The 57,316-nt window shown below is 55.9% G+C and carries 52 protein-coding genes, 2 tRNA genes and 1 riboswitch (1 of these 55 cut by a window edge); of the genes, 27 read left to right on the top strand and 27 right to left on the bottom strand.

Annotation, left to right across the window (positions count from 1 at the left end; all coding sequences use genetic code 11):
- A protein-coding gene (locus tag HCR00_RS04150) for an o-succinylbenzoate synthase (RefSeq protein WP_166986184.1) crosses the window boundary here: on the top strand, window positions 1-698 show its 3' portion. 370 nt of this gene lie to the left of the window's left edge; the window shows 698 of its 1,068 coding nt (coding positions 371-1,068); its start codon lies off the left edge, out of view; it ends in the stop codon at window positions 696-698.
- A gap of 9 nt (window positions 699-707) precedes the next feature.
- Window positions 708-1,115, top strand: a complete 408-nt coding sequence (locus tag HCR00_RS04145) for a DUF4190 domain-containing protein (RefSeq protein WP_166986187.1) — start codon at window positions 708-710, stop codon at window positions 1,113-1,115.
- Between the two features lie 3 nt (window positions 1,116-1,118).
- Here the strand turns inward: HCR00_RS04145 and HCR00_RS04140 are convergent, their stop codons facing one another.
- Complete coding sequence (locus tag HCR00_RS04140; RefSeq protein WP_166986190.1) at window positions 1,119-2,078, bottom strand: metallophosphoesterase family protein; 960 nt, start codon at window positions 2,076-2,078, stop codon at window positions 1,119-1,121.
- Between the two features lie 49 nt (window positions 2,079-2,127).
- Between HCR00_RS04140 and HCR00_RS04135 the strand changes: the two genes are divergently transcribed.
- Both HCR00_RS04135 and HCR00_RS04130 read left to right on the top strand, forming a co-directional pair.
- Window positions 2,128-2,343: a heavy-metal-associated domain-containing protein gene (locus tag HCR00_RS04135; RefSeq protein WP_166986193.1), complete on the top strand. Its 216-nt coding sequence runs from the start codon at window positions 2,128-2,130 to the stop codon at window positions 2,341-2,343.
- On the top strand, window positions 2,324-4,447 hold the full coding sequence (locus HCR00_RS04130) for a heavy metal translocating P-type ATPase (protein ID WP_166986196.1): 2,124 nt from the start codon (window positions 2,324-2,326) through the stop codon (window positions 4,445-4,447). Before HCR00_RS04135 ends, HCR00_RS04130 begins: the two co-directional genes overlap by 20 nt.
- Before the next feature lie 72 nt (window positions 4,448-4,519).
- Here the strand turns inward: HCR00_RS04130 and HCR00_RS04125 are convergent.
- The 8 genes from HCR00_RS04125 to nrdH form a co-directional block, all read right to left on the bottom strand.
- Window positions 4,520-4,593: transfer RNA gene (locus HCR00_RS04125), tRNA-Arg, on the bottom strand.
- Between the two features lie 62 nt (window positions 4,594-4,655).
- A complete protein-coding gene (locus HCR00_RS04120) occupies window positions 4,656-5,351 on the bottom strand; it encodes a TrmH family RNA methyltransferase (protein ID WP_166986198.1) in 696 nt (231 codons plus the stop codon).
- A 39-nt stretch (window positions 5,352-5,390) separates the two neighbouring features.
- Window positions 5,391-7,553, bottom strand: a complete 2,163-nt coding sequence (locus tag HCR00_RS04115; RefSeq protein WP_424945197.1) for an ATP-dependent Clp protease ATP-binding subunit — start codon at window positions 7,551-7,553, stop codon at window positions 5,391-5,393.
- A 235-nt stretch (window positions 7,554-7,788) separates the two neighbouring features.
- Window positions 7,789-8,874 carry a zinc-binding dehydrogenase gene (locus HCR00_RS04110; RefSeq protein ID WP_166986205.1) on the bottom strand — a complete coding sequence of 362 codons (1,086 nt, stop codon included), beginning with the start codon at window positions 8,872-8,874 and terminating at the stop codon, window positions 7,789-7,791.
- A 305-nt stretch (window positions 8,875-9,179) separates the two neighbouring features.
- Window positions 9,180-10,160 carry a class 1b ribonucleoside-diphosphate reductase subunit beta gene (nrdF, locus tag HCR00_RS04105; protein WP_166986209.1) on the bottom strand — a complete coding sequence of 327 codons (981 nt, stop codon included), beginning with the start codon at window positions 10,158-10,160 and terminating at the stop codon, window positions 9,180-9,182.
- Window positions 10,161-10,242: 82 nt separating this feature from the next.
- Window positions 10,243-12,348, bottom strand: a complete 2,106-nt coding sequence (gene nrdE / locus HCR00_RS04100) for a class 1b ribonucleoside-diphosphate reductase subunit alpha (protein WP_166986618.1) — start codon at window positions 12,346-12,348, stop codon at window positions 10,243-10,245.
- A 35-nt stretch (window positions 12,349-12,383) separates the two neighbouring features.
- The gene (gene nrdI, locus HCR00_RS04095) at window positions 12,384-12,785 is read right to left on the bottom strand and encodes a class Ib ribonucleoside-diphosphate reductase assembly flavoprotein NrdI (protein WP_167143064.1); all 402 of its coding nucleotides are present in this window, start codon (window positions 12,783-12,785) and stop codon (window positions 12,384-12,386) included.
- Window positions 12,786-12,920: 135 nt separating this feature from the next.
- Window positions 12,921-13,154 (bottom strand): glutaredoxin-like protein NrdH, encoded by a 234-nt coding sequence (gene nrdH / locus HCR00_RS04090; RefSeq protein ID WP_166986215.1) that lies wholly within the window; start codon window positions 13,152-13,154, stop codon window positions 12,921-12,923.
- Between the two features lie 387 nt (window positions 13,155-13,541).
- Here nrdH and HCR00_RS04085 point away from each other — a divergent pair, with 387 nt between their 5' ends.
- On the top strand, window positions 13,542-13,880 hold the full coding sequence (locus HCR00_RS04085) for a helix-turn-helix domain-containing protein (RefSeq protein ID WP_167143061.1): 339 nt from the start codon (window positions 13,542-13,544) through the stop codon (window positions 13,878-13,880).
- On the opposite strand, the gene HCR00_RS04080 is transcribed toward HCR00_RS04085, so the two are convergent.
- Both HCR00_RS04080 and HCR00_RS04075 read right to left on the bottom strand, forming a co-directional pair.
- The gene (locus HCR00_RS04080) at window positions 13,877-14,209 is read right to left on the bottom strand and encodes a hypothetical protein (protein ID WP_167143058.1); all 333 of its coding nucleotides are present in this window, start codon (window positions 14,207-14,209) and stop codon (window positions 13,877-13,879) included. The genes HCR00_RS04085 and HCR00_RS04080 overlap by 4 nt on opposite strands.
- 57 nt (window positions 14,210-14,266) lie before the next feature.
- Window positions 14,267-14,722, bottom strand: coding sequence for a 23S rRNA (pseudouridine(1915)-N(3))-methyltransferase RlmH (locus HCR00_RS04075; protein ID WP_167143055.1), 456 nt, complete (start codon window positions 14,720-14,722; stop codon window positions 14,267-14,269).
- A 35-nt stretch (window positions 14,723-14,757) separates the two neighbouring features.
- On the opposite strand from HCR00_RS04075, the gene HCR00_RS04070 reads away from it, so the two are divergent.
- A complete protein-coding gene (locus HCR00_RS04070) occupies window positions 14,758-15,825 on the top strand; it encodes a threonine aldolase family protein (protein WP_167143052.1) in 1,068 nt (355 codons plus the stop codon).
- Between the two features lie 32 nt (window positions 15,826-15,857).
- On the opposite strand, the gene HCR00_RS04065 is transcribed toward HCR00_RS04070, so the two are convergent.
- Window positions 15,858-16,283, bottom strand: coding sequence for a hypothetical protein (locus HCR00_RS04065; RefSeq protein ID WP_166986230.1), 426 nt, complete (start codon window positions 16,281-16,283; stop codon window positions 15,858-15,860).
- Window positions 16,284-16,414: 131 nt separating this feature from the next.
- Between HCR00_RS04065 and HCR00_RS07010 the strand changes: the two genes are divergently transcribed.
- The 4 genes from HCR00_RS07010 (at window position 16,415) to HCR00_RS04045 (ending at window position 18,398) form a co-directional block, all read left to right on the top strand.
- The gene (locus HCR00_RS07010) at window positions 16,415-16,720 is read left to right on the top strand and encodes a hypothetical protein (protein ID WP_243854544.1); all 306 of its coding nucleotides are present in this window, start codon (window positions 16,415-16,417) and stop codon (window positions 16,718-16,720) included.
- Between the two features lie 29 nt (window positions 16,721-16,749).
- Window positions 16,750-17,223 (top strand): phage holin family protein, encoded by a 474-nt coding sequence (locus tag HCR00_RS04055; RefSeq protein ID WP_166986233.1) that lies wholly within the window; start codon window positions 16,750-16,752, stop codon window positions 17,221-17,223.
- Window positions 17,220-17,477 (top strand): hypothetical protein, encoded by a 258-nt coding sequence (locus tag HCR00_RS04050; RefSeq protein WP_166986237.1) that lies wholly within the window; start codon window positions 17,220-17,222, stop codon window positions 17,475-17,477. Before HCR00_RS04055 ends, HCR00_RS04050 begins: the two co-directional genes overlap by 4 nt.
- A gap of 138 nt (window positions 17,478-17,615) precedes the next feature.
- On the top strand, window positions 17,616-18,398 hold the full coding sequence (locus HCR00_RS04045) for a uroporphyrinogen-III synthase (RefSeq protein WP_166986240.1): 783 nt from the start codon (window positions 17,616-17,618) through the stop codon (window positions 18,396-18,398).
- Here the strand turns inward: HCR00_RS04045 and HCR00_RS04040 are convergent.
- The 5 genes from HCR00_RS04040 to HCR00_RS04020 are packed head-to-tail and all read right to left on the bottom strand — an operon-like array spanning window position 18,395 to window position 23,766.
- Entirely contained in the window at window positions 18,395-19,630 is a 1,236-nt protein-coding gene (locus HCR00_RS04040) for a hypothetical protein (RefSeq protein WP_167143049.1), read from the bottom strand. The two genes, HCR00_RS04045 and HCR00_RS04040, sit on opposite strands and share 4 nt — an antisense overlap.
- Window positions 19,631-19,633: 3 nt before the next feature.
- Entirely contained in the window at window positions 19,634-20,749 is a 1,116-nt protein-coding gene (locus HCR00_RS04035; RefSeq protein ID WP_167143046.1) for a CPBP family intramembrane glutamic endopeptidase, read from the bottom strand.
- A gap of 4 nt (window positions 20,750-20,753) precedes the next feature.
- A complete protein-coding gene (locus HCR00_RS04030) occupies window positions 20,754-22,139 on the bottom strand; it encodes a glycine--tRNA ligase (protein ID WP_166986249.1) in 1,386 nt (461 codons plus the stop codon).
- 49 nt (window positions 22,140-22,188) lie between these two features.
- Window positions 22,189-23,127: a 2-hydroxyacid dehydrogenase gene (locus HCR00_RS04025; protein ID WP_167143043.1), complete on the bottom strand. Its 939-nt coding sequence runs from the start codon at window positions 23,125-23,127 to the stop codon at window positions 22,189-22,191.
- 30 nt (window positions 23,128-23,157) lie between these two features.
- Window positions 23,158-23,766, bottom strand: a complete 609-nt coding sequence (locus tag HCR00_RS04020; RefSeq protein WP_167143040.1) for a TetR/AcrR family transcriptional regulator — start codon at window positions 23,764-23,766, stop codon at window positions 23,158-23,160.
- 108 nt (window positions 23,767-23,874) lie between these two features.
- Between HCR00_RS04020 and HCR00_RS04015 the strand changes: the two genes are divergently transcribed.
- Both HCR00_RS04015 and HCR00_RS04010 read left to right on the top strand, forming a co-directional pair.
- Window positions 23,875-25,533: an amidohydrolase gene (locus HCR00_RS04015; protein WP_167143037.1), complete on the top strand. Its 1,659-nt coding sequence runs from the start codon at window positions 23,875-23,877 to the stop codon at window positions 25,531-25,533.
- A 25-nt stretch (window positions 25,534-25,558) separates the two neighbouring features.
- The gene (locus HCR00_RS04010; RefSeq protein ID WP_167143035.1) at window positions 25,559-26,467 is read left to right on the top strand and encodes an alpha/beta fold hydrolase; all 909 of its coding nucleotides are present in this window, start codon (window positions 25,559-25,561) and stop codon (window positions 26,465-26,467) included.
- Here the strand turns inward: HCR00_RS04010 and HCR00_RS04005 are convergent.
- A complete protein-coding gene (locus HCR00_RS04005) occupies window positions 26,453-27,526 on the bottom strand; it encodes an FAD-dependent oxidoreductase (protein ID WP_167143032.1) in 1,074 nt (357 codons plus the stop codon). The genes HCR00_RS04010 and HCR00_RS04005 overlap by 15 nt on opposite strands.
- A 60-nt stretch (window positions 27,527-27,586) precedes the next feature.
- Here HCR00_RS04005 and lplB point away from each other — a divergent pair, with 60 nt between their 5' ends.
- Entirely contained in the window at window positions 27,587-28,645 is a 1,059-nt protein-coding gene (lplB, locus tag HCR00_RS04000) for a lipoate-protein ligase small subunit (RefSeq protein ID WP_167143029.1), read from the top strand.
- 23 nt (window positions 28,646-28,668) lie between these two features.
- Window positions 28,669-29,274 (top strand): dCTP deaminase, encoded by a 606-nt coding sequence (dcd, locus tag HCR00_RS03995; RefSeq protein ID WP_166986270.1) that lies wholly within the window; start codon window positions 28,669-28,671, stop codon window positions 29,272-29,274.
- 11 nt (window positions 29,275-29,285) lie between these two features.
- Here the strand turns inward: dcd and HCR00_RS06990 are convergent, their stop codons facing one another.
- Genes HCR00_RS06990 through HCR00_RS03975 form a run of 3 tightly spaced genes read right to left on the bottom strand, consistent with a single transcriptional unit; the run spans window position 29,286 to window position 33,172 of the window.
- Window positions 29,286-31,112 carry a membrane dipeptidase gene (locus HCR00_RS06990; protein ID WP_208317297.1) on the bottom strand — a complete coding sequence of 609 codons (1,827 nt, stop codon included), beginning with the start codon at window positions 31,110-31,112 and terminating at the stop codon, window positions 29,286-29,288.
- Window positions 31,113-31,114: 2 nt separating this feature from the next.
- On the bottom strand, window positions 31,115-32,227 hold the full coding sequence (gene menC, locus HCR00_RS03980) for an o-succinylbenzoate synthase (RefSeq protein ID WP_167143026.1): 1,113 nt from the start codon (window positions 32,225-32,227) through the stop codon (window positions 31,115-31,117).
- A gap of 15 nt (window positions 32,228-32,242) precedes the next feature.
- On the bottom strand, window positions 32,243-33,172 hold the full coding sequence (locus HCR00_RS03975; protein WP_167143023.1) for a GNAT family N-acetyltransferase: 930 nt from the start codon (window positions 33,170-33,172) through the stop codon (window positions 32,243-32,245).
- Between the two features lie 64 nt (window positions 33,173-33,236).
- Here HCR00_RS03975 and HCR00_RS03970 point away from each other — a divergent pair, with 64 nt between their 5' ends.
- From HCR00_RS03970 to HCR00_RS03930, 9 genes are all read left to right on the top strand, one after another.
- Entirely contained in the window at window positions 33,237-34,376 is a 1,140-nt protein-coding gene (locus tag HCR00_RS03970; protein ID WP_167143020.1) for a M20/M25/M40 family metallo-hydrolase, read from the top strand.
- A 70-nt stretch (window positions 34,377-34,446) separates the two neighbouring features.
- The gene (locus tag HCR00_RS03965; RefSeq protein WP_167143018.1) at window positions 34,447-36,291 is read left to right on the top strand and encodes an ABC transporter substrate-binding protein; all 1,845 of its coding nucleotides are present in this window, start codon (window positions 34,447-34,449) and stop codon (window positions 36,289-36,291) included.
- Window positions 36,292-36,360: 69 nt separating this feature from the next.
- On the top strand, window positions 36,361-37,404 hold the full coding sequence (locus tag HCR00_RS03960) for an ABC transporter permease (RefSeq protein ID WP_167143015.1): 1,044 nt from the start codon (window positions 36,361-36,363) through the stop codon (window positions 37,402-37,404).
- Window positions 37,401-38,282, top strand: a complete 882-nt coding sequence (locus HCR00_RS03955) for an ABC transporter permease (RefSeq protein ID WP_167143012.1) — start codon at window positions 37,401-37,403, stop codon at window positions 38,280-38,282. The genes HCR00_RS03960 and HCR00_RS03955 overlap by 4 nt, the downstream gene beginning before the upstream one ends.
- Window positions 38,282-39,949 (top strand): nickel ABC transporter ATP-binding protein NikE, encoded by a 1,668-nt coding sequence (nikE, locus tag HCR00_RS03950; RefSeq protein WP_166986291.1) that lies wholly within the window; start codon window positions 38,282-38,284, stop codon window positions 39,947-39,949. Before HCR00_RS03955 ends, nikE begins: the two co-directional genes overlap by 1 nt.
- Window positions 39,949-40,947: a S66 peptidase family protein gene (locus tag HCR00_RS03945; protein ID WP_166986294.1), complete on the top strand. Its 999-nt coding sequence runs from the start codon at window positions 39,949-39,951 to the stop codon at window positions 40,945-40,947. The genes nikE and HCR00_RS03945 overlap by 1 nt, the downstream gene beginning before the upstream one ends.
- Before the next feature lie 12 nt (window positions 40,948-40,959).
- A complete protein-coding gene (locus HCR00_RS03940; RefSeq protein ID WP_166986297.1) occupies window positions 40,960-41,772 on the top strand; it encodes a serine hydrolase in 813 nt (270 codons plus the stop codon).
- Window positions 41,732-43,126 (top strand): amidase, encoded by a 1,395-nt coding sequence (locus HCR00_RS03935; RefSeq protein WP_243854560.1) that lies wholly within the window; start codon window positions 41,732-41,734, stop codon window positions 43,124-43,126. The genes HCR00_RS03940 and HCR00_RS03935 overlap by 41 nt, the downstream gene beginning before the upstream one ends.
- Window positions 43,127-43,270: 144 nt before the next feature.
- Window positions 43,271-43,900, top strand: a complete 630-nt coding sequence (locus HCR00_RS03930) for a lipase (RefSeq protein WP_166986303.1) — start codon at window positions 43,271-43,273, stop codon at window positions 43,898-43,900.
- Between the two features lie 93 nt (window positions 43,901-43,993).
- On the opposite strand, the gene HCR00_RS03925 is transcribed toward HCR00_RS03930, so the two are convergent.
- From HCR00_RS03925 to dnaK, 5 genes are read right to left on the bottom strand one after another with little or no spacing between them, the layout of a single operon-like run.
- Window positions 43,994-45,157 carry a glycosyltransferase gene (locus HCR00_RS03925; protein WP_166986307.1) on the bottom strand — a complete coding sequence of 388 codons (1,164 nt, stop codon included), beginning with the start codon at window positions 45,155-45,157 and terminating at the stop codon, window positions 43,994-43,996.
- Between the two features lie 12 nt (window positions 45,158-45,169).
- Entirely contained in the window at window positions 45,170-45,598 is a 429-nt protein-coding gene (locus tag HCR00_RS03920; protein ID WP_243854543.1) for a heat shock protein transcriptional repressor HspR, read from the bottom strand.
- A gap of 15 nt (window positions 45,599-45,613) precedes the next feature.
- Window positions 45,614-46,561 (bottom strand): DnaJ C-terminal domain-containing protein, encoded by a 948-nt coding sequence (locus HCR00_RS03915; RefSeq protein ID WP_166986310.1) that lies wholly within the window; start codon window positions 46,559-46,561, stop codon window positions 45,614-45,616.
- Entirely contained in the window at window positions 46,554-47,207 is a 654-nt protein-coding gene (locus HCR00_RS03910) for a nucleotide exchange factor GrpE (protein ID WP_166986313.1), read from the bottom strand. The genes HCR00_RS03915 and HCR00_RS03910 overlap by 8 nt, the downstream gene beginning before the upstream one ends.
- Before the next feature lie 3 nt (window positions 47,208-47,210).
- On the bottom strand, window positions 47,211-49,055 hold the full coding sequence (dnaK, locus tag HCR00_RS03905) for a molecular chaperone DnaK (protein ID WP_166986316.1): 1,845 nt from the start codon (window positions 49,053-49,055) through the stop codon (window positions 47,211-47,213).
- A gap of 235 nt (window positions 49,056-49,290) precedes the next feature.
- Between dnaK and HCR00_RS03900 the strand changes: the two genes are divergently transcribed.
- Window positions 49,291-50,580 (top strand): ATP-dependent DNA helicase, encoded by a 1,290-nt coding sequence (locus HCR00_RS03900; protein WP_243854542.1) that lies wholly within the window; start codon window positions 49,291-49,293, stop codon window positions 50,578-50,580.
- Here the strand turns inward: HCR00_RS03900 and HCR00_RS03895 are convergent.
- Window positions 50,577-51,683, bottom strand: a complete 1,107-nt coding sequence (locus HCR00_RS03895; RefSeq protein WP_166986319.1) for a biliverdin-producing heme oxygenase — start codon at window positions 51,681-51,683, stop codon at window positions 50,577-50,579. The genes HCR00_RS03900 and HCR00_RS03895 overlap by 4 nt on opposite strands.
- A 233-nt stretch (window positions 51,684-51,916) precedes the next feature.
- Here HCR00_RS03895 and HCR00_RS03890 point away from each other — a divergent pair.
- The 3 genes from HCR00_RS03890 to HCR00_RS03880 form a co-directional block, all read left to right on the top strand.
- Window positions 51,917-51,990, top strand: a tRNA-Gly gene (locus tag HCR00_RS03890).
- Between the two features lie 180 nt (window positions 51,991-52,170).
- Window positions 52,171-52,271, top strand: a riboswitch (SAM riboswitch).
- 147 nt (window positions 52,272-52,418) lie between these two features.
- Entirely contained in the window at window positions 52,419-53,837 is a 1,419-nt protein-coding gene (locus HCR00_RS03885) for an LLM class flavin-dependent oxidoreductase (protein ID WP_243854541.1), read from the top strand.
- Between the two features lie 241 nt (window positions 53,838-54,078).
- Window positions 54,079-57,316: YPDG domain-containing protein (locus HCR00_RS03880; protein ID WP_243854540.1), on the top strand; the 3,238-nt coding region annotated here is incomplete at its 3' end.

The raw sequence follows: 57,316 nt of genomic DNA, 5'->3' as shown, positions 1-57,316 counted from the left end.
AGGTTAAAGTTGCAGAAACTGGGCAGTCGCTCGCGGCTGATACTGCGCGGATTGCGGCGGTTCGCCGCGCACTGGGTGAGAGTGTTCTGCTGCGTTTAGACGCTAATGCGGGCTGGTCTGTAAGCGATGCGCTCAACGCAGCACTGCGGCTGCAAGAATTCAATATCGACTATTTTGAACAACCCGTTGCGACACTAGCGGAACTGAAGCAACTGCGGCAGGAGTTTTCCAAGCACGAAATTCGCGCCCGCATTGCGGCAGATGAACTACTGCGTAAAGCACCCGATCCCTTCGATAAAAACTTGCAAGCCCGCCTGCGCGAAGCTGCTGATTTGGTAATCGTGAAGCAGGCACCGCTTGGCGGGGTGCGCCGCACGCTTGCAATCATCGAATCACTAAAGCTTCCCACGGTGGTTTCCAGCGGGCTCGAGACTGGGGTTGGGATAGCCGCAGGGCTCAAGCTCGCCGCCGCACTCCCCGACGCTCTGCTCGACGGCCCTTGTGGCTTAGCAACGGGCAGCTTGCTGCAGCGCGACATCCTCACCCAACCGCACAGCATTACAGCGGGAGAAATCGCCGTGCGTGCCCCCGCGGTAAGCGCAGCAGCTCTGCACGAAACTCGCGCAAGTGTTTCACGTGAAACATGGTGGCACTCGCGTCTGGCACAGAGTTATCAGGCGCTTCTAGCTGATGGTTAGGATATACACATGAACGAAAATCAGACTCCCCAGGATCAAACTCCCCAGGATCAGAACACCCCTGCTGCGCCGCAGTATTATCGGCAGCCGCAGCTTGCAGAGGCCCAGCCAGCACCGGATGCAGCGGTAACCAATCCGTCTCAGGGTTATGTGCAGGCTGGCTACGCTGCGCAGACGCCAGAAAACCCGATTAGCGCCCTAACTATCGTGGGCTTCATTATGGCTTTTGTGATGCCTCTTGTTGGCCTTATTCTCAGCATCATTGCACTAAAGGGTGCGAAGGCGCGCAATGAAGAAGGCAGCAGGCTTGCACTAGCCGGCATTATTATTGGCGCAGTCTTCACCGCTCTTACCCTGTTGTACATTATTTTTGTGATGGGCACAGTGGTCTGGTTCGGCAGCATCAACAACTTCTGATTGCTACGGCAATAGCTCGCGAATAATCTCACGATCAAACAACTCAGCGCCCGCGCCAGCAAACTTAATGGCTAGGGCGCTGTAGTCTCTATCCTCAGCGAAGCGAATCAGAGACACAAAACCATAGTCTCGCCCGCGCACTCGGCCCCGCCCAACCGTGGGATCCCCCTGATAGGCCACGGCGGGAGTGACCCACACCGGCACATCCGCGATGCTAGCAGCCTGTGTTATATGGTAGTGGCCGCAGAGAATAGCGTCTATCCGCGCTCCCGCGCTCTTAGCGCCGCGCAGGATATCGGCAAATTCTTGCTGACCGCGCAGCCCGATATTGCGCATTTCAATATACGGGTTAGCTACCGGCGGGTGGTGCAGGGTGATTACCGTGCGCTGCTGCAGCGCGCTACTGTCGGATCGGCCAAGCTCCGCGCTCAACCACTCCAACTGCGCATCAGTGAGATGCCCCTGCGCCACCCGGTAGCCGTGCGAGTTTAATGAAATTACCCGCAATTGCGCCGTCTCGAAAACAGAATCAGCCGGTTCGGGTCCGTAGCTGATGCGCGCCTCTCCAAGCGGCACTGTGCCACGGTGATCCCCCGGCGCACTAGCGGGTGTCACTCCGGCACTGCTCGGCGCAACACCAACAGTGCCTCCCGGCACGTAAACACTCTGCGTGAAGTCTGACTGCAGGTCGTGGTTGCCCGGGATGGTAATAATCGTGCGCCGATAGGTGTCAGCCATCTCCTGCAACAGCTCGTCTGCCGCAGGCCTAATTTCGTGAAAACGCTCAGCAATATCACCCGTGACCAGGAAAATTGCCGGCTCATGCGCCATTGCGGTGGCGAAGGCCTCGCGCGTGCGCCGCCAAGTATCGATCTGCTCAAACAGTAGCGTGCCCGGGGCGACCAGGTGCAGGTCGCTAAGGTGCGCAATCGTAAGCTCTGGCGGAGAGTATGGCGTGCTCATACCCTTAGCCTACTTGGGAATTTTCAGATTTCGAGAGTAGCGTTAAAGCATGAGCACGAAGAGCCTGAATTTCACCGTCACCGGCATGAGTTGCGCACACTGTGAAGCCGCTATTCGCTCTGAATTAGAGGAGCTCGACGGGGTTCACGCAGTCGCAGTTAGCGCCGCTAATGGCACTCTTACTGTGCAGGCTGATGCGGCTGTCACGGAGCAGGCGATCATCGCAGCCGTTGACGAGGCGGGGTATGCAGCGCACTCAGCATGAGTTACAAATCGGCGGCATGACCTGCGCCGCCTGCGCCGCACGCATTGAAAAGAAACTAAACCGCATCGCAGGTGTTGAAGCCACAGTTAACTATGCAACCGAACGCGCAAACATTAGCGCAGCTGCCGGTGTCACCGAGGCCGAGCTCATCGCGACTGTCGAAAAGACCGGATACACCGCAACAGAGGTTCGCCAAGATACAGAGCAGGCTGATCTTGCCGCCCTCAAAATCAGAGTAATTATCGCCGCCGCACTAACTATTCCGGTGGTTCTCATAGCGATGGTGCCGCCGCTGCAGTTTGACTACTGGGGCTGGGTTTCGCTCGCGCTCACACTTCCCGTTGTATTCTGGGCGGGCCTCCCGTTTCACATTGCGGCGTTCAAAAATGCGCGCCACGGCAGCGCCACAATGGACACGCTCATCTCCATCGGCACTTTGGCAGCAACCTTATGGTCAACGGCCGCGCTGCTCTTTGGGCACGCCGGTATGCCCGGCATGCGTCACACCTTCACGCTCTTCGGCGGACGATCCGACCCGCTCTCCGACATCTATTTTGAGGTTGCGGCCGGAGTAATCACATTTGTGCTGCTTGGGCGCTACTTTGAAAAACGGGCAAAGAGTCAGGCGGGCTCTGCGCTATATGCACTGTTGGATCTCGGCGCGAAACAGGTCACAGTGCTGCGCGACGGCGCCGAACAGCTACTGCCCATTAGTGAGCTGGTGGTCGGTGACGAGTTTGTCGTGCGACCCGGAGAGAAGATTGCAACAGACGGGGTTGTACTTGCTGGCGCGTCAGCTGTTGATGAGTCAATGCTCACCGGCGAGTCGGTTCCTGCAGAGGTCTCTGACAGCAGCACGGTGACAGGTGGCACGCTAAACACCTCCGGTAGGCTCGTTGTGCGCGCTACTCAGGTTGGATCAGCCACCAAGCTGGCACAGATGACAAGGCTTGTGACCGAAGCGCAGGCGGGTAAGGCTCAGGTGCAAAAACTTGCGGATCGAGTCGCCAGTGTTTTTGTGCCGGTTGTGCTCGGGCTTGCCGTGCTGACGCTCGCATCTTGGGTGCTGTTCTCAGGCGACTGGACTCGCGCTCTTGCGGCAGCCATTTCCGTTTTGATTATCGCCTGCCCGTGTGCGCTCGGGCTTGCCACTCCGACCGCTCTGCTTGCGGGCACCGGCCGTGGCGCTGAGCTTGGAATCTTAATTCGTGGCGCGCAGGTGCTGGAAACCAGCGCCAATATAGACACCATTGTGCTAGACAAAACCGGCACAGTCACAACAGGGAATATGGCGGTTACAGCGGTGACTCCGGTGGGAGAGTTTCCTGCGGATCGCGCACTAAGCTTCGCAGCGGCGCTGGAGTCTGCGTCTGAGCACCCTGTCGCACGGGCGATTGTTGTCTACGCTAAAGAGAGAGATGCGTATGATCCCGACCTTGAGGTGACAGATTTTAGGAACGAACCTGGAGTGGGGGTTTCCGGAGAAATTTCTGGAGTGCGCGTTAAAGTTGGGCGACCGGGCGTTACCGTCTACCTAGACGGCACACCGGTTGCCAGCATCGAGGTGAGCGATCAAATAAAACCCGAAAGCGCCCAGGCCGTTAGTGAGCTGCACAAACTTGGTTTTAAAACTGTGCTGCTGTCAGGCGACAAGCGTGAAACAAGCGAGGCTGTTGCTGCAGCAACAGGTATTCAAAATGTGGTCGCTGAGGTGCTGCCCGCAGAAAAAGTCGCCACGGTGAAGCGTTTGCAAAACGCCGGGCAGCGGGTTGCAATGATCGGTGACGGAGTTAACGATGCGCCGGCACTCGCAACCGCAAATCTCGGAATCGCAATGGGAACGGGCACCGACGCCGCGATAAACGCCGCAGATATCACACTGATGCGCGCAGATCTGCCAACAGCTGTTACTGCGTTGCGCCTGTCCCAGCGCACACTGAAAACAATTAAAACGAACCTGTTTTGGGCCTTTGCTTACAACACAGCAGCAATCCCGCTAGCTGCGTTCGGGCTTCTGAACCCGATGTTGGCTGGCGCCGCAATGGCGCTCTCATCAGTGTTTGTTGTGAGCAACAGTCTGCGACTGCGCCGCTTTAACGGCTAGCAACAGACACCGTCTGACACATTTCTGCTTTTGAGAAATAAAAAATCCCAGGAGAACCTGGGATTTTATCTGCGCGCCCTAAGGGATTCGAACCCCTGGCCTTCTGATCCGTAGTCAGACGCTCTATCCAGCTGAGCTAAGGGCGCACGTTGAAATCATCAACTCGTACAACTATACACTAATTAGACGGGTGCGCAAATTTATTGCCTTAAACACGCCCCGGCAACTGCGGTGAGTGCTGATTTACCCAGCTAAACATTGACACCGCTGCTGCTGCGGATGCGTTAATTGACCGTGTCGAGCCGTACTGCGTAATTTCTACAACAGTCTCTGACACACCGATAGCTTCTGCGGTCAGCCCCGGCCCCTCCTGACCGAAAAGCATCACACAGCGTTTGGGCCACGCAAATGTCTCCATAGGCACGCAGCCCGGCACATTATCGATAGCGATGATCGGAAGATTTTCAGCAGCAGCCCAGTCGGCTAAAGCGGCGATAGATTCGTGGTGCTGCACGTGCTGGTAGCGGTCTGTGACCATCGCACCGCGCTTATTCCAGCGACGGCGCCCAACAATATGCACAGTATCGGCCCCGAAAGCGTTCGCGCTGCGCACGATAGAGCCAATGTTCATATCGTGCTGCCAGTTTTCAATCGCGACATGAAAGCTGTGACGAAACTGGTCTAAGTCTGCCTTAATCGCTTCAAGCTTCCAATAGCGGTAGCGATCGATAACATTCCGGCTATCCCCATGCTCTAAAAGCTCGGGGTCATAGAACTCTTCCGTCGGCCAGTTCTCACGCCCGCCAGGCCACGGGCCCACACCAAAAGTTGAGGCTTCAGGGTGTGGGCCGGCGGCAGCGAGGATTGCGCTATCAGTGCCCAGCGCTGCAGTCTGCTCAGTCATACCTTCAATTGTGGCAGAGCATTCTGCTTAAGTGACGCACTACAGCTCAACCTGTTCGACAGCAAGTTCGGTGCCGTCAGGGCCGAGCACGACACGCACGGTGTCACCGTCACGCACCTCGCCGGCGAGCAGAGCACGTGCGAGCTTGTCTTCAATTTCACGCTGAATTAAGCGACGCAGTGGGCGCGCACCGTATGCGGGATCGTAGCCGCGAGCTGCGAGCCATGCTCGCGCTTCAGGGGTCACTCCCAGCGTGAGACGACGCTCGCTGAGTCGCTCCTGCAGCTTCTCAACCGCAATATTTACTATCTCCCCCAGTTCGCTCTGTGACAGCGCGGTGAAGATTACCTGCTCGTCGAGACGATTCAGAAATTCTGGTTTAAAGCTGGCGCGCACGGTGGCCATAACAGCCGCCTCACGCTCGTCCTTTTTTAGATCGGGATCGATCAAAAACTGTGACCCGAGGTTGCTGGTGAGCACCAAAATCACGTTTTTAAAATCGACTGTGCGACCCTGACCGTCTGTTAAGCGCCCGTCATCTAGCACCTGTAACAGCACATCGAAAACTTCCGGGTGTGCTTTCTCAACTTCGTCAAGCAGCACAACAGAGTATGGACGGCGACGCACCGCTTCTGTCAGCTGCCCACCTGATTCATAACCGACATAACCGGGAGGGGCACCGACAAGACGCGACACCGAGTGTTTCTCGCCGTATTCGCTCATGTCGATACGCACCATAGCGCGTTCATCGTCAAACAAAAACTCAGCCAGAGCTTTCGCCAACTCCGTCTTCCCAACGCCGGTTGGGCCGAGGAAGAGGAAGGATCCGGTCGGCTTGTGCGGATCGCTAATACCCGCGCGACTGCGCCGCACAGCGTCAGCAACGGCCTGCACCGCCTGGGTTTGACCGATCAACCGCTTGCCCAGCTCGCTTTCGAGATTAAGGAGTTTTTCAGTCTCTCCCTGCAGCAGTTTGCCCACCGGAACACCTGTCCATTGGGCAACAACCTCAGCGATATCTTCTGCGGTCACCTGCTCATTAACCATTCTGGGCGCGCCGGAAGCGCCTGCGGCTTCTGCAGCCTCAGCCGCAGCGAGTTCCTTTTCGATCACGGGAATCTCACCGTAGAGCAGTTTAGATGCTTTTTCTAGGCTGCCCTCGCGCTGTGCGCGCTCCGCTTCAAAGCGGGCACGGTCGAGACGCTCACGCAGATTGCCCACGCGGTTTAGACTGTCTCGTTCGAGCTGCCACTGCGCTTCTAACTCAGACAGCTCCGACTGCTTCTCGGTGATTGTTTGCCGCAAAGCTGCCAGACGCTCTTTGGAGGCAGCGTCTTTTTCTTTCTTTAGCGCCAGCTCTTCGATTTTTAAACGGTCGACGGCACGCCGCAACTGATCAATCTCGAGCGGGGCTGAGTCAATCTCCATGCGCAGTCGGCTTGCCGCTTCGTCAATTAGGTCAATTGCTTTATCTGGCAGCTGCCTGGCGGTGATGTAACGGTTTGACATTGTTGCAGCAGCAACCAGTGCGCTGTCGGCGATGGTCACCTTGTGGTGCGCCTCATACCTTTCTTTCAGACCGCGCAGAATCGCGATTGTGTCTTCAACGCTCGGCTCACCAACATATACCTGTTGGAAACGACGTTCGAGCGCCGCGTCTTTTTCAATGTATTGACGATACTCGTCGAGTGTTGTCGCGCCGATCAGGCGCAGCTCGCCACGCGCAAGCATTGGTTTTAGCATTTGGCTTGCAGCCACTGAGGCTTCGCCGCCGCCGGCACCCATCAGGGTGTGCAGCTCGTCGATGAAGGTTATGATCTGCCCGTCTGCCTGTTTGATCTCTTCGAGCACTGCTTTCATGCGCTCCTCGAACTCACCGCGGTATTTTGCGCCCGCAATAAGCGCAGAAATGTCGAGGCTGATCAGCTCTTTATCTTTAAGCGAGTCGGCTACGTCACCGGCAACGATACGCTGCGCGAGCCCTTCAACAACCGCTGTTTTGCCAACGCCCGGCGCCCCAATGAGCACCGGGTTGTTTTTTGTGCGGCGGGTCAAAACCTGACTGAGACGGCGAATTTCACCGTCACGCCCAATTACCGGATCGAGCTTTCCGCTCCGTGCAATCTCTGTGAGATTCTGCCCAAACTGCTCGAGAGCGCTCTGATTTTCTTGGACTGGCTGTCCAGGATTCATATTTTGCATTTTGCACTCCAAAACTTGAGTTATGTTGACTCAAGTTTAACTCTGTGCAAAAACTTGAGTCAAGCGCACTCAGATTTTCTCAGCATTTTTGAAGCTCTGGTCGCGCAAAACAGTAAATACCACCCAGCATCGCGAGTAGTGATCCCTCTCCGGCGAAAACTACCCCATCGCGATATAAAAAAGGCGGCCAACCCGAGGGATCGGATCGGCCGCCAACTCTGGTTATCAAGCAGAGTTACTCGTTGGTAATAACAACCTTCATTGAGTTGTGCTCGTCGGCATTCTTGAACGCCTCCCACGCATCTTCAAACTGATCCCAGGTGAAGTGGTGGGTTGCAAGGTCGGCGATTGGCAGATCGCTGTTACGCACCGCCTTCATCAGCATGGCGGTCGTGTTAGCTGAGACGAGACCGGTGGTGATGGTGAGGTTTCTGATCCACATCTTCTGCAGCTCAAACTCAACAGGCTTGCCGTGCACGCCAACAACAGCGATGTTGCCACCCTCTCGCACAGCTCCGGCGCACAGATCCCAGGTTGCTGGCAGACCAACCGCCTCAATAGCGGTGTCAACGCCACGACCATCGGTAACCTCTGCAATTACTGCGTCAAGATCGCCAGTGGCCGGATTCACGACGTGGGTTGCGCCCATCTTCTTTGCCATCTCCAGGCGCTTGTCGTTCATGTCGGCAACGATGATGCTGGCGGGTGAGTAAAACTGCGCTGTCAGCAAAGCTCCCATGCCAACAGGGCCCGCACCGACAATCAAAACGTCCTTACCCGGAGCTACCTGCCCGCGCTGTACGCCAAGTTCGTGACCGGTTGGCAACGCATCTGAGAGGAAAACTGCAACGTCTTCGTCGAAGCCCTCTGGCAGGTGGAACAGCGAATTGTCGGCGAACGGGGTGCGCACATACTCAGCCTGGGTGCCGTCGATCATGTAACCCATGATCCAACCACCGCCGTTGCGGCAGTGCGCATACATCTGCTTCGCGCAGTTATCGCAGGTGCCGCAGCGTGAAACACATGAGATGAGCACGCGATCGCCAACTTTAATGTTCTTGACAGCGTCACCAACGGCTTCAACGACACCAACGCCCTCATGCCCGAGAATGCGACCGTTCCACTCTTCGCCGCGAGCTTTTACCGTCTCTTCAACTTCTGGGTTCTTACCCTTGTAGATACCAAGATCGGTGCCGCAAATAGTTGTCCGAACAACACGCACAATAGCGTCGGTCGGATCAATGATCTGCGGCTTCGGGCGCTCTTCAAAGCGAATGTCGTGGTCACCGTAGTAGGTAATAGCGCGCATCGTGTCGCTCATTTTGAAACTCCTTTGTTCTGCGTATCCATATCTTGGCTACGCCCTCAAGATACGCCCCTAAAAACGCAGTTTCAAGCCGATTTTTGGAAAAACAAACGATTTCGCACCTTAATAGTAATGATTCTCATTCATATAAGCTTTTTGACCCGCAAACACGGGAATTTACTCACAACTGATACCGCAGAAAATTTTTTAATAAATTTTTAAAGCCACGCCGCAACATACAAAATGCCCGCCCAAACTTTGTAGCCAGGCGGGCATTTCAGGAAGCAGTTTAAAGTCAGACTGCGACGTTAAAACATTAGTTAGAAATCCCAGTCTTCATCTTCGGTCGCTTCCGCCTTACCGATCACATAGCTTGAGCCAGACCCCGAGAAGAAGTCGTGATTCTCGTCAGCGTTTGGCGACAGGGCAGAAAGAATCGCCGGGTTCACGTCGGTGACGCTCTGCGGGAACATTGCCTCATAGCCCAGATTCATCAGAGCTTTGTTGGCGTTGTAGTGCAGGAACTTCTTAACGTCTTCGGTGAGACCCACCTGATCATAGAGATCCTGGGTGTATTTAACCTCATTGTCATAGAGATCAAACAAGAGCGCGAAAGTGTAGTCTTTCAGCTCCTGCTTGCGCTCCTCGCTCTCGTTCTCAAGCCCTTTTTGAAACTTGTATCCAATGTAGTAACCGTGCACAGCTTCATCGCGAATAATCAGACGGATCAGGTCTGCGGTGTTGGTGAGCTTTGCGCGGCTCGACCAATACATCGGCAGGTAGAAGCCGGAATAGAACAGGAACGACTCAAGCAGGGTTGAAGCAACCTTGCGCTTGAGCGGATCATCACCGTGATAGTAGTCGATAATGATCTGCGCTTTCTTCTGCAGATACTCATTCTCCACCGACCAGCGGAAGGCCTCATCAATCTCTGGGGTTGAGCAGAGGGTTGAGAAAATTGACGAATAGCTCTTTGCGTGCACCGACTCCATGAAAGCAATGTTTGTCAACACAGCTTCCTCGTGAGGCGTTAGCGCATCAGGGATGAGCGACACCGCGCCCACTGTTCCCTGGATCGTGTCAAGCAGAGTAAGCCCGGTAAATACGCGCATAGTCAGCTGCTGCTCTGCCGGCGTGAGTGTGTTCCACGACTGCACATCGTTAGAGAGTGGCACCTTTTCAGGAAGCCAAAAGTTGTTGACAAGACGGTTCCAAACTTCAACGTCTTTGTCGTCTTCAATGCGGTTCCAGTTAATCGCCTGCACGTGGTTGACGAGCGGGAGCTTATCTGCGGGGCTCATTGTTCTCTTTCCAGACCTTATTTTTCTTGTGGATCAATTCGACTCTACCGAACCTCAGGAGCGGCAACAGCCGCCCTGACGGTTACAGCATGCAGCTGACGCAGCCTTCGATTTCGGTGCCCTCCAGCGCCATCTGCCGCAGGCGGATGTAGTAAATCGTCTTAATCCCCTTGCGCCAAGCATAGATCTGCGCTTTGTTCACATCGCGTGTGGTTGCGGTGTCCGGGAAGAAGAGTGTGAGAGACAGCCCCTGGTCAACGTGCTGAGTTGCGGCCGCGTAAGTGTCAATGATCTTTTCTGGGCCGATTTCGTAGGCATCCTGGTAGTACTCCAGGTTGTCGTTGGTCATGAACGGCGCTGGGTAGTAAACACGCCCCAGCTTGCCCTCTTTGCGGATCTCAATCTTTGAAGCAATCGGGTGGATTGATGAGGTTGAGTTGTTGATGTAGGAGATAGAGCCGGTTGGTGGCACAGCCTGCAGGTTCTGGTTGTAGATACCGTGCTGCTGCACCTTCGCCTTCAGCTCGCGCCAATCCTCCTGCGTCGGGATCTGCACTCCCGCCTTCTCAAAGAGTTCTCGCACCTTCGCAGTGGCCGGCTCCCACACGCGGTCTGTGTACTTATCGAAGAACTCACCCGAAGCGTACTTTGAGTTCTCGAATCCCTCAAAAGTCACACCGCGCTCTATCGCGATCTTGTTAGACGCAGACAGCGCGTGAAAGAGGATCGTGTAAAAGTAAATGTTTGTGAAATCTATGCCCTCTTCAGAGCCGTAGAAAATACGCTCACGAGAAAGGTAACCGTGCAGGTTCATCTGGCCGAGACCGATTGCGTGTGAGCGATCGTTACCGTCTTCAATAGAGCGCACAGAAGTGATGTGACTCATATCACTCACTGCGGTTAGGGCGCGGATCGCTGACTCCACGCTCCCCGCGAAGTCAGGGCCGTCCATCATCGCCGCAATATTCATTGAGCCGAGGTTGCATGAGATATCTTTGCCGATCTCTTTGTAGCTGAGGTCGGCGTTGTAGGTGGTTGGGGTGTTCACCTGCAGAATCTCAGAGCACAAGTTTGACATATTGATGCGGCCGGCAATCGGGTTCTCCCGGTTTACTGTGTCTTCAAACACGATGTATGGATAGCCCGACTCGAACTGCAGTTCTGCGATGGTCTGGAAGAACTGGCGAGCGTTAATTTTGCTCTTGCGGATACGAGAATCATCAACCATCTCGTAATACTTTTCGGTGACCGAGATATCTGCGAACGGCACACCGTAAACTCTTTCAACATCGTAGGGCGAGAAGAGATACATATCTTCACCCTTTTTCGCCAGCTCGAAGGTGATGTCGGGCACAACAACACCGAGTGACAGAGTTTTAATGCGGATCTTTTCGTCGGCGTTCTCTCGCTTAGTATCAAGGAAGCGCAGGATGTCCGGGTGATGCGCTGAGAGATAAACGGCGCCCGCACCCTGCCTAGCGCCCAGCTGATTTGCGTAGCTGAAGCTGTCCTCAAGCAGCTTCATGACCGGAATAATGCCCGATGATTGATTCTGAATTTTCTTAATCGGGGCGCCGGCCTCACGCAGGTTGGAGAGCAGCAGCGCTACACCGCCGCCGCGTTTTGAAAGCTGTAGCGAGGAGTTAATACCGCGAGAGATTGACTCCATATTGTCTTCAATACGCAACAGGAAGCAGGATACGAACTCGCCGCGCTGCGCTTTACCTGCGTTTAGAAAGGTTGGAGTTGCTGGCTGAAAGCGGCCAGAAATAATCTCTTCAACATAACGCTTTGCCAGTGCTTGATCACCGGCCGCAAGAGCGATCGCGACCATCACCACACGATCTTCAAAGCGCTCAAGGTAGCGCTCACCGTCAAAAGTCTTGAGTGCGTATGAGGTGAAGAATTTAAAAGCACCGAGGAAGGTTGGGAAGCGGAACTTTAGACCGTAGGCGTAGTCTGTGAGCTCCTCGACAAAGCCGCGCGGATACTGCTCCAGGATCTCTGCCTCATAGTATTCATTTTCTATGAGGAAGCGCAGACGCTCGTCAAAGTCGTGGAAGAACACGGTGTTCTGGTTAACATGCTGCAGGAAGTATTGGCGCGCAGCCTCACGATCCTTATCGAACTGAATATTGCCATCTGAGTCATACAGATTCAGCATCGCGTTCAGTGAGTGGTAGTCCATCTCGCTGACCTTTGATGAGTCGTGGCCGGGTTCGATTATTGTGCTTTCCAAAATTCTTCCAATCCTGCTTTGACGCGGTCGACGTCCTCGGGGGTGCCAAAAAGTTCAAATCTGTACAGGTGCGGGACTTTGCACTTTCTAGCGATGATGTCTCCGGCGAGGCCGTACGCCTCCCCAAAGTTTGTGTTGCCGGCGGCTATAACACCGCGCAGCAGCGCCCGGTTATCCGGGTTGTTTAAGAACTTAATCACCTGTTTTGGCACGGCTCTTGTCTCTGGGCCACCACCGTATGTTGGCACGAACAGCACATACGGCTCAGTTACTTCTAGGGGATCTTCTTTCGGGAGAAGCGGAATGCGGTGTGCCGGCAGATTCAGTTTCTCTATGAATCTTTTAGTGTTCCCAGAGACACTCGAGAAGTAAACGATGTTTGCCACCGGATACTCCTTTCTAATCGCAGTGCCGAGCTTGCAGGTGATTTCAATCTTGAATTCGTAACAACTGGCCCCGAGTTTCTACAGCAGAAACCTGAGGCCAGTTGCGAAGTATGTAGTTGTAAAAAGCTTTAATGCTTAAGCGAGACGACCGGCGAGAGCGTCGATCTTGTCTGGGCGGAAACCTGACCAGTGATCTTCATCTGTTACAACAACCGGCGCCTGCATGTAGCCGAGCTCTTTCACGGTTTCGAGCGCAGTTTCGTCCTGTGAGAGGTCGACCACTTCATACTCGATACCTTTGCTGTCAAGAGCGCGGTAGGTAGCTGTGCACTGTACACATGAGGGCTTTGTGTAAACGGTAGTTGCCATTTTGAATTCCTTTATCTCCGTTGCTCACCTGAAACACGTCAGGCACTACATATAGTGAACCACATCATTTAAGACCACAAGATGCAGTAATTACACCCGTGTGATTATGAACAAGGTTTTCCCCTAATTTCATTCCAACTTGTTGAAAATTTTTCAGCGCAATTACGGCTCACCTCGCAAGTTATCCACAAGGAGTTGAAATATTTAATTTTTTGAATCTCATAATTCGGGTGGGCGTGTCGTCAACCACTAGATGTAGTGGTCAAATTTTTAGCAGCCCCGATACCTGGTGTTTTTTCGCGCAAATAGTGGATTTATGCCCAGGCGAATAAACAGCGTATTTTTCACCTGTGGAAATTGGCAAGGAGGTTAGTGACCATGTTAAGAATGAGCGCACTTCCAACTTCTGTTCCGTTCGGCAAGCGTGTGCGCGAGCTCCGCACTGCCGCCGGCATTACGCAGCGCGATCTTGCAGATCTCACCGGGATCGACCCCAGCACAGTTGGAAAAATTGAACGCGGCACAGCCAACCCAAACCTGTCCACAATCGGGCGCATTGCCTTTGCGCTTGGAGTTACTGTTGCAGACCTGTGCAGCTACATTACATTGGATGATATTGAGCAGGGAACTGCGCGCGGTGAAACTGAAAATATGCGCTTTGCTGAAGCGCGGCTGCAGCAACTGCGGCAACGCATAACCCAAGAGAGCAAAACAAAACAGCACTAACACAGCGGCGCAGACCACAGCATCTCACCTCCGTCGGGCTCAAACCAGCGCAGCACAAGCACACCATCGCCCTGCATCTCTTCTGTCTGCTGATAGAGCACACGCAGCGTTTCACCAGGATCAAGTGAGACCGGCAGAGACTGACTAAACAGCCCCTCGCCCGCACACATCAACCGCACACCCCGCAGCCTGCGGTTGCTTACGTTCGTCACAGCACGTAACCGCCCGACAGCATCGCGGCCAACACCCCAGGGCACAGTAACAGCGCGTGTAGTGTGTGGCTTACACGGCGCCCGTTTGAGGCTTACAAGCATTCTTTCTAGTCGCATACCTCAACACTAAAACGCGGGTATATGACTTTATAACGCCCTTATGTCTCCCAAGGATTAGACATGGTGATACGGCCTACCGGCGGCAATTTCACCCGCACGATACAGTTGCTCCACAAGTATTAAGCGCACCAGCTGGTGCGGAAAAACCAGCGGAGACAGGCTCCACACTAGATCCGCCCGCGCGCGCACCTCGTCTGTTACACCATAAGCCCCGCCTATTACAACGGTGACCGAGTCGCTCCCCAATGCCTTGTAGAGTCGCTGTGACAGCTGCGGCGAGCTCAGCATTTGACCGCGTTCGTCCAGCACCACAACGAACTCATCGCGCCCAAGTTTCTCAAGGATGCTTTTTGATTCTGCCTCTCGCGCCCGCTCTGCAGCAAGCGCCGAGTGCGGCAAAAACTGCCAAGACATGTTCCAGGGTTTTCGCAGTCGCTTGTCATAGCGCGCAATGCCCTCAGAAACCCACGATTCGTGCTTTTTCCCTACCGCAAGAACCTTAACTGCCATACCTCCAACCTACCTAAGCCGGTACTGTTATAGCCATGAGCAGCGAGATACACGAGCGTGCACCAATTTTCTTCACCTCTGACAACGCCAGCGGCGCCCACCCAAGGATTATGGACGCAGTGCAGCGTATCAATGGTGGTCGTGTCGGAGCATACGGCGCTGATCCGACAACTGCTGAATTTGCTGCGGTCATTAAACAGCATTTTGGGCCGAGCGCAACGGCCTACCCCGTATTCAACGGCACTGGGGCAAACGTTACCGCTCTCGCAGCGGCGGCACCTCGCTGGGGTGCAGTAATCTGCGCAAACAGCGCCCATATCAATGTTGACGAGACCGGCTCTCCCGAGCGCACCCAAGGCTTAAAACTTATCCCCATCGACACCCCGGATGGCAAGCTCACACCGGAACTCATCCTGCCGCAACTTTCGGTTATCGGGGTCGAGCACCACGCGCAGCCAACGGTGATTTCCATTTCACAAACCACCGAATACGGCACCTGCTACACGGTAGCGGAGATCACGGCTTTAGCTAAGCTCGCACACTCGCACAACATGCGCCTGCACATGGATGGCGCACGGCTCGCAAACGCCGCTGCCACACTGCAAACCGAGCTGCGCACACTCACAAGCGATGCGGGCGTTGATATTTTAAGCCTCGGCGGCACTAAAAACGGCGCTCTCGCAGCAGAAGCAGTTATTGTGCTGAACCCGGAATTAGATCACGGCATGCACTATCTGCGCAAACAACAAACGCAGCTCGCCTCAAAGATGCGCTTTATCTCGGCACAATTGCTGGCACTCTACGGCACCGATCTGTGGCTGGAAAATGCAGGAACCGCGAACAGTATGGCAACCCGACTGGCCGCAGGGCTAGCGCAGCTGACCGAGTTAGATCCCACATTTCGGATCACACAAAAGGTTGAGTCAAATGCTGTTTTCGCGACCATGCCCGCCGCTGCACGAGAACAGGTTGCAGCAGACTTCATTTTTTATGATTGGCCCGGGTTGCCTAACGAGGTGCGCCTGATGTGCGGCTGGGATTCCACCGTCGAAGAAGTGGATCAACTGCTCGCCGCGTTAGAGGCAGCGCTTACAAAGAGCTAGCCACAGTCGGGAAGCAGCGAGTGAGACGAAAATTAGTCAACCTGACGTTTTTCGGGTGGCAGGTTAGTGCCGTCTTTAATCAGCTCTTGCATCACCAGCGCAGCTTGGCTGCTCGACACCAGTATGCGCTGCGTTTGCGGTGGCAGCTGCGTCTGGGGCGACATCTGCACATCTGGCGCAGAGCTGTCAAGATCAAGCACGAAGGCTTCAGCGCCCTTGCGGATAAAGACGATGTCTTGCCCGCCACGGTGTTTCCAAATACCGCGCGCGAGGCGATTCGGCAGATGTATTCCCCGCTTGGGCACGCCACGCACCCAGAGCCAAGGATCGGAGGTAGAGATAGCGGTTAGGATCTGTGCACGCGGAATTGTAATCGTGCCGGGCAGCATTGAAGTGAACTGTTCGGATCGAGAAAACTTGAGAATCAAACGATCTGAATAAATTTCAACGCGTGCCATATCTATTAGTTTGCACTCTATTTGATTCCGAAAACTGCATATTTCCCACATAATTCTTTGAAGATGCTCAGAAATGCCCGCTAGTCTTGTTGTTACCCCGATTTTTATAGATTTTTACGTTTGGAGAACTCATGAAAGGCAAGCTCGCTCTCTTTGTAGGTTTCGGTGCAGGATACGTGCTCGGTTCTCGCGCCGGCCGCAAGCGTTACGAACAAATTAAGAGCACTGCCTCCAAGGTTTGGGATACCAAACTTGTGCAGAACGGTGTTTCTCAAGCAAAATCATTTGCGGCAGACCGGAGTGACGATGTGCGTCAGTTCATCGGTACCAAGGTGGGTGAGGCAATCGCCGGCACCCGCAAAAAGGTGAAGAAGGCACAGAAGGGTAAGCGCCGCTTCAAAGAGATGAGCGCCGCTGAACCAACCCCAGCCGTTTAATTGTCTAGAACTTCAGAAATTTTAAGCAAATGTTTTCAAAGAAACGTTCAACCCCCAGCACTCTAGCGCTGCTGACTCGAGTGCCAGCACAGGCGGTGCGGTTAGCGAAGGCTGAGATCGGTAACGCTAAAGAAGAAGTTAGCGGCCGCATTAAAAACCTTGTAATCGGCATTGTGCTGGTTGTGGTCGCTCTTGTAATTCTTTTTTGGACCACAGCTGTGCTGCTCGCGGCAGCGGTTGCAGGCATCGCCGAAGGGGCGGGCTGGCCTGTCTGGCTCTCTGCTCTCGTAATTGGCGGCGCAGGTGTTATAACCATACTGCTGCTCGCTGTCATTGCTGTTGTGCTGTTCAAGCGCGGCAATCCGGTGCCGCACAAAACCCTTGCACGCATCAAGAGCGATCTTGATGCTGCGGGTGAGGTGAAGAAAAACTCAGCCGACAAGATGAAGCCGCAGCCCGGCAAAACTGGCACCGAGACCGGCAAACAGGGAGTATGGCGATGAGTGACAGCACAAACAATATGGCAGAGGCTAAGGAAGCACGCACAGAACTTCAGCAAACACTGGGGCTGCTATCGCAGAGACTCGACTTTGGCACCCGTATAGATAACGCAATCAGCCGCCAGAAGGCGCGACTGATTGCACTGCGCAAACGGCAGCCGGCAGTTTTTATCGCCGGCGTTACCGCAGTCGCCCTGCTCGCAGGTGCGGCGGTAACCGGAGCTGCGCTAGCCGTCACAAAACGCCTCAGCGAGTAAACAACCTCCCTGTATTTGCTAATTTTTCGCGAAGCGACAACAATAGATGATTAGCAAATTGTGTTGCGCAAAGCGGCCAGCACGTGCTCTACTGTGAGCTGTGTTGGCCGCTTTGCTATGTATCAAGATTGTGAGCATATGGCTAATCAGGGAGCGCAGCTAACCGGTCAGAGGGTGCTTGTTCCGCGCGGGGGCGCATGGGGTAAAGTAGTGGCCAAAGCCTTGCGCGCCCAGGGCGCAACTCCTGTTGTGGCGCCCCTCATCGATTTTGCGCACACAAGCGAGGTAGATCGGCTGCGCGAAGCACTGGTAAAACTCGAAGCCGGCTACTACGACTGGATGACCGCAACGAACGCAACGGTTGTCGATGTGCTTGACTACAACCACATTAAAATCGCAAAACGCACCCAGGTGGCAGTTGCGGGTGAGGCAACCTATGCTGCATTCATCGATGCCGGCTACGAAGTTGCTCGCACGACGCACGAGTCAGACACCACAACCGTAGGGCTCTTGAAGGTTTGGCCGGAAATCAACTCTGGTGACGTTTTACGTGTGCTCACCCTGCGTTCAGATGTGGCAAAGCCTGTGCTCACAATGGGTCTGCTCGAACGCGGGCACGACGTTACTCAAGTTGTTGCATACCGCACAGTTGGTGTGCCGGCTTCAGTGCACATTCGCGAAGATGTCGCAGCGGGTGAAATAACAGCAATTTTGGTGTCGTCACCGCAGGTTGCGCGCGAGGTTGCGACACAGTTTGGTTCGCGCACCGACTCTACTGTGATCGCATGTATCGGCGAGCACACGGTTGACGAGGCACGGCGACTAGGGCTAGCTAGCGGCGACAAAGCGCCAGCTGATATTGAAGAGCGGATCGTTGAAACGGTGTTGGGAGCACTAGACCCTGCCGATATGCTCGATTAAGCAATTCCCATTAGTTTGCGACGCAGCCGCTTTACCAGCGGCTCTAAATTTGCCACCGCTGCTGCAATTGCGCCGCCCCAAACGGTCGGCCCAACCAATAGTGCTGTCTCTGCCGCGCCAGCTTCTTCACGCACAGCGGCCACCGCCTGCATCTGGGCAACAGTGCCAAACGGCGCACTTTCAACGCGCGCTCCAGTAACCGCTTCACCGCTAATGCTGACGCTCTGGGCCGTCTCGTCGCCGTGTGACGCAAATTCTTCTGGGTAGAGTAAACGCAGACGCCGCGGTGACGCATTTTCTGTCACGATCAGTTCTGCACCGTGCGGTGCATCCCACTGCACCTCTTCATACGTAATCGACAGATAGACCCGCGGCAGACTCGCAATCTTTTCAAGTACCCCGTAGATTCCGGCACGCTTAGCTGCTTCTGCAATTGCAGTAACAGCTAAAAATTCTTGTGCTTCTGCCGGATTTCCTGGCGCGAGCACCAATGCTGCATTACTTAGCGCGGTGGCGAGCGTCGCATGCTGTAACTCAGCAGCGGGTTTTACGATCACACCGTAGCTTCGCAAAGCTGTCAGCATTTTTTCACGTGCATCGTCCCACCCGGCAGCCGGGAGAATTAGCGACTGTTCCAACTTTTCTGCCGCCAAAAGACTGACACCGCCGGTGAGAGAACCTGCGCGCGTGATCGCCTCATTCAGCCCCGGAAACACCGCCTGTGTTTCTAACACAGCAAAATCCTGCGGGTAGCGCGTCGTTAATTCAGCCGCCGCTAACCTGCTAGCCTGGGTTCCGATCCGCCGCTTAAGCAGGCCTTGGAGATTTTTATATTTTCCAATCGTCAGCACAGGCAGCAGTCTGTCTAGGTAGGCACGGAAGGATCCGCCCCCACCCAACAACGAGCGATTTTGAGAGGCGAGCGGATTGCCCGTTATACCGCCTATCCGTGGCCCTACAAGCTGCTTTGCGGTTGCTGTATTGCGGCCAAAATACAGCGGCCCCACAGGCACTCGTGTAACCGCTATTTCAAGATCGCGCGAAAGCTCACCCGGGCGCGCAAGCAGCGTGGCGAGAGCGTCATCACTGTCATGCACTGGCGCATACGGCCAGAGCGACTGCGCTCCCAGCTGCAGTGTTACAGCTACGCCAACCTCAGCAAGTTCGAGCGCAGCAGCGAAGGCGGCAGGGTTGTCTCCGATTACTATCGCGTGTTGCTGCGATTCACGCATCGGTTAAGCACCCGTGTTAGGGGCGGCTATCGGAACAAGACCGGCCTGCCGGCGCTGCTCTTCAGTTAACTCCGCAATAGGCACATCGACCTCAATGACATCAACGCGAGTGTTTGCCCAGCCTCGATCCGCAGCTTTTTTCTTCCAGAGCAACTCCACAGCCAACCAGAAGAGCGCCAGCACAACGATTTCGGTGAGCACCAGAGCAGGGCCAGATCCGCTAGTTTGACTCTCCTGCGAGGTGCTGTCTAAGTAGCCCGACGCCATGAAACCAAAGGCCACATAGTTGTTTACAATGTGCAGAGCCATTGCCGCCTCAAGCCCGCCAGTGCGAATCGTCAGGTAGGCCGCCAGACAGCCAAGCAGTGTGACAGAGAGCATCCCCCAAATGTCGTAAATATGCATCGCACCAAACAGCGCAGAGGTCAGCAGTATCGCTACCACTGGGTTGCGCATCCAATTGCCGAATGTCTGCAGCAGGAAACCACGGAAGACATACTCTTCAGCGGTTGCTTGGAATGGCACCAAAACCACTACCAGCAGCACCGAAATCCACATCGCGCGAGTGTCAAAGTCGGCCGGGCGCTCATTCAGCACCGGCTCGCCACTGACCGCGCTAACAATGAACATGCTGCCAAACTGCACGATCACCAAAACAACGGCGGCGATAGCGAATGCCGCCAACAGCAGATCCCAGCGGATCTTCAAAGCTACCGACCACAAGCGTCCGGTTGGTTTAATGCCCATAGTTTTAAGCGCCAACCAACCTGCTGGAATCATTAATGCCACAGATGTGAGGCCGATAAAGATAGAGAGCGGATGCTGGGTGTTAATTGCCGACAGACTCATCAGAAGATCTTCTAGGTTAATAGAGCTCTCTGCGGAGGTCACAAAAGCAATACCGAAGGCTGCGACAAAGGCCAATATGACGAAAACAATGGAAATCGCAATATAGTAACCAACCCCGATAAGGCTCACTACAAGCGGCTTATACCAGCGGGGTTTATTAATCCCACGCCACAGTTCGTGATATCGCAGCGGCTCGGTGCGAGCGCGCACGCGAGCTGTCTGCTGCGCCCACGGATACAGCTGTTCTTGCGACTGGTTGTTCTGGGTCATAAATTTAAGCTCCACGTAGTTTTTCGGCAAAGAAACTATAGAGATCAGCGATTGGCACGCGCACCTGCTCCATAGTGTCGCGTTCGCGCACTGTGACGGCATTATCTTCGAGTGAATCGAAATCAACCGTGACGCAGAATGGCGTGCCGATCTCGTCTTGCCGTCGGTAGCGGCGGCCGATCGCAGCCGAATCGTCATAGTCCACGTTCCAGCTGTCGCGCAGCTCATCTGCAATCTGCTGCGCAAGCGGGGTTAGAGTCTCTTTCTTCGAGAGCGGCAGCACGGCGATTTTCACCGGCGCCAGGCGCGGATCCAGTCGCAGCACTGTGCGAGTGTCGGTGCCGCCCTTTGCGTTCGGCACCTCTTCTTCGGCGTAGGCATCAACCAGAAACGCCATCAGTGAGCGGGTTAGGCCTGCCGCTGGCTCAATAACGTAGGGCACATACCGTTCGTTCTCTGCCTGGTCAAAGTAGGAAAGATCCTTACCCGATTCTTTCGAGTGCGTTGAGAGGTCGTAGTCGGTGCGGTTTGCAATGCCCTCAAGCTCACCCCACTCGCCGCCGGTGAAACCAAACTTGTATTCAATGTCTACTGTGCGCTTTGAATAGTGTGAGAGCTTCTCTTGCGGGTGCTCATAAAAACGCAGATTCTCAGGGTTGATGCCAAGATCGGTGTACCAGCGCAGCCGTTCGTGCATCCAGTATTCCTGCCACTCTTCATCAGTGCCAGGCTTCACAAAAAACTCCATTTCCATCTGCTCAAACTCGCGTGTGCGGAAGATGAAGTTTCCTGGGGTGATTTCGTTGCGGAAGCTTTTACCGATCTGACCGATCCCGAATGGTGGTTTCATACGTGCCGACTGCAGCACGTTCGCAAAGTTCACGAAGATACCCTGCGCTGTCTCGGGACGCAGGTAATGCAGCCCGGCCTCATCGTCGACGGGGCCGAGGAATGTTTTTAAGAGACCGCTGAAGGCGCGCGGTTCTGTCCACTCACCGCGAGCACCGCAGTTTGTGCAGACGATCTCTGCCATGCCACCCTCAGGTGCGCGGCCCTTCTTCTCTTCGAAGGCCTCGATCAGGTGGTCTTCACGATAGCGTTTGTGACAGCTGGTGCACTCGACCAGCGGGTCAGAAAACACCTCAACGTGCCCTGAGGCCTCCCAGACCTGCTTCGGTAGAATCACACTTGAGTCGATCCCAACGACATCGGCGCGTTTTTGCACCATTGTGCGCCACCACTGCTTTTTGATGTTCTCCTTCAAAGCAGTGCCGAGCGGGCCATAATCCCAGGCAGAGCGCGAACCGCCGTAGATATCACCCGCCTGATAGACGAAACCGCGATGCTTCGCGAGGGCCACTACTTTGTCAAGACGGGATGCTTCTGCCATTCTCTCTATTTCTCCAAGGTGCTGATGGGGATCTTTGGACTTAACCAGTTTAGGGCTTAACCAGGTTTTCTGGGGTGGATCCGCGCATAAGGTGCCTAATCTGCCGCACCAAAAGCGCGAACATGCGCGGGTGCATAGCGTCACTGTCGCCGCCGGTGTGCGGAGTCTGAATCGCTCCATCCTGTTGCCACAGCGAATGCTCCTCCGGCAGCGGTTCTGGGTCTACAACATCGTTCGCTGTGCGAAGCCGCCCGCTTGCGACCTCGGCGACCAGTGCTGCGGTGTCAACGACCCTGCCGCGCGCAACGTTTACAAGCAGTGCGTCATCGGGCAGCTGCGCCAGCTCCACCGCCCCGATCAACCCTGCAGTGTCAGGGGTGAGTGGCACTGCGAGCACCAGAATGTCCGTTTCTGCCAGCATCGCGTGTAGGTCGGCGATCTCTCGCACTGAGACTGTTAGACCACCGGTTAGTTCCAGGTCGCGCGCACTGTTTGCCAGCATCGTGATTTGCACCTCAAAAGGCACAAGTCTTTCGGCAATCGCTCTGCCGACACCACCCGCACCAATGATAGTAACCCGGCGATCCGCAAGTGCCCGTGTTGTGCCGCCGCGCCAAATTCCTTCTGCCTGCTGCTGAAAGAATCGTTTAAAATCCCGCTGTGCTGCGATGATCAAGCCAAGCGCCAGCTCAGCCGTCGCGGTCTCGTGCACTGAGGCGGCGTTAGCGAAGCGAACACCGCTCGGCAGGTAGTCGCTCACTCCGTCATAACCGATCGACTGCCACTGCACGAGCTGCGTCTCAACACCCTCTAGCCGGGCGAGTGTTTTGGCACTGTCCAGATACGGGGGCACCACTAAATCAATTTTTTCTGCCGGGGGCGCTGAGCGCATATCCCACACAAGAAAGTCGATATTTTGGCCGGAAAACTCTTCCTGTAGCGCCGCTAAATGCCTCGAATCGGGAAGAGAGACCGTAAGTTTTGCCATAGATCTCAGTTTAGTTTTCGCGTCTGACTGTTACCTCAAACCGTAGTGAGCCCTAATTCCAGCGACAAAGATGGCTGCCCCCGTTTCGATAACCTCAGTGTTGCGCGCGTAAACGGAGGGGCGTGCTTTACCAGCACGCCGCATTTCTTCAGGCAGTGATACTGCGTCATAGATACTGGCCGGCGAGCTCGCGTCAATCGCCGCCCCAATCACAAACGCATCAATTACTTCGACCAGCGCCACCGCGTCACCGGCTGCTACGCCAGCTTTGCGAAGCAGTTCAAAAAGCGCACCATAGGTTTCGGCCGCTTCTTCCTCGCAGAGGGGCAGCTGCGCAAGATACTGCGCCGCATGTGGGTGGGAGCTATACATTTTTGCGCTCGCCCTAATCCACACCAAAACTCCTGTTTCCCAATCTGCCGCGGGGTCGATGTGTGGTTTGAAGGCCGCCAACAGCTGCCGGCGCACCAGACTGAGCACCGCTTCTTTGCTCGGCACGTGGTGGTAGATAGAAGAAACACTGACGCGCAGCCTTTTGGCTAACTGCAGCATATTTACCTCACCGCCCGCATCAATCTGCGCAAGCGCTGCTTTCGCAATTTTTTCGGGGGTGAGTTTAGCTGTTGTGGGTCTTGGCATTTCTACACCTTATATTTGACAACAGTCGGAGGTTACTGCATACAATACAGAAACCGAATAATGTTCGGTTTCGCTCTCATCCGCACTACTGCCCAGAAAGCTTCCCCTATGACGATTACGGTCTACCATAACGGCACAGTTTTCACCGGCTCGACCGCCGCGCCACCCGCAGAGGCTTTTGCGGTCGCAGATGGCAGGTTTTTAGCTTGCGGATCGGCCAGTGCGGTAGCCGATGCCGCGCGTTCTCTGGCAAGCGCTGCAAACGCGGCCACTGAGGTGCAGGCGGTTGATTTATCTGGCTCGTTCGTAATGCCCGCATTTGTTGAAGCGCACACACACCTGCTGATGCTCGGGCAGGCTTTAGAAAAAGTGCAGTTGCGCGACTGCAACAGCATTGCTGAGGTGCAGGAAAGGCTGCGGCAGGCCAGAGCAGAAAACCCCGACGCAAAACATCTGTTCGGGGTCGGTTGGAGATTTGAAATATTCGATGACGCACAACCAACAGCGGCGCTGATTGACTCAGTTGTTGCTGATATCCCCGTAATTCTCGACGCGAACGACCTGCACTCTGCGTGGGTGAACACCGCCGCATTGGCCGCACTCGGCATCGATGAGCACACGCCTGACCCGCACGGCGGTGAAATTGTGCGCGATGCGAACGGCCAGGCAACCGGTTACCTCATTGAGAGTGCCGCCATTCTTATCGCCTGGCCGTTTGCAGAAAACGCAGTCGATGACGCAGGCCGCGATTCTTTTCTCGACACCGCCGCAGCAGCATACCTTGCCGCCGGGGTGACCACCGTCACCGAAATGGCCGGTAATCCGACGATTCTAGCGACGCTGCTCCGCCGCCTAGAGCGGGATGGCAGGCTGCCGCTAGTAACCAATATGCACTGGCTGATCCGCCCTGATAGTGAGGTTGCAAACGTTGTCGCGCAGGTAGAGGAGGCTGCGGCACTCCGTGATGAACTCGCTGCAAGCTATGGCACCGACTGGTTGCGTCTGATCGGAATAAAAATTGTGTCTGATGGGGTGATCGACGGCTGCACAGCCGCTATGCACGAGCCCTACATAACCGGCGCCCACCCCGCCCCCATCTGGTCTAGCGAGGCAGCCGTAGCCGCGGCCGTCAGAGCGCACGAGCTTGACTTGCAGGTGGCTTTTCACGCGATCGGAGATGCCGCCGTAACTCTCGGCTGCGAAGTTTTTGAAGCTGCTAAAGAGAGGCAACCCGGCCACGATCTGCGCCCGCGCATAGAGCATTTAGAGTACGTCTCAGAAGAGACCTTTGCGCGCCTGGCAGAAAACAACATCACAGCATCTATGCAACCGGTGCACGCCGATCCAGCGGTGCTGAAAAACTGGCAGGCGGTGCTGGGCGATGCGCGGGCCGAGGGCGGTTTTGCCTGGCAAAAGATGCGGGAGGCGAGGGTGCCTGTTGTGCTCGGTTCCGACGCTCCAACAGCACCGCACGAAACTCTGCCAAATCTGTTTATCGCGGTGACCGGCCGCTCTGCGCTGCAGCCAGAGTTAGAGCCGTATCATCCGGAGCGGGCGTTCACTCCCGCAGCAGCGCTAACAGCGATGACGCACACCGCCGCGTGGGCAACCCACCGCGACGAAGAGCTCGGCCAAATTGCCCCAGGCTTGCGCGCCCACTTCACAGTGCTCGACCACAATCCGCTCACCGCAGACGCCGAAACAGTGCTGTGCGGCGCAGTCTTGCAAACCTTTGTTGACGGCGCGGAGGTCTACAGCCGGCGGTAAGGTGTGCGTGCCACAATAAAGTGTTATGAGCATCGCACACGAACGTTTTACCTATGCCGATAAATATGGTGTAACCATCCACGCAAGGCGCTGGCTGCCATCACCCGATGAACAGGCAACAGGGCCAATCGCGGCTGATCCCAGCACAATTGATATCAGCAACCCAATCGGTGTGGTACAGATCCTGCACGGTCTGGCTGAACACAGCGACCGCTACACAGAATTTGCCGAAGATCTCGCTCACGCAGGCTTCATAGTTTATGCGGACGATCACCGTGGCCACGGCCGCACCGGCTTGGAACAGTGGGGTGATGACCCGGCAAAGATCGCCAAACTCGGCAAGGGTGGGCTGCGCGGCACCGAAGACGCAATCACTCAGTTAACCGCGATGATCCGCAGTGAGCATCCAGGCCTTCCCGTAGCGGTGTTCGGCCACTCCTGGGGCTCGTTAATGACGCAACGCATCATAAATCGTGAACCGGAATTATGGGACGCGGTTATTCTCTCAGGCAGTGCGTATCGCACTCCAAGGCACATGAATTCTGGCGATCTGAACGAGGGTTTCGGCGATAAAAACGGTCATGAATGGCTCAGCCGCGACCCTGAAGTGTGGCGCAAAATGGCTGCGGATCCGCGCACCACAAACGTTAATGTCTTCCGCATGTTTGGGGTTACTAACGCGGTCAAACTCTTTGGCACTCCGAAACAAGCTGCCGCAAATATCCCGATCCTGATCGTGTCAGGATCGGCTGATCCGCTGAATCTCAATGACGGTCTGACGCTGCTTGCAACCGCCTACCGGAAAGCCGGTGCGCAGCATGTTTCACTGCGGCTCTATCCAGAAGCGCGGCATGAGCTAATCAATGAGACCAACCGGAGTGAGGTAATTTCTGACCTTGTTACTTGGCTGTCAGATAGGCTATCTGCCGAGTAACCCGCGCTCAAATAAGAGCCTGCCAAGCAGCGGCGCGAATTTCGCGGCGTGCCCGGAACACGCTGAAAACAGCGTAATGTTGCGATCAGTCTCGATAAAGAACTCCTCATCGGGAGTTTGGGTGTAGTTGCACAGGGTCTCCCCAAAAGCCTCTGGCGCAACCCCGGGAATGTATTTAGCGACATAATCGAGCGCTTCTTGACGCGGTCGCCCACCGTGAAAAGCAAACTTTAAAGCTGCGCCATTAACATCAGCACCACCGGGCAGCGCATAGGCCGGAATGTTTCCGCGCCGGTGAATAATTGTTGGAAAGTCACTGTATCCCTCCCGGTAGGCGAAGTGCAGCGCCAACACCTCGCGCACTGTGAACTGCGGCGTGGGCAGAGTGAAATCGATGCGCGCTAAGAGTTCGCGCGGCAGCCAGCTGCCAGCAGCAACAACCGCGTGATCCGCTTTAAACACTGCACCAGAAGCTGTGTAGGCAACAGCCTGCGTCGCCGTTTGCGTGATGCGCTCTATCTCGGTGTCGAGATAGAGCTCAAGCAACCCGGTCGCCTGCGCTGCTGCGATAAGGGCGTGCACTGTCGCGGCAGCATCGAGCACCCCGCCCTGCGGCTGCCACAGCACATGCTCACCCTCCAGCAGATACTGCGGCCAACGCTCACTCGCCTCGGCAACCTCAATCAGCTCATGCGGCACCCCGGCGCGAGACAAAACCACTGCTAGCGCGCCCAGCTCAGCCGCGCTGCCGTGTTCGATATGACCGGTGAAGTTCAAGAGTTTTTGCCCGCTGATATCTTCTAGTTTGCGCCACCACGGAAGCGACTCCAGCGTCAGGCGTGCATATTTTTCGTCAGCGTAGCTGGCGCGAAAGATGCGAGCTGAGCCGTGTGAGCTGCTGCCGGCAGCTGCGGGTGCTGCGCGGTCTATGAGGGTTACTCGGTGCCCGGCGGCGGTGAGATGCCAGGCGAGGGAGGCTCCGTTAAGACCCGCACCAACAACTAGGTAGTGAGGCAATTTGGCGAACGACTTTGCTGTTTCTGGGGTGTTGCTTGGCACCCTAAAATTTTAGTTTGGCTTTTGTGCTGGCGTTAAGGGGCAGCGCCGTAAACTTGAAGCATGACTGCGTTTCACGGCGAATACAAACTGCCCGGCGGCAAGCTCACGGTTGTTGATTTCGATGTCGCGGGCGGCATAATCGAAAACTTTAGTCTCGCAGGTGATTTCTTTGTCGAGCCCGATGAAGTGGTGCTTGAAATCAACCGGACGCTCAACGGAATGCGCGCTGACAGCTCTATTACCGACTATCGCACTGCAATAGATGCGGCACTGCCCGCTGAAGCACAGCTGCTCGGTGTCACCCCGCAAGCGATCGGTGTGGCTGTGCGCAGAGCCCTCACAAACGCCGCAACCTGGCGTGACTACGACTGGGAAATTGTGCATGATGCACCCGTCAGCCCGGTTCTGAACAGCGCGCTTGATGAAGTGATGACGCAAGCGGTTGGCACGGGCCTGCGCAAACCCACGCTGCGCATCTGGGAATCTACCGGCCCTGCAGTGTATATCGGCAGTTTCCAATCACTAAAAAATGAGGTTGATACCGCTGAGGCCGAGGCGAGCGGCACCGCTATAGTGCGCCGCATCTCGGGCGGGGGCGCAATGTATATGGTGCCCGAAAACTGCATCACCTACGCTATCTTCGTGCCCGAATCGCTTGTGCGCGGCTTAAGTTTTGAGGAGTCTTACGCGTTTCTCGACGAGTGGGTTATCGAGGGTCTGCAGCAGTTGGGGATTGACGCTCGTTATGTGCCGTTGAACGATATCGCAGGGCCGAACGGAAAGATTGGCGGAGCCGCTCAAAAGCGGCTCGGATCGGGCGGCATCCTGCACCATGTAACGATGGCTTACGATATTGATCCGCAAAAAATGACAAAGGTCTTGCGGATCGGGCGCGAGAAGCTTAGCGATAAAGGAATTAAGTCCGCGCAAAAACGCGTCGATCCGCTGCGCTCACAGACAGGTTTGAGTCGCGAGGCGATCGTTGAGCATCTGATCGATGTCTTTAAACGCCGGCACGGCGGCGAGATGGGCAGTGTGACAGCGGCCGAGATGAAGCGTGCCGAGCAGCTGGTCGCCGAGAAGTTCAGCACTAAAGAATGGCTCTCGAGAGTGCCATAACTTCTTCCAGTTACAATTAAAGCGTGCTTCTTTCAGACAGAGATATTCGCGCCCAGCTGGCCTCCGGCCGGATTGCGCTTGATCCGACCGATCCAAAACTTTTGCAGCCGTCGAGCGTTGATGTGCGCCTCGACCGCTACTTCCGTCTTTTTGACAACCACAAGAGCGCTGAGATTGATCCCGCAAAAGAACAGCCCGATCTCACCCGGCTTGTTGAGGCCGATCCCAGTGAGGGGTTCGTTTTGCATCCGGGCGAGTTTGTGCTCGGGTCAACCTTCGAGCTTGTGACGCTGCCTGACGATATCGCTGCCCGGCTCGAGGGGAAGAGTTCGCTCGGCCGTTTGGGGCTGCTCACCCACTCAACCGCGGGCTTTATTGATCCCGGTTTTAGCGGGCACATCACGCTTGAACTAAAGAACGTTGCAACCCTCCCGATTCGCCTGTGGCCGGGCATGAAGATCGGTCAACTCTGTTTCTTCCAGCTCTCTAGCCCGGCGGATCAGCCCTACGGGCACGGCGCTACCGGCAGCCGCTATCACGGGCAGCGCGGCCCAACCGCGTCGCGTTCCTTCCTCAACTGGGAGGTTATCGATGTGACCAGCACCGATCACGGTGCGCGCGGGCAGTAATCTCCCGCGGGTTACCCCGCCGCGTAGCGGTGCATGATTTCGCTGAAACTCCCAGCGAGGGCGCGTGCAGCAGCGGTGTTTGCCGCATCGTTTTTTCCGGCCTCAAGGCAAAGCTCTGCGAGATTAAAGCCCTCTGACGCAAGCTCCTCGGCATTCCAGCCCCACATGTCAGCTGCGCTCACCTCAGGGTGAAACTGCAGACCGTAAACATTTTCGTTAATCCGGAATGCTTGAATTTCAATCGCGTCACTTGAGGCCAGCAGCACCGCGCTCTCGGGAAGGCGGGTAATCATATCCTCATGATTCTCAATCATGGGAGAGGCTGTGCCAAGCACAGAAATTAACTGATCGTTGCGACCGGCCGCGGTGGTTTTAATCACCGTTGAGCCGCGCTCTTTGGGCCCGGTTTTAGCTTTGACTTCACCGCCTGCAACATCAGCTAATATTTGAGCGCCCAGGCAGATTCCGAGCGTTGGTATGTCTTTGTCGATAGCCTCCTGCGCAAGCTGTCGCTCCTGCTTCAGCCACGGCGCATTCTCGAATTCGTCGGGCATTAAACCGCCACCGAACAGCACCATTCCCGCATAGTCATCAAGATTTTTCGGCAGCTCAACCTCTTTACCAAAGCGAATATCTAGCTTGAAGCCGGCTTCAGTAAACCATGTTTCAAAACGTCTGGGCAGTGATGTTGCCCAGTTAACAACGAACAGCACTTGCGGCATCTCGCTGTCAGACACAGTTTTTACCGGCGTTACTAGCTCGTGTGCAGGAGCTCCAGCGCTGCCCGCAATAAAGGCTTCATAGTCGGCGTCGACAGTTTCTAGCACGCGCAAAATGTTTTCACTTGCGAGGCCGCGCAGCTCCTCTTCTGTCCAACCGCGATCCGCCAGCTCTTGCAACAGCAGCGGGTAGCCGCTGACATCTTCGAGACCGGCGGGCATGTCATCTGTGCCATCGTAGTCTGCGCCCAACCCGACAGCGTGCACACCCGCTACTTTGCGAATATGCTCAATATGGTCGGCGACGTCCTGCACCGTCACCTGCGGCCCCTCGCCTAGACCGCCGCTCTCCCACCAATCGCGCCGCGCTTGCGACACAAAAGTTGGCACGAAAGCCACCATGATAACTCCGCCGCCAGCGCCGATACGCTGCAGCACATCATCCGGCACATTGCGCGGGTGGTCGCAGAGAGCGCTCGCGCAAGAGTGCGAGACAATTACGGGCCTGCACGACTCGTCTAAGGCTGCACGCATCGTATCGGGCGACACATGCGCTAGATCGACAAGCATACCGATCCGATTCATTTCACGCACCACTGCCCTGCCGAAATCTGTCAGACCCCCGTGCTGCGCCGTATCGGTTGCTGAGTCTGCCCAGTCGGTGGTGCGCGACCATGTCAGCGTCATATAGCGCGCACCGAGTCGTGCAAACTGACGCAGCGCCGCGGTTGATCCGCCAATCTGCTCTCCGCCTTCAATCCCGATTAGCGAAGCGATCCTACCCGCGCTAAGCGCCTGCCGCATCTGTGCAGCGGTGGGAGTGAACTCAAGCTGCTCTGGGTGGGCCGCAATAAATCGACGCACCCAGTCAATCTGCTCCAGCGTCGCCACCACCTGATCTGCGCCCCTCAGCGTAGGGTCAACCCACACCGACCAGAACTGCCCACCAACCTGACCCTTCAGAAGCCGTGGCAGATCGGTGTGTAAGCCGGCTATAACTGGAGCGAGCTCGCCGTTTGCAGAGCCAGCAAGCCCGGTGACACCGTAATCTAACTTTTGTCTTGCCGCCCAGGCAAGATCGTTGTGTCCGTCTATAACTCTGATGTTTGTAATATCCATCGTTACACTTCCAAAACTCTAAGCGCCAAGTCTCGCACCATCTGTTCACGCACCGCATGGCCGATCCCCGCCCCGCTCGGCACGGTCACCATCCCACCGTTGGCGGTCACAACCGGATCGATAATGTCTTCGCGATAGTATTTCTCAGACGCTGACACATCTGACGGCAGAGTAAATCCCGGCAGCGCTGAGAGCGCGACGTTCGCTGCACGACCGATGCCAAACTCGTGCATTCCACCACACCACACCGGGATCCCCACTTCGACAGCAAAATCGTGCGCGGCGCGAGCCACTGTCAGCCCTCCCATGCGCGACACTTTAATATTTAAAACCCCGATAGCGTTGAGTGCGTGCGCCAGTCTTAAGTCGTCGAGAGACACCACCGATTCGTCCAGACAAACCGGTGTTGCTACACGTTTTTGCAGTTCGGCGTGTGACAGAAAATCGCGCTGCGCAAAGGGCTGCTCAAACATCGTGAGCTCTAATTTGTCAAGCTGTTTAAACAGCGCAAATGCTGCCTCGCCCGGCTCATAAACTGCGTTAGCATCAACGTGAACATCCACTGCCGGGAAGGCACCCCGCACAGCTCGAGTTGGCTCGAGATCCCACCCCGGCGCAATTTTTAGTTTCACACGCTCATAGCCTGCTGCAACGTGCTTTTCAACCTCTGTCAGGAGCGCGTCAATGCTGGTTTCGATGCCGAGCGACACACCAGCCTGCACCCGCTCACGCTCACCACCGAGCGCGGCTGCCAAAGAGACTCCCGCCGCTTTTGCGAAAAGATCCCAGCCGGCAATTGAGAATCCGGATTTTACGAACTCGTTACCGCGGATCTTTGCCCAGTTTTTTTCAAATTCGTACGGAGTCTCAAACTCCACCCCAACAAGCTGTTTAGCGAAGTATTTTTCAGCAATAAGCCAAGCGGTGTCGTTTGTTTCCGCACAAAAGAAAGGATCTGCGGGGCTTGCGATCTCACCCCAGCCGGTGTTGCCCGCGCCGTCTTGTAAGGCAACGAGAATGTGTGTGAGTGAGGTTTTACGGTGTGAGCTGGTCTCAAACTCATGCCGCAGCGGCAACCGCACTTCAAACAGTGAAACTCCGGTAATTTTCGGCATTCTTAAGCGCCTTCCCTAGTCTTCGTTGCGCCACTTAACTGCAAGATAAGCGGCGGTGTCTTCACGGCGATTGCACGCAATCAGCTGGTATCCATCGGCAAACAGTGCGGTCAGTGTGGCACGCAGTTGCTGCGCAATGTGCTCAGGGTCGGGTGCCGCCGGATCATTACTGTTATCGATGCTGCCGAGGTTCGCCGGCACCGGCACCCAGCAGGCACTAGCAACCGCGTTCTGGCTGGCCAGTTCATGCGCATCAATTTCAGCCGCAAAAGCCCAATTCAAGGCCGTTAGTTCTGGTGGATACTCACTGCGCAGGCTCTTAAGCGCCGCAGTTCGCGCATCTGTTTGCCCTGTTTCATGCGCGCTAAGATCCCAAGAAACGAGAATGCGATCACTGTTTGTTGTGCGGTAGTAGTCGTCTAAATATGCGATACCAGTGGCGCCAAGCCCGTTGAAGTTAAAGCGCGCATTGCGGGTTAGCTTCGGGTCAAAGGTCCACCGCATTTCGGTGCAGCCCCAGGCGCGCGCAACCTCTGCTTGCGCGAGTTTCAGAGCTTTCCCGATTCCCGCACCGTGATGACTTTCGGCCACAACAGCGGCCTGCGAATAGTGATATACCGTTCCGGGAATATTATTTTTTCCGCCGGTCACAGCAGGAAAACCGTATGCGAAACCGATTAAGTCTCGGCCAGCAAAAACGCCGACGGTCGATCCGCCATTTTGTGACAGAGCGCTGAGCAGATACGGATTTAGAAACAGGGTTGCGTCGCTGTATTTAAAAACCTCGGTGTAAAGTTGCGAGGCACGTTTTAAGTCTGCGTGTTTGACGAGCTGGCGACACTTAAAACCTGCGGGGGCAAAGCCGGAAAGATCCAGCTCTCCGGCTGCTGCTGCGGCAGTTAAAGCCGCATCCGCGCTAAGCCCGAGTGGCTTCCCAACGCTCATTAAAAACCCTACTAATCTAGACTTCAGTGTCGATAACAGCTCAATGATAGCGCGGAGATCTCATATGCAGGGTGCAACAGTCGCTGATTTAGATTTTGATCCGATCGAGTTGCTCACCAAGCTGGTCACTATCGAAACACCAACGGGCGACACCACTCAAAGCGCTAAAATTGCGCAGTTGCTTAAGCGCGAATTCACCCGCATCGGCGGCACAGTTAAGCTGATTGATACTGCGATGGGCACAAGTTTGGTTGCCGATTTTGCCGGTCTCGGCAAACCTTTTGTGCTGTTGGGGCACACTGACACGGTGTGGCCGCTGGGCACTCTCGCTGAAAAGGTGCCGCTGCGCATCTCGCCAGAAAAAATTTCCGGTCCGGGAGTTTACGATATGAAGGCCGGGATCGTCGTCATGCTAACCGCGCTCGCACGGTTGCGTGACACCACGCATCAGGCTGTGCGCGTTGTGCTGGTTTGTGATGAAGAGGTTGGATCGCCCACAACCAAAGAGCTGCTGCTCGAAACCTGTGCGGGCGCAAAGGCTGTGTTGGGGTTTGAATCACCGCATCCGGATGGTGCGCTGAAAGTTGGTCGGCGCGGCAGTGTGCGTATGCGGTTGAGCACGCAGGGGCGCGCAGCGCACGCGGCGCTCGATCCTGAAAACGGTGTTAATGCAATCGATGAGCTTGTTGATCAGCTTCTGCGGGTGCGAGAAATAACCGCGGATCCTGCGGTGCAGCCAGTGCTATGTAACGTCGGGCAGATATCAGGCGGCGAGCGGGCAAATGTGGTGGCAGACGAGGCTTCAACCGAAATCGGGTTACGGTTTTTTGACTCCGCCTCTGAAGAGCAGGTGCTTGACGCTCTCACGCATTTAGAGCCGACCCATGATGAAGCCGAAGTTGCGGTGGAGATCCTGTCACGGCGCCCAACTTGGGAGCCTGGCAAAAAAGAGCACGCGCTGCTTGACCGCATCAGCAGTGCGGCTGACAGAGTTGGCCAAGAGATTGAGTGTGCCCCCGCTGCCGGTGCCGGTGACACAAACTTCACAGGAGCGGCCGGTTTTCCAAGCGCTGACGGGTTTGGGCCGCGCGGCGCAGGTGCCCATGCAGTGCATGAACATATCCTGGTTGAGTCACTGTGGGAACGTATCGACTTGATTACAGCTCTGTTGCGCGCTGCGCCTCAGGTTGATAACAAACAATAAAGCCTAATAGCATTGGGAAATCAGCCGCCTACACAACGATGTGCGGTTGTTGACCTTGAAGGGAAGAAACATGGTAAACACCACGAAATCTCGCTTCTTCCGCGCTCTCGCCGCGTGTGCGACTGCGGCTGTCGCTTTCGGGACAGTCGGAGCGACAGCCTCTTACGCAACAGGCGGCGCATTCGTAGCGGCAGATGAAGCAAGCGACGCAACCACCCTGCGCATTGCAACCGCGGGATTTGTAGACTCTTTTAACCCGTTCACCTCTGTTTACCTGCTGCCCACCAACACCAACCGTTATCAGTACGAAAACCTTGTGGCCTACTCACAAGACGGTGGGGAGCCGGTTCCCGGCCTTGCTGAAAGCTGGGAAACTGATGATACGGGCAAAGTTTGGACTTTCAAGATCCGCAAGGGCATGACCTGGACAGACGGTGAGCCAATCACTGCGAAAGACATCTACTGGACTTACAACCAGATCATGACTGTGCCCGAAATGGCTGTCGCTAACGGCGACAGGGTCGAAAACTTCGAGAGCATCGAGGCTCCCGATGATCACACATTCGTAATCACTCTGAAGGCGGCGCAAGCCCCGAACCCTGGGGTTGAGGTGCCGATTGTGCCAGAGCATATCTGGTCAAAGCTCGACGATCCGTCTACCTTTGCAAACGACTCAGACGTGGTTGGCTCAGGGCCCTTCCAGCTCACCAAATACGCAGCCAATGAGAGCCTTGAGCTGGTTGCCAACAAGCACTACTGGCGTCAAACACCAAATATCGACAAGATCCACTACATTTACTACACCGACTCTGACGCGCAGGTGCAGGCTTTGCGCGCCGGAAATGTTGACCTTGTCAGTGGTCTGACACCAAGCCAGTTCAATGCGCTCCAGAATCAAGACGGCATCACAACCCACTCTGGGCATGGGCGCCGTTACACTGCTCTCTACCTGAATCCAGGGTATGAAACCGTTGACGGCACTCCATATGGCACGGTGAGTGAGCCGCTGCGCGACCTTCAGGTGCGCCAGGCTATCCGCAAAGCGGTCGATATCGACACCCTGCTTGATAAGGTGCTCGAAGGTCAGGGCACAAAAGCAACCAGCTTCATTCCTGCCTCTTACGCAACCTGGGCGCTGCCAGCTAACGATCCGGTAATTGAGAGCTTTAACCCAGAGGCAGCAAAGAAACAGCTTGATGATGCTGGCTGGGTTGAGGGCGCAGACGGTATTCGCGAAAAAGACGGTCAGCGTCTGGCAATCAAGTTAAATGTTGACGCAACAGACTCTAACGCGCAGTCAATCGGTGAGTATCTCGGGCCGTGGTTGCGCAGTGTTGGCATCGAAATGACTGTTGAGTCAACCGATAGTGACACTCTGAGTGCCAACACTGATGCCGGTAACTACGACATGTACATATCCGGCTGGTCAATCAACCCGGATCCTAACTACCAGCTGAGCATTAACACCAGCGCTGCCCGCCCGACTAAAACGGACGGCTCAGGCGGCACCTCACAAGACGGTTTTACTAATCCTGAGTTCGATAAGCTCTACCAGCAGCAGCTCACTGAGCTCGATGAAAAAGCGCGCGCAGAAATAGTGCACAAGATGCTCGCAATGCACTATGAGGCAGCCACCCAGGTCACACTGTGGTACCAGAATCAGCTTGAGGCGTATCGTTCGGATCGCTTCCAGAACTTCGGTCTGCAGCCAAGCAAGGACGGCGTGATTGCAAACCACGTAGGTTACTGGGGTTATCTGCTCGTCGAGCCGGTTGGCGCCGCTGATAACAGCGCAGACACCGGTAACTCTGGCGGTGCCAGCAGTGTCCTCTGGATCGCTCTGGCGGTAGCTGCCGTTGCCGGTATCGGTGGACTTCTTGCAGTTCGTAAGAAGAAAGCCGCAGACGTCGAGTAACACTCTCGGGTGCTCACGACTCAGGCTGTGAGCACCCGCGTTACCGCTTCCCCTCCAGGAGAGACTCCTATGTCAAATGTGGTACCACCGTCGACATCGGCAATTGCAACCAGCGCGCACGCGGAAGAGCCGGCGCGCGACAATAGTTTTTGGCGTTACCTAGCCAATAAAATCGGCGGCGCGCTCATCAGCCTTGCGATGGTGATCCTGCTCGGGTTTTTCTTTTTCAAGCTGCTGCCCGGTGATCCTATTTCGCGGATCGCACGCGAGCAAAACCTTGGCGCCGAGCAGATTGCGATCCTGCGTGAGCAGTACGGCCTTGACAAACCCTTCTGGCAGCAGTTTGTTGACTATCTAACAAACGTTTTCACTCTCAATTTCGGTGAGAGCTACGTGTATCGCAAGCCGGTGTCAGAGCTGATTGGGCAGTATTTCTGGAACACTATTCTGCTCACCGCCACCGCTGCCGTAATCGCGATCATACTCGGTCTCTGGCTGGGGCAAAAAGCCGCTTGGAAGCGTGGCAGTCTCTTTGACAAGCTCGCCTCAACCACCTCCCTCGTCTTCTGGTCAGTGCCAACCTTCTGGCTTGGTTTGATCCTGCTGATGATTTTTGGCGGCACCCTCAAATGGTTCCCGACAGGGGGCATGCGCTCGCTGTCAGCCGGCACAGATCCGCTCTCAGTTGTGCTTGATGTAGCTCAGCACCTTGTGCTCCCCGTCACAACTCTTGTTGCTGTGATCTATGCGCAATACCTGATGGTGATGCGCTCCAGTTTGATCGAGGAAATGAACGCGGACTATCTCACAACCGCCCGCGCGAAGGGGCTGCGTGAAGATCTTGTGCGCCGCCGTCATGCGGTGCCAAACGCCCTGTTACCGACCGTCACTCTTGTTTTTCTGCACATTGGCGGGCTCATCGGCGGCGCTGTCACTGTTGAGGCGGTGTTCTCTTGGCCGGGTCTCGGCAAGCTCACCTATGAAGCGCTCAGCGGCCCGGATCTGCCACTCTTGCAGGGCACTTTCGTGGTTTTTTCCGCCATTATCATTTTCATGAATCTAATTGCCGATCTGGTCTATCGCAGACTTGATCCGAGAGTGAGGCACGCATGAGCAGCATTGCCGCACAACGCCGCAGGGTCGCCTTAATCGATTTCTGTAAAAGCTTCGCTAAGAATCGTGCCGGGATGGCTGGCTTCATCTTTCTGCTTGCGGTTAGTCTGATAGCTCTGCTTGCCCCGGTGATTACACCAGCGCATCTGCTCGATGTCACACAGCTAAACAACCAGCGTTTTGCGCCGCCCTCGCTTGAGCATCCTTTTGGTACGGATCATCTCTCTCGTGATCTTTTGGTGCGCATGGTGTGGGGTGCCCGATCCTCGCTTATCGTGGGGCTCTCTGCGACAGCAATGTCGATGGTTATCGGCACACTTGTGGGCATCGCCGCCGGTTATTTTCAGGGGTGGATCGCCTCTCTCTGGATGCGCATTATTGACTTTTTCCTTGTGCTTCCCAGCCTTATTCTGGCGATTGTGCTGTCGAGCGTAATGAGCCGCGGAATGCTGACAATTATTATCGCGATCGGTGTCACCTCCTGGGCGGGCACTGCGCGCGTTGTGCGGTCGCAGGCTCTGACGATCTCTACCCGAGACTATGTTGAGCGAGCCAAAGCCTTAGGTGCCGGCCACTGGCACATTATTTTGAAGCATATTTTCCCCGGCGTGCTGCCGCTCGTGCTCGCAAACACGACGCTAACTGTTGGGTCGGCTATTATCGCTGAGTCAACGCTCGCCTTCTTAGGTTTGGGCGATACCACCAAGCAGTCTTGGGGCACGATCCTTCGCAATTCGATGGACGTTTCTGCGGCTACCAGCGGTTACTGGTGGTATGTCTTAATCCCGGGTCTCGCTATCGTTTCGGTTGTGCTCGCCTTCACACTGATCGGGCGCGCAGTTGAAACTATCGTCAATCCAACGTTGAGGAGCCGCTAATGCCAGACCTCGTTTTTGACGACGTTTCCATCACCTATCGCACTTCCGGGAGCGCAACCGCTAAGCACGCTGCGCGCGGTGAGGTTGCGGCGGTAAAAAATATCTCACTCACTGTGCCCGCCGGCAGCACTCTCGGCATCGCGGGTGAGAGCGGATCCGGTAAATCAACCCTGATTATGTCTGTGCTGCGTCTGCTGCCGAAATCGGCAAAGCTAACAGGTCGGGTGCTGATCGGCGACACAGACATCGCAACTCTCAATTTCGGTGAAATGCGCGCGGTGCGCTGGGCGGAGGCGTCAATCATCTTTCAGGGTGCTATGCACTCACTGAATCCCGTTCGCACAGTAGGGCAACAGATTATTGAAGCGCTCGAGCTACATGTCACCGATAAGTGGCAGACTGCGGCGCTGCGTCAACAGCGTCTGGCTGAGCTCTTAGAGATTGTTGATCTGCCGGCTGTTAAGGCAAAATCGTATCCGCACGAGTTGAGCGGCGGTCAGAAGCAGCGCATTATGATTGCGATGGCGCTCGCCTGTGAGCCCGATATCATCATCGCTGACGAGCCAACAACCGCGCTTGATGTGATTGTGCAGAAGCAAATTCTCGATATGCTTTCTGTGCTTGTGCGCGAGCGCGGCATCTCGCTGCTGATGATTTCGCACGACCTCTCTGTGCTGGCAACCACGTGCGAGCGCATCGCGGTGATGCGCAACGGTGAGCTGGTAGAGGTGGGCCCGGCGTACGAGATTTGTAATAACCCGCGCGAGGCCTACACGCAAAAGTTGGCGGCGGCTTTCCCGGTTATCGGCGATCCAAACTCTCGGCTGCGCCCCGTTACTCGCTACTTGGGTGATGAGTTTGAGGAGCGCAGTTTTGTCGCCGGACCGAGCGATGACGTGCTGCTTCAGGCAGAGAATGTGAGCGTCACCTACCGCACCGGCGGGAAGCTCAATCGGGCGGTTAAAAACGTTAATCTCACGCTGCATCAGGGTGAGATTATGGCGCTGGTTGGCCAGTCTGGATCGGGTAAATCGACCCTCGCACGCACCCTGCTCGGTTTGCAGGCGGCCGATCAGGGCAGCACTATCACCTTTAAAGGATCTCCGATTCCCACCAACCGCCGCGAACTCAAACGTTTTAGGCGTGATGCACAGCTGGTGTTCCAGGATCCCGCGGCAGCACTCAACCCGAAACTGAGTGTTTATGAGCTGGTTGCAGAGGGGTTGCGCGTGCAGCGTCTCGATGTAAACGAGCGGGAGCGGGTTGCGCAGGCGCTCACAGACGCAGAGCTAACACCGCCGGAAAAATTTTTCGGAGCGATCCCGCAGGAATTGAGCGGCGGTCAACGACAGCGTGTGGTTATTGCTGGTGCGCTGGCGCTCGACCCGGAGCTATTGGTAGCCGATGAACCTGTCGCTTCTCTCGATGCCTCAGTGCGCGGTGAAATTCTCGGCCTGCTGCTCTCGCTGCGCGAAAATCTCGGGCTGTCAGCACTGGTGATTACGCACGATCTCGGCTTGGCCTGGAACATCGCCGACACTGTTGCCGTGATGTATCAGGGTGAAATTGTTGAGTTTGGCCCCACCGCTGACGTCCTCCTGCACCCCAGCCACCCTTACACGCAGCAGCTGCTGGCTGCTGCTCCGAGCATCAACGAAAACCCATAATGACTCAAACACTAGATGTTTCACGTGAAACAGTGGATTTACGTGCGGCTTACCTAAACAGCGCTCCGCTGCAGCCGGGTGACACGGTTGCGATTGTTTCACCTTCCGGCCCCGGCACCGCCGAGGCAGCAGAAATAGGCGCCCAGTTTTATCGAGACTGGGGGTTGCATGTTATTTTCAGTGAGCATCTTTTCGCAAAGCATCCGCGTGCAAGCTATTTGGCCGGGTCTGACGCGGTGCGGCGCGCCGATCTCATGGCTGCCTGGGCAAACCCGGACGTGGACGCTGTTGTGTGCGCACGCGGCGGTTATGGTGCGATGCGTCTGCTTGACGGCATCGACTGGCAGTTCATGCGGGCGCACTCTGTGCGGCGTGACGGGCGCCCCAAACTGCTAACAGGCTCCAGTGACATCACTGCCCTGCACGAGGCTTGGCGCCACCATCTAAACGTGCCCACCCTCTTTAGCCCGATGGCCACTAACGATGTGTTCAAAAACTCCGAAAGCATTCGCCAAGATGTGCAGCGCTGGTTGTTTGAACCGTGGGGTGGCCGCACCCTCGTGGGCCCGCAAACTGAGGTGCTTGTGCCCGGGAAAACCGAGGGCACAGCCACAGGCAACTTCACCGGCGGCAATTTGAGCCTGCTGGCTGCGGCTATTGGCGCCCCTGAATCTACTTTTCAAAGCGGCGATATTCTCTTCTTAGAAGATATAGACGAAGAAACTTACCGAATTGACAACCTGCTAATACAACTGCAGCGTTGGGGGCGCCTCAAGAGTGCGGCGGGTATCGTGCTCGGATCTTGGCACGACTGCGGCTGGGATCTGCTTGAAGTGAAGGCTCTTCTGGCAGAGTATCTCAGCGACTTAGAGATCCCAGTTTTGTGGGAGCAGAGTTTTGGGCACGATCCAAATGCACTTTCAACCCCGCTAAACGTGCCGGGCACACTCTCTGCTATTGTCGGTGACTGCAATTTAACTGTTGCAAACAGTTTGTGAGAGGAAAATCACGTGGTTATTGAACTAAATCGCGACTTTGGCACGCAGTGGTCGGTGCTGGTTAAAGATATTGATTCGGGTGCAGAACTGTTTAGCGCTGATCCGCAAACTGTGCTGGCCACCGCCTCGATCGGTAAATTGTTTTTGCTACACCGCCTCCTACACGAGGTGGATGCTGGCACTCGCAAGCTGGAAGAGACCGTCACTCGTCAACCGTTTGAGCAGATCGATGACTCTGGCCTGTGGTATTTGATGCAGCAAAACACGCTCTCTCTTTACGATGTCGCGGTGCTCATCGGTGCTTTCAGTGACAACGCAGCAACCAACACTCTGACCCGTGTGCTCGGCATCGAAACTGTGCGGGAGCACGCTAGCAGTCTTGGTTACAAACACAGCCGACTCAACGATGTTGTGCGCTGGCCGAGACCGGTGCACAAGCCGCAACAGTTAAGCGTTGGCAACGCCGAAGAGCTGGTGCGTTTCGTGACGCGACTTGCTAACGCCGAAGATTTGAGTGAGAGCAGCTCCGATATTTTGCAGCGCTGGTTGGGTGCGGGCGCTGATCTCTCAATGGTCGCGCAACCGTTTAACCTCGACCCACTAGCGCACTACGCCTACGATCGCGATATTTGGTTCTGGAACAAAACCGGCACAATTGGGTCGGCGCGTGCTGATGTCGGGTTGGTTATGAATCGTGAGCGACGCGTTGCTTACGCAGCTATCGCGCAGTGGCAGACCGACACTGAAAATCGTGATGCCGTGCTGGCTAATATGGCTGAAATTGGTGAACTTATCGGGCAGCATCTTGGATTTAAACAAAACTAGCGCCACCGAGCTTTCGCATCTCTTAAAAACGGGAGCTGTGTCGGCTGCGGAAGCCACCGAGCACTACCTCTCACGCATCGACGTTTTAAACCCGAAATATGGCGCCTTTGTTTCTACACAAGCCGAGCTGGCGTGTGAAGAGGCAGCGGCTCTAGACCGCGAGCGCGCGGCGCACCCTGCGAGGCCGCTTCCCGCGCTGTGGGGTTTGCCGTTAGCTCATAAGGATTTGGTCGCTGTCGCTGGCGCACCAACAACTTACGGCTCCCTGGCGTTTGCTGCTGCGCCTGCCGCGCAGGACGATCCGCTCCCCGCTGTGTTACGCAGCGCTGGCGCGGTGAACTTGGGTAAAACGCAAACCTCTGAGTTTGGGTTGACCGGCTATGCAGAAAATCTCGTCGCGCAGCCCGCGCGCAGCCCCTTTGATCCGCAGTTGACGGCCGGCGGTTCGAGCGGGGGTGCTGCTGCGGCGGTTGCCACAGGTATGCTGCCGGTCGCGCCGGGCAGCGATGGCGGGGGCTCGATCCGCATTCCGGCGGCCTGCTGTGGGCTTGTGGGGTTGAAGCCGACTCGCGGTTTTGTGCCCACTGATCAGCGTGCTGAGAGTGCGACGCTGCCGCTTACTGTGTCTGGTGTGTTGGCGCGCTCTAGCGCTGATGCGAAGCTGCTCTTTCAGGCGATCGCTCCTAGCAGTGCGCCTGCAATGGCTGCAGACGGTTTGCTCAGGGCAAAGAAATTGCGCATCGGGGTCAGTCTCGCCTCCCCCTTCGCCCACGACTTAGATATTCGCGTTGCCGACAACTACCTCGCCGCAGTTTCGCATGTCGCAGAGGCTTTGGAGGCGCTCGGTCATACAGTTGTGCACGCTGATATTAAGTATCCGCCGCACTATCTGCGCCTGTTTTCTACGCTGTGGCAGTCGCAGTTCGCGCAGACAGAGTTTTCTGCGGAGCAGCTTGCGCAGTTTACGGCTTATGCGAGATATTCCTGGGAGGCAGGTGCAGGGATCGGGGCGGATCAGCGCGCCGCAACAATTGCACAGCTGCAGGTCTTTGCGCGCGAGGTTGCCGCGCAGTGGTCTGCCTATGATGTGCTGCTCACCCCAACACTTGCGGGTGACGCAAAGCCGGTTGGATGCTTTGAGGCGTTAGCTCCGGCGCAAAATTTTATTGCGCAGTGTGAGTGGTCTCCCTTCACGTCGATAGTGAATGTTGTGGGTGCCCCGGCGCTTGCTATGCCTGTGTTGCCTGCCGCTGCGGTGGATGATGCTGCGCCCGCAAGCGTGCAACTGATTGGTCACAAAAACTCTGATTTTGCGCTTTTGGAGCTCGCAGCTGCTCTCGAAGCAGCTCTGTGACTGCGTGAAAACACCCGGTCAGAATACTATTTTTAAAATAACAGTTTGATAACTTGCTTTATAACGAAGAAGTAACAGATAATTATCGAGTTGGTTTAATTCTCTTACGAAAACCACGAAGCTAACACTTCAGGAGGAACAAGCATGCGTCGAGCGTCAAAAGGTAGCGTCGTTGCAATTATTGCTGCGTTCACTCTCAGCTTCGCAACCGCTCCAGCCAACGCATACGCCGGTAACGAAGATCCTGAAACAGCTTTTGCTGCAACCACCGGACAAACACTCGTGACAGTAGATAGCGACCTCGCATCTGAATCACTTGACGCGCTCTCTGTTGCAATCTCAACCGACTCACTGGTTGTCGGTCACCACTTCGATGTAAAGGCCGCTATCGCGCAGGCTCGCTCTGAGATCGGCACGAGCCGCCCAACCGGTTGGAATCAGCCCGGTGAGTGCCTGATTAGCGCAAAGCGTTGGATTAACGCTGGTGGCGGCGCATGGGTGCACGGCGGCACTCCGGTCAATAACTACCAGAACGCAACCCGCCTACCGATCTCTGCAGCGATGCCCGGTGACGTTATTCAATACGAATACATTGCTTCACCGCACAGCTGGGCTGCGGGCGTGCACACTATGCTTGTCACCGGTGTAAACGACGACGGCACCCTGCAGATCATCGAGTCTAACAACCCTGGCGGGTCGGGGCTCGTGAGCGAAAACACGAAGTTCACACCGAACCCACCTGCTGGCTTCCAAGCAGTTGTTTGGCGCTTCTAAAATATCGGTTGATACTTCCGAGCTAGTGCCCGGCGTTCTAAACCGTCGTCTGACACTCCCCAAACCACTAGCTGGGGTTTCTAAACCCGCAAACTAGCCGCGGTAGAGTTCTTCAAACCTGTCGAGCGTGTTATTGATGTCGTGCACTTTGACAGCCTCTAACGAAGCCTTTTGCATCGCCTGAAATTCTTCGTGTGGCAGAGACAGAATGTGCTTGAGATGCGTCGCCAGCTCAGCGTCGTCGCGCGGCTCAAAGAGAAAACCGTTCTGACCAACCGTCACCAGATGCGGCAGTGCCATGGCGTTTGCCGCAACAATTGGCAGCCCCGAAGCCATTGCCTCCATCGTTGCGATCGACTGCAGCTCAGCAATTGACGCAATAGCAAACACCGACCCCTTGGTGAGTGTTGCACGCAGCGTTTCGTCACTGGCGCGGCCGTGGAACACCACTCGCTCCCGCACACCCAGCTCGCTGGCGAGCTTCTCGAGCGCCGGCAGCTGATCGCCGGGGCCCACCAAATCGAGCCCGACCTCTGCGTCTAACCGCGCAACTGCGCGCAGCAGCACGTCAACGTGTTTCTCTTGCGTCATGCGCCCAACAAACACGACACGCTTTTCGGTGCGCTCGCTCAGGTCTGCAACGTACTGGCTCGCGTCAAGGCCGCAGCTGACGGGCAGCACCCCTGTGCGGGGTGTTGAGCGCTCTAAGAAGTCAGCGGCACGCCTTGTTGGGGTGGTGATCCCATCGGCACGGCGCAACACACTGTCAGCATCATGCCAGCCCCACTTTACGCACAGCCGGCGCAGCCACAGCGGCATACTCCACAGATCCACAATGTTCTCTGGCATCACATGGTTGGTTGCAATAAGGCGAATCCCTCGCTTTTTTGCTTCCTTCGAGAGTGCACGACCGATAATAATGTGCGACTGAATATGGATCACATCAGGTTGCACAGAATCAAGCAACTGCCGCACATAGTGGTCAACGCGCCAGGGCAGCACAAAGCGCACCCACTCATGCATCAAAAGCCGCCAGGAAGGCAGACGGTGCACTGTCATCTCTTGCCCTTCGACCACCTCTCGGTAGCGGCCGTGGGTTGTGAAAGTGGCTGCCGGCGCAGCGATGTGCACATCGTGACCCCGCTCCACTAATCCCGCAGCTAAACGCTCGGCAAAACGGGCGGCGCCGTTAATGTTTGGTGTAAAAGTGTCACAGCCTACTAATATTTTCAACGGCTCGGTGCGGGTTTCAGTCATAACTGTTACAGTCTAGAGCCTAGGCTGGGGTCGCCACACCACTAATTCAGTTTTTCTGCGCACGCGTGTGCCGCGACTGACGCTCACAACCTCTCCGCCGGTACCGGCTGCAAACACACGGCGTTCACTACCCACCACCGCATCGGCCAGCGCTCTTTCAAGCTCTCGCACGCGCTGCTCGAGGCGCCCAACCTCATTTTGCAGGGTGAGTACCCGGCGAATACCCTCCAAACTCAAGCCCTCGTTAGAGAGCTGTTGAATCTGGCGCAGCTGTTCAATATCGTGCAGTGAGTATCGCCGGGTGTTACCTCTGGTGCGTTGCGGGCTGACCAGGCCGATCCGGTCGTACTGCCGCAGAGTTTGCGGATGCATGTCGCTGAGCTCAGCGGCCTGCGCGATCGGGAAAATCGGCGAATACCGATTCATGCGTTCGTCAGCCATCCAACAACACCTCGCTTAGGCTTTCGCGCGCGCGAGCAGATCGTCACGCGGGTTTTCTTTTGGCTCAACCTCGCGGAAAGCCGCAAGTGCCTGCTCCTGCTCATCGCTTAAGTGCGATGGCACAACCACCTGCACCTCTGCCAGCAGATCGCCTGTGCCACCGTCAGCAGCGATGCCGCGGCCTTTAACGCGCAGCACGCGACCGCTCGGAGTGTGCGGTGCGATCTTGAGTTTCACGGTTTCGCCGTCTAGAGTTGGCACCTCGATAGTGGCACCGAAAACCGCTTCAGTAAAGGTGATCGGCACCTTCACCCGCAGGTTTTTTCCGTCGCGCTCCCACACCGGGTGCGGGCGCACTTTCACAGTTAGCACCAGGTTGCCGGCCGGCCCGCCGTTCGGGCTCGGCTCGCCCTTGCCGCGCACTTTGATCTTTTTCCCGTCGGCAATACCCGCGGGGATCCGCACCTTTATCTGGCCGTGCTGCGTGTTGAGCGTAATGGTGTCACCGGCAACCGCTGAGCGGAAACTCACCGTGGTGTTGGCCGCAATATCGCGCCCCGGAGTCGGCGCAAACCCGAAACCTCCGCCACCTCCGCCGCCAAACATGTTGAACAGGTCTTCATAGCTCGTCGAGCCGTTTGGAGCACCGCGCCTCGCGCCCCCGCCGAACATGCCGCCGAAAATATCCTCAAAGCCGCCGGCACCCTGGCTGAAGCGCGCTCCGCCCGCACCCATCGCGCGAATCTGATCGTACTCCTGCCGCTGCTGTTTGTCTGACAGCACCGAATATGCTTCGCTGATGTCTTTAAACTTCGCCTCGGCCGCCGCATCGCCCGGATTTGAGTCCGGGTGGTACTTGTGCGCCAGCTTGTGATACTTCTTGGTTAGCTCTTTATCTGAAACGTCTTTATCGACGCCTAAGACTTTATAAAAGTCTTTCTCTAACCAATCCTGACTAGCCATCTGCAGCCACCACCGCTACTTTTGCGGGGCGCAGCTCAACGTTTCCTAGGCGATAGCCACGCTCCACAACATCAAGCACAGTGTTTGGCTCCTGCCCGGGCACAGGCACCTGCGCAATTGCTTCGTGCTGCTGCGGGTCAAACTGCTCTCCTTTTTCGCCGAAAGCAACCAGCCCCATTTTCTCGAGCGTTGTGCGCAGCTTCTGGGCGATAGCGGCAACGGCGCTGCCCTCCGGCAGGTCTCCGTGCTGCTCTGCCCGATCGAAGTCGTCGAGCACACCCAGCAGTGACAGCACGATGCTCGCCTTTGCCCGGTCGCGCTCGATTTCAGCGTTCGCCTCGGTGCGCTTGCGGTAGTTTGCATACTCCGCGGTGAGGCGGCGCAGATCCTCCAAATACGGATTTTCTTGCGGATCTGCGGCTTCTTCGTCAGCTACTGCCTCTGCCGCATCGTTTGCTGTCTGTGCGCCCGCTGCTTTTGCTTCAGCGGTCTGTTCCGCGTCGAGAATGTCTGCAACCGTAAAGTCAGCACTGTTTGCGCCGTCTGCTGTCTGTTCCTCATGCGCCGCAGGGCCGGTAGCGTCTGCCGCCGGCCCCTCAGCCTGAGGAACCTCTTCGCCCTCTGGGCGCTGTTCCTCATTAGTCATGATTTACTTCTGCTCTCCCTCGTCGTCAACAACCTCTGCGTCGACTACGTCTTCGTCAGTTGCGCCCTCAGCAGCACCCTCAGCGGCCGCTTCCTCTTGCGCTGCGGCGTAGATTGCCTGACCGAGCTTGGTCTGGCTCTCTGCGAGCTTATCTGCTGCTGTCTTAACAGCGTCGTCGTCATCTCCTGCGAGCGCATCCTTTAGCGCTTTCAGGTCTGCTGAAACCTCAGACTTCACGTCTTCTGGCAGCTTGTCTTCATTCTCTGAGATGAGCTTGTCAACTGAGTATGCAAGCTGCTCTGCGCTGTTGCGGTTCTCAGCTGCTTCGCGACGCTTCTGATCTTCAGCTGCGTGCTCTTCAGCTTCCTTGACCATGCGGTCGATGTCTTCCTGTGACAGGCTAGACCCTCCCGAGATGGTGATCGTCTGCTCCTTGCCGGTGCCCTTGTCTTTCGCGCTCACCTGCACAATACCGTTCGCGTCGATATCGAAGGTTACCTCGATCTGTGGAATACCACGCGGCGCAGGTGCGATCCCTGTCAGCTCGAAGGTGCCAAGGTTCTTGTTGTCGCGGGTGAATTCACGCTCACCCTGGAAAACCTGAATCGAAACCGATGGCTGGTTGTCTTCTGCGGTGGTGAATGTTTCTGACCGCTTGGTTGGGATCGCGGTGTTGCGCTTGATGAGCTTGGTCATGATGCCGCCCTTGGTCTCAATACCGAGAGACAGTGGGGTGACGTCGATAAGCAGCACATCCTTGCGCTCACCCTTTAGCACGCCCGCCTGCAGCGCAGCACCAACAGCCACAACCTCATCAGGGTTTACACCCTTGTTTGGCTCTTTGCCGCCGGTCAGCTGCTTCACGAGCTCGGTCACTGCTGGCATACGGGTTGAGCCACCAACGAGCACAACGTGGGCGATGTCGTTTACGCTCACGCCAGCTTCAGCAATAACATCGTTAAACGGCTTCTTAGTGCGTTCGAGCAGGTCTTTGGTGAGCTCCTCAAACTTTGCACGGGTCAGTGTCTCGTCCAGGTTTACCGGCCCCTCTGGAGTTAGTGAGAGGTATGGCAGCTGAATGTTGGTGCTGCTTGAGGTTGACAGCTCTTTCTTTGCCTGCTCAGCGGCTTCCTTCAGACGCTGCAGCGCAATTTTGTCGGTTGAAACATCAACCCCGGATGCGCTCTTGAGCTGGTTGATGAGCCAGTCTACGATGCGCTGATCCCAGTCGTCACCACCGAGTCGGTTGTCACCGCTGGTTGCGCGCACCTGAATGGTAGAGAGGTCGTCGTCCTTACCAACTTCGAGCAGTGAGACGTCGAAGGTGCCGCCGCCGAGGTCGAAAACAAGAATCAGCTCGTCTTCTTTACCCTTGTCAAGGCCATATGCGAGCGCGGCAGCGGTTGGCTCGTTCACAATGCGAAGCACGTTCAGACCTGCGATCTCACCGGCTTCTTTGGTTGCCTGACGCTCTGCGTCGTTAAAGTATGCGGGGACGGTGATAACGGCGTCTGTCACCTTGTCACCAAGATAGGTTTCAGCGTCGCGCTTCAGCTTCATCAGCGTGCGCGCGGAAATCTCCTGCGGGGTGTACTTCTTGTCGTCGATGTCGATCGTCCAGTCGGTGCCCATGTGGCGCTTTACCGAAGCGAGGGTGCGGTCGACGTTTGTGACCGCCTGACGCTTAGCGGTTTCACCGACGAGCACTTCACCGTCTTTTGTGAAGGCAACAATTGATGGTGTTGTGCGAGCGCCCTCAGCGTTCGCGATTACCTTTGGCTCGCCACCCTCAAGAACTGAAACTACTGAGTTTGTAGTGCCGAGGTCAATGCCTACTGCGCGTGACATATTTTCTCCTTTTGTCGAAACGGCTCACAGACTTGAGCCTTACACACTCAAGTTTACGTGCGGCACACCACTTGTCAAGCCAGATTCACAAAAGTTGAGCGAATTTGACTCAACTTTAAGCTGGTTCTCAGAAATGGTGCGGATCGCGCGAAAAACCACTGAAGTTTCAAGCCCTACCGCGGATCCGCAAACTAGAAAGATAGCATTTAAGAATGGCCTGCAACTAAGGAGAGACGTGGCTCGCAAAAAGAAGGTGAAACTCAGCGCCGCGCAGCAAGCGGTTTTTGAGCGTATCGAACTGTCAAACGAGCACCTCTTCATTACCGGCAAGGCTGGCACCGGCAAATCGACGCTGCTGCAGCACCTTGCGCGACACACGTCGAAACAAATAGCGATTTGCGCCCCGACAGGTGTTGCTGCGCTTGGCGTCGGCGGTCAAACAATTCACTCGCTGCTGCGCCTGCCCGTGGGGGTTATAGCCGATCATGAGCTAACTCAGAGTCGCGACTTAAAAAAGATGCTCGCAGCTATTGAGCTGCTGGTGATCGATGAGATTTCGATGGTTTCGGCAGATCTGATGGACGGCATCGATCGCGCCCTCCGTCTCGCGCGGCGCAAACCCTTTGACCCGTTTGGTGGGTGCCAGATTGTGATGTTCGGCGACCCGTATCAGCTGCCGCCCGTGGTGCCCCGTGACGAACACGAACGCGCATATATGAAAGACACCTACCGTTCGCTCTGGTTTTTTGACGCCAAGGTGTGGGAGACAGCTGCAGTGTCAGTTATCGAATTGAATGAGGTGCACCGCCAAAAAGACGGGCGCTTTAAAGAGATTCTGTCGGCGCTGCGTGAGGGGCGGGTAACCGCAGATATGGCGGAAGAAATAAACGCCGCAGGCTGTCGCCCGGCACCCGCTACCGGCGTTATAACCCTCGCAACCACAAACGCCACAGTGAATCGTATTAATGCCGCACGGCTTGCTGAGCTGCCCGGGCGCACCTTAAAGGCACGGGCAGAGATTACAGGCGAATTTAAGCAGCACTCCTTCCCCGCCGATGAAACCCTAGAGCTGAAAGTGGGGGCGCAGGTGATGTTTTTACGCAACGATCCCGATGGGCGCTGGGTTAACGGCACAATCGGTGTTGTATCGCGCATCGCCGGTAACGTCTGGGTTGAGATTGACCACGAGGAGCACGAGGTTGAGCCAACCGTCTGGGAGCGGTTTCAATACACCTACGACGCAGAACTCGGCAAACTCGAGCGCGAAGTTGCGGCGGAGTTTGAACAGTTCCCGCTGCGGCTAGCGTGGGCCGTCACGATCCATAAATCGCAGGGGCACACATACGATAGAGCGATTGTTGACCTCGGCCCTAGAGCCTTTAGCGCCGGGCAGACCTATGTAGCGTTAAGCCGTGTGCGCTCAATCGAGGGGCTCTATCTCACCAGGCCGCTAAAGCCGAGTGATGTTATCGTCGACCAGAATGTGCAAAGGTTTATGCGCACACAGCTGTCGCTCGGCGATTAAAGCGTCGCGTGACGTCTAGTAGCGCGGGTTACTGCTTCCGCTTTAACGGCTGCCAGGTCGTTAAACACGGCTGTGTTGAACTCATAGGCCATCCGCACCTCATCGAGGAACCTTTCGTGCCCTGCCGCATCGAGCGTTTCCCCGAGGGCGTCGAGGTTTGCACGATACTCGTTCTTAAAGGCGTCAAGGTCTGGGATGCTATTGAATTCATAGAATTCAACCCCCGCATGCTCGAAGCCGTGCTGCTTCCGCATCCGCCTCGCGATCATCTGCCCACCCGACAGATCGCCGAGGTAGCGGGTGTAGTGGTGTGCGACGATGCCCGGCAGGTAGCCTTCTGCACCGCATTTACGAATCCGATTTGTGTATTCGGTAACCGCTGGCACCGGCGCAATCTTCTCGCGCCAGTCATCACCGATCAGATGCTCTAAGTCTGCTTCGAGCGCACTCATGCGCAGCAGCTCTTCAGAAATAAACGGCCGGGTAGCGTCTTCCTGCGCGAGCAGGGTAGTTACCTCTTCGAGCGCGGCATACATATAGTAGTGCTGTGCGACAAGGTCGATGTAGTCCTGCAGCGGCGCCTGCCCACGCATAATATCTGCCATAAAGCTCGCACCCTCACTATCTGAGTGGAAGCCCCAGCTGCGATGGCGCACAACCGCCGAAAAAGGAGCATCGTCTGGCAGCGGCGCGGGCTGTTTTTTGCCCGGGTGACCGTGGTGGGCACCGCCGTGGTTGCCACCACCGTGGTGGCCGTGCGGCGCACTATAACCGCCTGCGTGCGGGTTTTCGCTGCTAGCAGTTTCGCTGCCCCGCGGCGCAGTGCCGGTTTTTTTGCAGGCCTCTTCATATAGCGCAACAATTTCCCGGCGGATTTCTGCACGCTCACTAATCACGCCACACGGCCACTCAACGCGCAGCTGGTGCTCACCAGCCGGGTTCACAACCCGCCAAGTGCCGGAGTTAGTGTCAAGGCCCACCATTTTTGCTTCGGTTGCGTCAGGGTATCCGAATGCTCGCGCAATGAGCAAACAGTCATCATTGTGATCGTCGTTCATGTGCGTTAGCACTGCCTGAATTACTTCCTGAGAAAACGCTGTCATACCAATCACCATAGAGCATGGCATAGGCCAAGCGCATCATCATCTGATGAAGTATTTTTCCGCGTACTTACGCGGAAGTTGCGCGCAATTCATCGGATGAAGTGCCGCTCTGGGCCGAGTTTTCGGCACTTCTCAAACACCACACTCCATGCTCTCCACACACCGGGCGGCATAAAATTTTATTTCAGAATTTCTACTATCTGATACCCTAGATTTTGCGTCCTACGCAGATTGCGGGTGTAGTTCAATGGTAGAACATCAGCTTCCCAAGCTGAGAGCGCGAGTTCGATTCTCGTCACCCGCTCCACTATCACCTCCGCTTTATACTCGGCAGATGACCGCCTTACTTGCGCAGATGCTCCGCTCATATGGTCGGCGGTAACCTCTGCCGGACCAATCGGTGAGGGGTGGCTAACTTCGTCAGCGAACGTAACAAAGTGAAACATAAGCTCCTCTAGTGGGCTGTGTGGGCTACAGTAAATCTCGAGATCAAGAGTCCCAACATCAAGCTCTGGCTAGTTGGGCGGCAACCCTCTCCCGTAGCGGGGTGCCCCAGATGAGGATCAGGCAGGAATGCAAGTACGGCGCAACCAGGCGCCACCTTCGCGAAAGCTCGGTGCTTTTACCTTGGGTAAGGGCACCGGTGGCAGCACGGGCGCGGAGGGCTAACCACCAGCTGTGAAAGGGCCCGGCGCTATGACCGAGAAGAAGCGCATTGTCGTCAACGCTTTTGATATGACCACTCCCAGCCACCAGAGTTTTGGCCTGTGGCGTCACCCCCGCAACCGTGCTGATGAGTACAACACCATTAAATACTGGACAGACCTAGCTAAGGTGTGCGAAAAGGGTCTGTTTGACGCAATTTTTATCGCTGATGTGGTCGGCGTCTACGATGTCTACAAAGATTCCGTAGCTCCCGTGCTGAATGATGGCGCCCAGGTTCCTGTGGGCGATCCCTTCCTGCAGATTTCTGCTATGGCAGCTGTCACCGAGCACCTGGGCTTTGGCGTTACCGCCGCTGTCACCTACAACCAGCCCTATACTCTGGCCCGCTCCTACTCCACCCTAGATCACCTGACCGGTGGTCGTGTGGGCTTCAACGTGGTGACCTCCTACCTGCAGTCTGCTGCTGAAAACCAGGGCCTGCCCGGTCAGATTGACCACGATGAGCGCTATGAGATTGCCGAAGAGTTCCTCGATGTCTGCTACAAGCTGTGGGAGGGCTCCTGGGAAGACGACGCTGTGCCCCGCGACCGCGAAAAAGGCATCTTTGCTGATTCCTCAAAGGTTCACCCTATTCTGCACAAGGGAAAATACTTCCAGGTGCCCGGTATCGCTCTGACCGAACCTTCCCCGCAGCGCACTCCCGTTATTTTCCAGGCCGGTGCCTCCTCGCGCGGCCAGGCTTTCTCGGGCCAGCACGCCGAAGCTATCTTTATTACCGCCCTGCGCCCCCACCTGACCAAGGTGCTGACCGAGCGCATCCGCAACGCAACCGAGAAGGCCGGCCGTAAGCGCGATGATGTGAAGATTCTGGCCATGCTTTCCGTTGTTGTAGACGAGACAGACGAGAAGGCTCAGGCCAAATATGCCGAATATCTTAAGTACCAGGACATTGAGGCATCTCAAGGCATTATCGGCGGCTGGAGCGGCGTTGATTTGGATCAGTTCGATGAGGACGAGGCTCTCAAATACGTTGAAACCGAGTCTATTCAGTCATTCCTGACCCCCTTCACCCTGCAGGACAAGGAGAAGGAGTGGACCCGCAAGGACATCGCCGAGCACTGTGCCACCGGCGGCATGGGCGCGGTTCTGGTGGGTTCTGCCCAAACCGTCGCAGATGAGTTGGAAAAATGGATTGATGAGGGCGGCCTGGACGGCATTAACCTGGCCTACCATGTTTCCCCCGGCTCTTTCGAGGATTTCGTAGAGTTTGTCGTTCCCGAACTGCAGAAGCGCGGCCGCTACCGCACCACCTACGAGGGCTCAACCCTGCGTGAGAGCCTCTTTGGTGCGGGCAACAAGTATGTGGACGAGCGCCACCCTGCTGCCAAGTACCGCGGCGCCTACGCGGGTAAGCCCTCTGCGGCTGACACTCCGGCGCGCGACTTCCTTAAACTGGCGCTTGAGAAGGCTGCGGCCCAAGGCCAGTAGTTCGCTAATCTACAGGGCGTAGATCCGCACCGCTGCCCGGTAAAAAGCCTGCAATAGCGCTATCTACAAGGGTGGCAATTGCAGTGATCCCCCCCCCCCCGAAGCGTCTCAGTTGATCATTTGCAGACAGAGCCGAAAACTGGTTTACTTGGTACGAGTCGCTACCCGCATGGGGCAGAAGTGTGCCCGTATTTGGTTCGCGACGCCCCCACCCCCGATTAAAGAAAGGATCTCATCTGTGATGAGGGAAAATAATTATTCTTCGAGCAGATGGCGTTTTTCACGCCTGAAGCTCACAGCTACCTGTGGTGTAGCTGCTTTAGTGGTTGGAAGCCTCAGTGTGGGCGCCGGGGGAGTTGCTTACGCTTCCTCCCCTGATAATCCTGCCGAGGTCGGGGTAAGCTACCCCGGTTTCAACCCTGACAACGTCTATCAGACAGGCGCTGATGAGCAGCGCTACACCTACAGCGGTCAGGCTGCTAAATACCCTGATGCCATTGAGTCCCCATCAAACTCTGACGGCAGCCAGACCATCTCAGGTCAGGTTTTTGTGCAGCGCTATGGTGGCTTCGCGGTAGACAGCAAAAACGACGCGAAAATGCGCGCGATCCCTCTTGAAGGTGTGCGCGTCTACGCTCAGTGGAAGGAAAAAGACGGGACTGTCTCCCCTATTTACACCACCACAACCAACGCAGCCGGTGAGTACTTCATCAAACTGGCTGACTTCACCACCGCTGCAGGTAAGACCTACCATTTTGATGCAGATCCTAACCTCCCAGAGGGCGAAAAGTGGCGCGTCTGGGCAGATAACCCTGACAAGGGCAATCTGACGCAGCTTGCAAACTACATGAACGGCCAGTTTGGCCCTCCAACCTATACATACGACACTGAGGTGCATGCTGGTATCGGCAATGACATCGTCACCGGTGCACACATTCGTTACGGCCTCAAGCCTCAGAATGACGCCATGCACAACCTCGACGCTGTCAAAGCAACCCCGGCAGCTGACGGTGCTGGCCAGGTTAAAGGTCAAATCCGTTGGGAGCTCTCGAAGCTTGTTGCTCCAACCGGCTGGACCGGCGGTCTCATTCCGCGCTACTCACCTAACGGTGCAGATGTCGGCGCTGATAACGTAACCGTTTACGGTTCTTACCTCTCCGACTACGCTCTCTCTAAGATTTACGCTGAAGATCCACGCACTTTCGGCTCTGACGGCAAGGTCCGTGATGCAAGCTGGAACATGGATAATGAAGCAAAGCTGCAGGACTGGATTCGCCGCCAGATCGCTGCTGAGGGTAAAGAGAAGTGGATCGCAGAAACAGTATCTGCGATAACCGACAACCGTGGACGTTACACGCTGCAGTTCTCGGGCACATACGGTGTCGCATGGGATAACGTAGGAAACTTCGCTGGCCCAACAGAGAACGAGCGTTTCAACACTGTTGCTGAGCTGCCGACCGACGGTCGCTGGGCGACAAGCGGTGGTGACGTTGCAACCCTTGGTGGCCGCACCACAAAGCACATCAACACCGCCTGGGTTTTTGTCTCAACAAACCTCTCTGATGGCATTGCTGTCGGCACACCATGGATGGCAAACGGTTACCTGAGCGAAACCGCTTACAACGCACTCGGTGCTGGTTGGGCAAACCTTTCGCTGTACAACGGCATCAACAATGCGGATATGGCTGTCTACCCAGACTATGCAGATTTCCGAGTTAGCGATGGCGAAGGCGATCTGAACTCTGGCGTACCGGGTGATGTCGCGCAGACTATTACCTCTGGCCTGCCTACCCAGTTCGTTGACGGTAAGGTTTACCAGATTGAGTGGACTGAAGCCGAAACAGGCCGGGTTGTTGCAACCGGTCCGCTTGTTGCTGCTGGCCCAGACGGAACGATCCCTTCATTCCCACTGGAAACAGATAAGAATCTGACAAAGACAACTATCTACAACGCAACCCTTTACCCGGTTAATAAAGAAACCAGTGAGCGCGGCGAAGCTTACGCTGTTGACTCATACACGGTAGTTGTTGGGCACAAGCCTATCTATGACGAGGTAACCGGTAAGCCAGGCGAAACCCTGACTTCTCCAGTTAAGGGCTTTGACCTAACCACCACGGAAGAAGAAGAACGTATTTCTGCAGACGCTTTGGATCCAAAGCTGGCTGCCGAGAATCCATTCTCGATTCCGGAAACCTTTAAAGCTCCTGAGGGTTGGACCGCAACAATCGATCCAAAGACCGGTGAGGTAACCGTTGTTCCACCTGCTGATGCTGCGCCTGGCACCGAAATTACGGTTCCAGTTGTTGTAACCTTTGCTGACGGCACAACAACAACAGGTGAGGCAAAGTTCGAGATCACTAAACCTGCTGATGTGGATACATACCAGCCTGTTTATCCAGAAGTAACGGTGAATGAGGGCGCTCCTATTACTGTTCCTGCGCCAACCTCTGACCCTGCACTGCCTGAGGGAACCAAGTTCGAGATCGTAAACAATGCGGGTATCCCAGGCCTCACAGTTGACGAGAATGGTGCTATTACCGGCACTGCTCCAAACGTTGACTCTGACACCCCGTACGTTGTAGAGGTCAAGGTAACCTACCCAGACGGCACCTCTGAGACAGTGTCGGTAACTCTGAACGTTTCTGACGTTCCTGCTGAGGCTCCGAAACAGAGCGACCAGCACGACCCGGGATACGACCCTGCAACAGGTAAGAGCGGTGATACTGTCACAGTCGAGCAGACCGGTGACAAGGATGTTCCTGCAGGAACTAAGTTTGAGGTTCCTGAGAACTCACCTGTCACTGTCGATCCTGAGACCGGCACCGTGACCGTGACCATTCCTGCTGGCAGCAACCCTGGTGATGTAATTGAAGAAACCGTCACCATTACCTACCCTGATGGCACAACCGATACAGCAAAGGTTGTTGTAACTGTTGTTCCTGATGAGCAGCCACTGGATCCGCGTCCAATGTATCCAGTGACCATCGTTCCTGCGGGTCAGGAAACCTCTGTGACACCAACCAATGAAGGTGATGACTACCCTGAGGGCACAGTCTTCGCTATCGATGGTGGCTTTGAGGCTCCAGCCGGGTTCAAGGTTTCAATCGATCCGAACACCGGTGTGATTACTGTAGTCACAAATCCTGCTGGTAAAGATGGTGCTGACACGGAAGAGTTCACTGTTCCGGTTGTTGTCACCTATCCTGCTGATTCTGGTGCTGTAACTGACCGCGTAAACGCTAGGTTCCAGCTTGACACCGATGGTGACGGCACTCCTGACGTTACTGACACCGACGACGACGGCGACGGTCTCACTGACGAAGAAGAGCAGGCTCTGGGCACCGATCCGAAGAACCCAGACACTGATGGTGACGGGCTGACCGACGGTCAGGAAAAGGAACTGGGCACCAACCCAACCAACCCTGACACCGACGGTGACGGAATCAACGACGGTGACGAAGTATCTGGCGAAAAGAACC

The sequence above is a fragment of the Canibacter zhoujuaniae genome (assembly GCF_011752005.1).
Lineage (GTDB): Bacteria > Actinomycetota > Actinomycetes > Actinomycetales > Microbacteriaceae > Canibacter > Canibacter zhoujuaniae.
The sequence above is the reverse complement of the archived record's forward strand: the minus strand, read 5'-3'. Positions and strand labels throughout refer to the sequence as shown.

Bases quoted from the DNA above. Each gene is read 5' to 3' on its own strand.
- HCR00_RS04145 (WP_166986187.1), top strand. From the start codon at position 708: ATGAACGAAAATCAGACTCCCCAGGATCAAACTCCCCAGGATCAGAAC.
- HCR00_RS04140 (WP_166986190.1), bottom strand. From the start codon at position 2,078: ATGAGCACGCCATACTCTCCGCCAGAGCTTACGATTGCGCACCTTAGC.
- HCR00_RS04135 (WP_166986193.1), top strand. From the start codon at position 2,128: ATGAGCACGAAGAGCCTGAATTTCACCGTCACCGGCATGAGTTGCGCA.
- HCR00_RS04130 (WP_166986196.1), top strand. From the start codon at position 2,324: ATGCAGCGCACTCAGCATGAGTTACAAATCGGCGGCATGACCTGCGCC.
- HCR00_RS04120 (WP_166986198.1), bottom strand. From the start codon at position 5,351: ATGACTGAGCAGACTGCAGCGCTGGGCACTGATAGCGCAATCCTCGCT.
- HCR00_RS04115 (WP_424945197.1), bottom strand. From the start codon at position 7,553: ATGCAAAATATGAATCCTGGACAGCCAGTCCAAGAAAATCAGAGCGCT.
- HCR00_RS04110 (WP_166986205.1), bottom strand. From the start codon at position 8,874: ATGAGCGACACGATGCGCGCTATTACCTACTACGGTGACCACGACATT.
- nrdF (WP_166986209.1), bottom strand. From the start codon at position 10,160: ATGAGCCCCGCAGATAAGCTCCCGCTCGTCAACCACGTGCAGGCGATT.
- nrdE (WP_166986618.1), bottom strand. From the start codon at position 12,348: ATGGACTACCACTCACTGAACGCGATGCTGAATCTGTATGACTCAGAT.
- nrdH (WP_166986215.1), bottom strand. From the start codon at position 13,154: ATGGCAACTACCGTTTACACAAAGCCCTCATGTGTACAGTGCACAGCT.
- HCR00_RS04085 (WP_167143061.1), top strand. From the start codon at position 13,542: ATGAGCGCACTTCCAACTTCTGTTCCGTTCGGCAAGCGTGTGCGCGAG.
- HCR00_RS04080 (WP_167143058.1), bottom strand. From the start codon at position 14,209: ATGCGACTAGAAAGAATGCTTGTAAGCCTCAAACGGGCGCCGTGTAAG.
- HCR00_RS04075 (WP_167143055.1), bottom strand. From the start codon at position 14,722: ATGGCAGTTAAGGTTCTTGCGGTAGGGAAAAAGCACGAATCGTGGGTT.
- HCR00_RS04070 (WP_167143052.1), top strand. From the start codon at position 14,758: ATGAGCAGCGAGATACACGAGCGTGCACCAATTTTCTTCACCTCTGAC.
- HCR00_RS04065 (WP_166986230.1), bottom strand. From the start codon at position 16,283: ATGGCACGCGTTGAAATTTATTCAGATCGTTTGATTCTCAAGTTTTCT.
- HCR00_RS07010 (WP_243854544.1), top strand. From the start codon at position 16,415: ATGAAAGGCAAGCTCGCTCTCTTTGTAGGTTTCGGTGCAGGATACGTG.
- HCR00_RS04055 (WP_166986233.1), top strand. From the start codon at position 16,750: ATGTTTTCAAAGAAACGTTCAACCCCCAGCACTCTAGCGCTGCTGACT.
- HCR00_RS04050 (WP_166986237.1), top strand. From the start codon at position 17,220: ATGAGTGACAGCACAAACAATATGGCAGAGGCTAAGGAAGCACGCACA.
- HCR00_RS04045 (WP_166986240.1), top strand. From the start codon at position 17,616: ATGGCTAATCAGGGAGCGCAGCTAACCGGTCAGAGGGTGCTTGTTCCG.
- HCR00_RS04040 (WP_167143049.1), bottom strand. From the start codon at position 19,630: ATGCGTGAATCGCAGCAACACGCGATAGTAATCGGAGACAACCCTGCC.
- HCR00_RS04035 (WP_167143046.1), bottom strand. From the start codon at position 20,749: ATGACCCAGAACAACCAGTCGCAAGAACAGCTGTATCCGTGGGCGCAG.
- HCR00_RS04030 (WP_166986249.1), bottom strand. From the start codon at position 22,139: ATGGCAGAAGCATCCCGTCTTGACAAAGTAGTGGCCCTCGCGAAGCAT.
- HCR00_RS04025 (WP_167143043.1), bottom strand. From the start codon at position 23,127: ATGGCAAAACTTACGGTCTCTCTTCCCGATTCGAGGCATTTAGCGGCG.
- HCR00_RS04020 (WP_167143040.1), bottom strand. From the start codon at position 23,766: ATGCCAAGACCCACAACAGCTAAACTCACCCCCGAAAAAATTGCGAAA.
- HCR00_RS04015 (WP_167143037.1), top strand. From the start codon at position 23,875: ATGACGATTACGGTCTACCATAACGGCACAGTTTTCACCGGCTCGACC.
- HCR00_RS04010 (WP_167143035.1), top strand. From the start codon at position 25,559: ATGAGCATCGCACACGAACGTTTTACCTATGCCGATAAATATGGTGTA.
- lplB (WP_167143029.1), top strand. From the start codon at position 27,587: ATGACTGCGTTTCACGGCGAATACAAACTGCCCGGCGGCAAGCTCACG.
- HCR00_RS06990 (WP_208317297.1), bottom strand. From the start codon at position 31,112: ATGGATATTACAAACATCAGAGTTATAGACGGACACAACGATCTTGCC.
- menC (WP_167143026.1), bottom strand. From the start codon at position 32,227: ATGCCGAAAATTACCGGAGTTTCACTGTTTGAAGTGCGGTTGCCGCTG.
- HCR00_RS03975 (WP_167143023.1), bottom strand. From the start codon at position 33,172: ATGAGCGTTGGGAAGCCACTCGGGCTTAGCGCGGATGCGGCTTTAACT.
- HCR00_RS03970 (WP_167143020.1), top strand. From the start codon at position 33,237: ATGCAGGGTGCAACAGTCGCTGATTTAGATTTTGATCCGATCGAGTTG.
- HCR00_RS03965 (WP_167143018.1), top strand. From the start codon at position 34,447: ATGGTAAACACCACGAAATCTCGCTTCTTCCGCGCTCTCGCCGCGTGT.
- HCR00_RS03960 (WP_167143015.1), top strand. From the start codon at position 36,361: ATGTCAAATGTGGTACCACCGTCGACATCGGCAATTGCAACCAGCGCG.
- HCR00_RS03955 (WP_167143012.1), top strand. From the start codon at position 37,401: ATGAGCAGCATTGCCGCACAACGCCGCAGGGTCGCCTTAATCGATTTC.
- nikE (WP_166986291.1), top strand. From the start codon at position 38,282: ATGCCAGACCTCGTTTTTGACGACGTTTCCATCACCTATCGCACTTCC.
- HCR00_RS03945 (WP_166986294.1), top strand. From the start codon at position 39,949: ATGACTCAAACACTAGATGTTTCACGTGAAACAGTGGATTTACGTGCG.
- HCR00_RS03930 (WP_166986303.1), top strand. From the start codon at position 43,271: ATGCGTCGAGCGTCAAAAGGTAGCGTCGTTGCAATTATTGCTGCGTTC.
- HCR00_RS03925 (WP_166986307.1), bottom strand. From the start codon at position 45,157: ATGACTGAAACCCGCACCGAGCCGTTGAAAATATTAGTAGGCTGTGAC.
- HCR00_RS03920 (WP_243854543.1), bottom strand. From the start codon at position 45,598: ATGGCTGACGAACGCATGAATCGGTATTCGCCGATTTTCCCGATCGCG.
- HCR00_RS03915 (WP_166986310.1), bottom strand. From the start codon at position 46,561: ATGGCTAGTCAGGATTGGTTAGAGAAAGACTTTTATAAAGTCTTAGGC.
- HCR00_RS03910 (WP_166986313.1), bottom strand. From the start codon at position 47,207: ATGACTAATGAGGAACAGCGCCCAGAGGGCGAAGAGGTTCCTCAGGCT.
- dnaK (WP_166986316.1), bottom strand. From the start codon at position 49,055: ATGTCACGCGCAGTAGGCATTGACCTCGGCACTACAAACTCAGTAGTT.
- HCR00_RS03895 (WP_166986319.1), bottom strand. From the start codon at position 51,683: ATGACAGCGTTTTCTCAGGAAGTAATTCAGGCAGTGCTAACGCACATG.
- HCR00_RS03885 (WP_243854541.1), top strand. From the start codon at position 52,419: ATGACCACTCCCAGCCACCAGAGTTTTGGCCTGTGGCGTCACCCCCGC.